46 protein-coding genes (2 of these 46 cut by a window edge) are annotated in these 57,671 nt (G+C 31.6%); 25 read left to right on the top strand and 21 right to left on the bottom strand.

Features of this window, described 5'->3' with window-relative positions; genetic code table 11:
• Together AC1XJX_RS01575 and AC1XJX_RS01570 are read left to right on the top strand one after the other, a co-directional pair.
• On the top strand, nucleotides 1-319 hold part of the coding region annotated (locus AC1XJX_RS01575) for an Ig-like domain-containing protein (protein WP_482002205.1) (this coding region is incomplete at its 5' end). 1,218 nt of the annotated region lie to the left of the window's left edge; 319 of 1,537 annotated nt are visible.
• A complete protein-coding gene (locus AC1XJX_RS01570) occupies nucleotides 319-1,248 on the top strand; it encodes a PorP/SprF family type IX secretion system membrane protein (RefSeq protein ID WP_482002204.1) in 930 nt (309 codons plus the stop codon). The genes AC1XJX_RS01575 and AC1XJX_RS01570, both read left to right, overlap by 1 nt.
• 25 nt (nucleotides 1,249-1,273) lie before the next feature.
• On the opposite strand, the gene AC1XJX_RS01565 is transcribed toward AC1XJX_RS01570, so the two are convergent.
• The gene (locus tag AC1XJX_RS01565) at nucleotides 1,274-2,062 is read right to left on the bottom strand and encodes a carboxylesterase family protein (RefSeq protein WP_482002203.1); all 789 of its coding nucleotides are present in this window, start codon (nucleotides 2,060-2,062) and stop codon (nucleotides 1,274-1,276) included.
• 13 nt (nucleotides 2,063-2,075) lie between these two features.
• Complete coding sequence (locus AC1XJX_RS01560) at nucleotides 2,076-2,438, bottom strand: arsenate reductase family protein (RefSeq protein ID WP_482002202.1); 363 nt, start codon at nucleotides 2,436-2,438, stop codon at nucleotides 2,076-2,078.
• Between the two features lie 58 nt (nucleotides 2,439-2,496).
• On the opposite strand from AC1XJX_RS01560, the gene AC1XJX_RS01555 reads away from it, so the two are divergent.
• The gene (locus AC1XJX_RS01555; protein WP_482002201.1) at nucleotides 2,497-2,961 is read left to right on the top strand and encodes a DinB family protein; all 465 of its coding nucleotides are present in this window, start codon (nucleotides 2,497-2,499) and stop codon (nucleotides 2,959-2,961) included.
• Here the strand turns inward: AC1XJX_RS01555 and AC1XJX_RS01550 are convergent.
• Nucleotides 2,941-3,660, bottom strand: coding sequence for a DUF3298 and DUF4163 domain-containing protein (locus AC1XJX_RS01550; RefSeq protein WP_482002200.1), 720 nt, complete (start codon nucleotides 3,658-3,660; stop codon nucleotides 2,941-2,943). The genes AC1XJX_RS01555 and AC1XJX_RS01550 overlap by 21 nt on opposite strands.
• An 87-nt stretch (nucleotides 3,661-3,747) precedes the next feature.
• On the opposite strand from AC1XJX_RS01550, the gene AC1XJX_RS01545 reads away from it, so the two are divergent.
• Nucleotides 3,748-4,887, top strand: a complete 1,140-nt coding sequence (locus tag AC1XJX_RS01545; RefSeq protein ID WP_482002199.1) for a cystathionine gamma-synthase — start codon at nucleotides 3,748-3,750, stop codon at nucleotides 4,885-4,887.
• Here AC1XJX_RS01545 and AC1XJX_RS01540 read toward each other — a convergent pair.
• A complete protein-coding gene (locus tag AC1XJX_RS01540) occupies nucleotides 4,884-5,723 on the bottom strand; it encodes a THC0290_0291 family protein (protein ID WP_482002198.1) in 840 nt (279 codons plus the stop codon). The two genes, AC1XJX_RS01545 and AC1XJX_RS01540, sit on opposite strands and share 4 nt — an antisense overlap.
• Before the next feature lie 200 nt (nucleotides 5,724-5,923).
• On the opposite strand from AC1XJX_RS01540, the gene gdhA reads away from it, so the two are divergent.
• The 4 genes from gdhA to AC1XJX_RS01520 all read left to right on the top strand — a co-directional run bounded on the left by gdhA (nucleotide 5,924) and on the right by AC1XJX_RS01520 (nucleotide 12,873).
• Entirely contained in the window at nucleotides 5,924-7,267 is a 1,344-nt protein-coding gene (gdhA, locus tag AC1XJX_RS01535; protein ID WP_482002197.1) for an NADP-specific glutamate dehydrogenase, read from the top strand.
• A 120-nt stretch (nucleotides 7,268-7,387) separates the two neighbouring features.
• A complete protein-coding gene (porZ, locus tag AC1XJX_RS01530; RefSeq protein WP_482002196.1) occupies nucleotides 7,388-9,739 on the top strand; it encodes a type IX secretion system anionic LPS delivery protein PorZ in 2,352 nt (783 codons plus the stop codon).
• On the top strand, nucleotides 9,739-10,458 hold the full coding sequence (recO, locus tag AC1XJX_RS01525; RefSeq protein WP_482002195.1) for a DNA repair protein RecO: 720 nt from the start codon (nucleotides 9,739-9,741) through the stop codon (nucleotides 10,456-10,458). Before porZ ends, recO begins: the two co-directional genes overlap by 1 nt.
• A 3-nt stretch (nucleotides 10,459-10,461) precedes the next feature.
• The gene (locus AC1XJX_RS01520; protein WP_482002194.1) at nucleotides 10,462-12,873 is read left to right on the top strand and encodes a TonB-dependent receptor; all 2,412 of its coding nucleotides are present in this window, start codon (nucleotides 10,462-10,464) and stop codon (nucleotides 12,871-12,873) included.
• Nucleotides 12,874-12,941: 68 nt separating this feature from the next.
• Here the strand turns inward: AC1XJX_RS01520 and AC1XJX_RS01515 are convergent, their stop codons facing one another.
• A complete protein-coding gene (locus tag AC1XJX_RS01515; protein WP_482002193.1) occupies nucleotides 12,942-17,078 on the bottom strand; it encodes a PKD domain-containing protein in 4,137 nt (1,378 codons plus the stop codon).
• Between the two features lie 390 nt (nucleotides 17,079-17,468).
• Complete coding sequence (locus tag AC1XJX_RS01510) at nucleotides 17,469-19,787, bottom strand: lamin tail domain-containing protein (protein WP_482002192.1); 2,319 nt, start codon at nucleotides 19,785-19,787, stop codon at nucleotides 17,469-17,471.
• Between the two features lie 110 nt (nucleotides 19,788-19,897).
• Between AC1XJX_RS01510 and AC1XJX_RS01505 the strand changes: the two genes are divergently transcribed.
• Nucleotides 19,898-20,371: a regulatory protein RecX gene (locus AC1XJX_RS01505; protein ID WP_482002191.1), complete on the top strand. Its 474-nt coding sequence runs from the start codon at nucleotides 19,898-19,900 to the stop codon at nucleotides 20,369-20,371.
• Here the strand turns inward: AC1XJX_RS01505 and AC1XJX_RS01500 are convergent.
• The 3 genes from AC1XJX_RS01500 to AC1XJX_RS01490 form a co-directional block, all read right to left on the bottom strand.
• Nucleotides 20,361-21,230 carry a cupin-like domain-containing protein gene (locus tag AC1XJX_RS01500; RefSeq protein ID WP_482002190.1) on the bottom strand — a complete coding sequence of 290 codons (870 nt, stop codon included), beginning with the start codon at nucleotides 21,228-21,230 and terminating at the stop codon, nucleotides 20,361-20,363. The two genes, AC1XJX_RS01505 and AC1XJX_RS01500, sit on opposite strands and share 11 nt — an antisense overlap.
• 155 nt (nucleotides 21,231-21,385) lie before the next feature.
• On the bottom strand, nucleotides 21,386-23,206 hold the full coding sequence (locus AC1XJX_RS01495; protein WP_482002189.1) for a TonB-dependent receptor plug domain-containing protein: 1,821 nt from the start codon (nucleotides 23,204-23,206) through the stop codon (nucleotides 21,386-21,388).
• Nucleotides 23,207-23,279: 73 nt separating this feature from the next.
• Nucleotides 23,280-23,699 (bottom strand): putative signal transducing protein, encoded by a 420-nt coding sequence (locus AC1XJX_RS01490; protein ID WP_482002188.1) that lies wholly within the window; start codon nucleotides 23,697-23,699, stop codon nucleotides 23,280-23,282.
• Nucleotides 23,700-23,811: 112 nt separating this feature from the next.
• Here AC1XJX_RS01490 and AC1XJX_RS01485 point away from each other — a divergent pair, with 112 nt between their 5' ends.
• From AC1XJX_RS01485 to AC1XJX_RS01460, 6 genes are all read left to right on the top strand, one after another.
• Nucleotides 23,812-24,312, top strand: coding sequence for a DUF2975 domain-containing protein (locus AC1XJX_RS01485; protein WP_482002187.1), 501 nt, complete (start codon nucleotides 23,812-23,814; stop codon nucleotides 24,310-24,312).
• Nucleotides 24,313-24,314: 2 nt separating this feature from the next.
• Entirely contained in the window at nucleotides 24,315-24,839 is a 525-nt protein-coding gene (locus AC1XJX_RS01480) for a DUF2975 domain-containing protein (protein WP_482002186.1), read from the top strand.
• A 3-nt stretch (nucleotides 24,840-24,842) separates the two neighbouring features.
• On the top strand, nucleotides 24,843-25,049 hold the full coding sequence (locus tag AC1XJX_RS01475) for a helix-turn-helix domain-containing protein (RefSeq protein ID WP_482002185.1): 207 nt from the start codon (nucleotides 24,843-24,845) through the stop codon (nucleotides 25,047-25,049).
• Nucleotides 25,050-25,086: 37 nt separating this feature from the next.
• Nucleotides 25,087-25,536 carry a DUF3157 family protein gene (locus AC1XJX_RS01470; protein ID WP_482002184.1) on the top strand — a complete coding sequence of 150 codons (450 nt, stop codon included), beginning with the start codon at nucleotides 25,087-25,089 and terminating at the stop codon, nucleotides 25,534-25,536.
• A gap of 78 nt (nucleotides 25,537-25,614) precedes the next feature.
• Nucleotides 25,615-26,874 (top strand): Y-family DNA polymerase, encoded by a 1,260-nt coding sequence (locus AC1XJX_RS01465; protein WP_482002183.1) that lies wholly within the window; start codon nucleotides 25,615-25,617, stop codon nucleotides 26,872-26,874.
• A 111-nt stretch (nucleotides 26,875-26,985) separates the two neighbouring features.
• Complete coding sequence (locus tag AC1XJX_RS01460; protein WP_482002182.1) at nucleotides 26,986-27,429, top strand: LexA family protein; 444 nt, start codon at nucleotides 26,986-26,988, stop codon at nucleotides 27,427-27,429.
• Nucleotides 27,430-27,494: 65 nt separating this feature from the next.
• Here AC1XJX_RS01460 and AC1XJX_RS01455 read toward each other — a convergent pair whose 3' ends face one another.
• From AC1XJX_RS01455 to AC1XJX_RS01425, 7 genes are all read right to left on the bottom strand, one after another.
• A complete protein-coding gene (locus tag AC1XJX_RS01455) occupies nucleotides 27,495-27,773 on the bottom strand; it encodes a F0F1 ATP synthase subunit delta/epsilon (protein ID WP_482002181.1) in 279 nt (92 codons plus the stop codon).
• 74 nt (nucleotides 27,774-27,847) lie between these two features.
• Nucleotides 27,848-29,356, bottom strand: coding sequence for a F0F1 ATP synthase subunit beta (gene atpD, locus AC1XJX_RS01450; RefSeq protein WP_482002180.1), 1,509 nt, complete (start codon nucleotides 29,354-29,356; stop codon nucleotides 27,848-27,850).
• A 168-nt stretch (nucleotides 29,357-29,524) separates the two neighbouring features.
• The gene (locus AC1XJX_RS01445) at nucleotides 29,525-31,126 is read right to left on the bottom strand and encodes an SGNH/GDSL hydrolase family protein (protein ID WP_482002179.1); all 1,602 of its coding nucleotides are present in this window, start codon (nucleotides 31,124-31,126) and stop codon (nucleotides 29,525-29,527) included.
• A 5-nt stretch (nucleotides 31,127-31,131) separates the two neighbouring features.
• On the bottom strand, nucleotides 31,132-33,954 hold the full coding sequence (locus AC1XJX_RS01440) for a TonB-dependent receptor (RefSeq protein WP_482002178.1): 2,823 nt from the start codon (nucleotides 33,952-33,954) through the stop codon (nucleotides 31,132-31,134).
• Between the two features lie 309 nt (nucleotides 33,955-34,263).
• A complete protein-coding gene (gene glmS / locus AC1XJX_RS01435; protein ID WP_482002177.1) occupies nucleotides 34,264-36,117 on the bottom strand; it encodes a glutamine--fructose-6-phosphate transaminase (isomerizing) in 1,854 nt (617 codons plus the stop codon).
• A 120-nt stretch (nucleotides 36,118-36,237) separates the two neighbouring features.
• Nucleotides 36,238-37,890: a BamH family beta-barrel-assembly machinery protein gene (bamH, locus tag AC1XJX_RS01430; RefSeq protein ID WP_482002176.1), complete on the bottom strand. Its 1,653-nt coding sequence runs from the start codon at nucleotides 37,888-37,890 to the stop codon at nucleotides 36,238-36,240.
• 24 nt (nucleotides 37,891-37,914) lie between these two features.
• Nucleotides 37,915-38,724: a glycogen/starch synthase gene (locus AC1XJX_RS01425; protein WP_482002175.1), complete on the bottom strand. Its 810-nt coding sequence runs from the start codon at nucleotides 38,722-38,724 to the stop codon at nucleotides 37,915-37,917.
• 197 nt (nucleotides 38,725-38,921) lie between these two features.
• Here AC1XJX_RS01425 and panC point away from each other — a divergent pair, with 197 nt between their 5' ends.
• The 10 genes from panC (at nucleotide 38,922) to AC1XJX_RS01375 (ending at nucleotide 54,608) form a co-directional block, all read left to right on the top strand.
• Nucleotides 38,922-39,773 carry a pantoate--beta-alanine ligase gene (panC, locus tag AC1XJX_RS01420; protein ID WP_482002174.1) on the top strand — a complete coding sequence of 284 codons (852 nt, stop codon included), beginning with the start codon at nucleotides 38,922-38,924 and terminating at the stop codon, nucleotides 39,771-39,773.
• A gap of 13 nt (nucleotides 39,774-39,786) precedes the next feature.
• A complete protein-coding gene (gene panD / locus AC1XJX_RS01415; RefSeq protein WP_482002173.1) occupies nucleotides 39,787-40,137 on the top strand; it encodes an aspartate 1-decarboxylase in 351 nt (116 codons plus the stop codon).
• 3 nt (nucleotides 40,138-40,140) lie between these two features.
• Nucleotides 40,141-41,100, top strand: a complete 960-nt coding sequence (locus AC1XJX_RS01410; RefSeq protein ID WP_482002172.1) for a lysylphosphatidylglycerol synthase transmembrane domain-containing protein — start codon at nucleotides 40,141-40,143, stop codon at nucleotides 41,098-41,100.
• A gap of 95 nt (nucleotides 41,101-41,195) precedes the next feature.
• A complete protein-coding gene (locus AC1XJX_RS01405) occupies nucleotides 41,196-42,347 on the top strand; it encodes an alpha/beta hydrolase (protein ID WP_482002171.1) in 1,152 nt (383 codons plus the stop codon).
• Entirely contained in the window at nucleotides 42,347-43,705 is a 1,359-nt protein-coding gene (gene radA, locus AC1XJX_RS01400; protein WP_482002170.1) for a DNA repair protein RadA, read from the top strand. The genes AC1XJX_RS01405 and radA overlap by 1 nt, the downstream gene beginning before the upstream one ends.
• A gap of 391 nt (nucleotides 43,706-44,096) precedes the next feature.
• Nucleotides 44,097-48,002: a LamG-like jellyroll fold domain-containing protein gene (locus AC1XJX_RS01395; protein ID WP_482002169.1), complete on the top strand. Its 3,906-nt coding sequence runs from the start codon at nucleotides 44,097-44,099 to the stop codon at nucleotides 48,000-48,002.
• A gap of 123 nt (nucleotides 48,003-48,125) precedes the next feature.
• On the top strand, nucleotides 48,126-51,530 hold the full coding sequence (gene ileS, locus AC1XJX_RS01390; protein ID WP_482002168.1) for an isoleucine--tRNA ligase: 3,405 nt from the start codon (nucleotides 48,126-48,128) through the stop codon (nucleotides 51,528-51,530).
• Nucleotides 51,531-51,534: 4 nt separating this feature from the next.
• Nucleotides 51,535-51,915, top strand: coding sequence for a TraR/DksA family transcriptional regulator (locus AC1XJX_RS01385; protein WP_482002167.1), 381 nt, complete (start codon nucleotides 51,535-51,537; stop codon nucleotides 51,913-51,915).
• Between the two features lie 101 nt (nucleotides 51,916-52,016).
• Entirely contained in the window at nucleotides 52,017-52,637 is a 621-nt protein-coding gene (locus AC1XJX_RS01380) for a lipoprotein signal peptidase (protein WP_482002166.1), read from the top strand.
• Nucleotides 52,638-52,721: 84 nt separating this feature from the next.
• On the top strand, nucleotides 52,722-54,608 hold the full coding sequence (locus AC1XJX_RS01375; RefSeq protein ID WP_482002165.1) for a hypothetical protein: 1,887 nt from the start codon (nucleotides 52,722-52,724) through the stop codon (nucleotides 54,606-54,608).
• Here AC1XJX_RS01375 and AC1XJX_RS01370 read toward each other — a convergent pair.
• The 5 genes in view from AC1XJX_RS01370 to AC1XJX_RS01350 are tightly spaced (at most 52 nt apart) and all read right to left on the bottom strand, a layout consistent with a single transcriptional unit that may run on beyond the window.
• Complete coding sequence (locus tag AC1XJX_RS01370; RefSeq protein ID WP_482002164.1) at nucleotides 54,605-55,168, bottom strand: 5-formyltetrahydrofolate cyclo-ligase; 564 nt, start codon at nucleotides 55,166-55,168, stop codon at nucleotides 54,605-54,607. The two genes, AC1XJX_RS01375 and AC1XJX_RS01370, sit on opposite strands and share 4 nt — an antisense overlap.
• Entirely contained in the window at nucleotides 55,169-56,149 is a 981-nt protein-coding gene (locus tag AC1XJX_RS01365; RefSeq protein ID WP_482002163.1) for a succinylglutamate desuccinylase/aspartoacylase family protein, read from the bottom strand.
• Nucleotides 56,150-57,025 carry a 30S ribosomal protein S6--L-glutamate ligase gene (gene rimK, locus AC1XJX_RS01360; protein WP_482002162.1) on the bottom strand — a complete coding sequence of 292 codons (876 nt, stop codon included), beginning with the start codon at nucleotides 57,023-57,025 and terminating at the stop codon, nucleotides 56,150-56,152.
• Complete coding sequence (locus AC1XJX_RS01355) at nucleotides 57,003-57,449, bottom strand: ATP-dependent zinc protease family protein (RefSeq protein WP_482002161.1); 447 nt, start codon at nucleotides 57,447-57,449, stop codon at nucleotides 57,003-57,005. Before AC1XJX_RS01355 ends, rimK begins: the two co-directional genes overlap by 23 nt.
• 52 nt (nucleotides 57,450-57,501) lie before the next feature.
• Nucleotides 57,502-57,671, bottom strand: the final stretch of a protein-coding gene (locus tag AC1XJX_RS01350; protein ID WP_482002160.1) for a VOC family protein. The gene runs 298 nt beyond the window's last position; only the last 170 of its 468 coding nucleotides appear in the window; its start codon lies beyond the right edge, outside the window; the stop codon is at nucleotides 57,502-57,504.

Genomic DNA, 57,671 nt, shown 5'->3' with positions numbered 1-57,671 from the left:
AATTATAGATTCCGATCTGGAGTACTATAATTTAATAACAATAGACAGTAATAACATTAATGATGCTTTAAGAATTATTGGAATAGAAAATTTCCCTCTGAATACTATTGATATATATAATAGATATGGAACATTAGTTTGGAAAAATAGTAATTATAATAATAAAACAGTAGTGTTTAATGGTACAGCCAACGTTTCTGGCGTTGTATCGAGAGATAGTTTTTTGCCCTCTGGGACCTATTTCTTTGTTTTAAAATATCCAAACTATTGTAAGCAAACACAGCTAAAAGGTTTTATTAATATTGATAATAAGAATTAATGATGTTAAATAAATATATACTAATAAAAATTATTGTTTTGTTCTTGATGCCTACCTTCATTTCGGGTCAATCAGACATTAAATTATCAACTTTTTCTTTAAACCCACTTACATACAATCCAGCTTATGCTGGAAGTTTTGAAGGAATGTCATTTTCTTCTTTATATTCATCTCAATGGCTAGGTTTTGATGGAGCTGCTAAAACAATTTTTGTTAATGGGCACGGTACTTTTCTTGGTTCAAATAATGGTTTAGGGTTAGAACTTATTCGAGATGAAATAGGTGTTTCGTCTGAAACAAAAATATTAGGAAATTATGCTTATCATATAAAACTTAATGATAATTGGAGATTATCTATGGGGCTTAAAGCAGGTGTTTCATACAATTCTATAGACTATAGTAAGCTAAACATAGAAAACCAAAACGAGTTTAATTCATTCAACGACAGAGTAAATAGTATGAATGTGAATATAGGAACTGGGTTTTATTTGCATAGCAACGATTTTTTCTTAGGACTAGGTATACCAAATTTGCTTAAAACAAAGACTATGGATGGTTTTAAAAATACCTTAGCAAATACAACACAAAATTATTACTTAACATTAGGTTATTTTATACGATTAGATGAGGATGTTAATTTACAGCCAAGTATTTTAAGTAGGGTTGTAGAAGGAGCTCCAATAAACACTTTATTATCAGCGACTTTAGATTGGCACGAAAAATTTTATGTAAGCTTAAATATTGATTTAAATTCTACTGTTGGAGCATTTGCAGGTTTTAGATTTTTAGAACAATATATGATAGGGTATTCGTATGATAGTTCAATTAATGGTTTTTCTAGAGAGAATGATGGCATTCATAGTTTGTTTCTAAATATTCGATTTAAAGATTATTGGAGGAGAGAGCGGTGTGGGTGTTATACTTTTTAAAGAGTATCTACTCGCATTTTTATTTTTATAAATGCTTCTTGTTTGTGTTTTTTTTAAAAGAAAATAACCAGTGTAAAAATTCAGTCTCTGCAAAGGCATTTTCCCAGCTATTGTGCTTTACATCCTTATAAAATGTTAGTTTAGTATGATTGTTAAATGATTTCATTTTTTTATACATTTTTTTAGAGTATTTGTATGATACGACATCATCGCTTGTACCATGAAAAATCCAGAAAGGAGTATTGGCTAATGTTTTTGCCCATTTTGGATTTCCACCTCCACAAATTGAAATAGCAGCAGCAAAATAGTTTGGTATTCTTGCAACCAATTCAAAAGCACCCATCCCACCCATAGAAAGCCCTCCAACATAGCGTTTAGAAGGATCAATTTTATAAGTTTTGTCTAAATCATACAAAAAATTTTCTAATAGCTCCATGGTATTATAATCAGATAACTTTTTATGATATTTAAATCTTTTATTGATTTTTTTTGATTGTCGTTTTTCAACACTAGCCCAATATGAGTTTTTAGGGCATTGAGGGAAAATAGTAATTGCTGGATATTGCTTCCTGAATGCTTCTGATTTAAAAAGGATGCTTCCATGTACTAATTGTTTATAGTTATCATTACCTCTTTCACCTGCGCCATGCAAAAACATAATTAAGGGATAGGTTATTTCAGGATTATAATTTTCAGGTAGTAAAATACGATAAGGCAAGCTATCATTGTTTCTAATAAAAACTTTTTTTTCATAGTCTTGGCTGAAAGTTAAGCTTATTGAAAACGCTGTTAAAACTAGATTAAAAATTCTCATTAAATATTTACAATTACAGTTTTTGTGAATCAATAAACAACTTAGCAGTATCAACTGTTTTTTTAGAGTTTCCAATAAATATGTTAACATCAACAATTATTACAGGCCTGCTTAAAAAGGTGTAATGTTCTAAAATGTATTGTTTATAATCACGCTCAGTTAAATCTTGATTTTTTAAATTCATTTCTCTGTAAAGATTTGAGCGTTTACTAAAAAGCGCTTCATAACTACCGGAAAGCGTTTTCATTTCTTCTAACTGAGTAACAGTGATAGCTTCATTTTTGATGTCTTGTAAAATAAATTCAGATGGTAAATTAAGCTCTTTTAAAATTTTTAAACAGGTATTACACGTTTTTAGATAGTATACTTTTTTCATGTTTATTGAGGTTTGTAAAAAACAAATTAAAACTATATTTATCAAAAAATTAAATAATATGGACTTTACATTTCAAGTTTTAAATAATACTAGAGGAATTTTTAGTAAAATAATTGAGAATAATTCTTTAGAAGTTTTAAATAAAATCCCAGAAGGGTTTAATAACAATATTATTTGGAACATTGCCCATGTTGTGGTCACAGAACAGTTGTTAGTTTATAGATTATCAGGATTACAGCCTGCATTATCAGTTGATTTGATAAATAAATACAGAAAAGATACTAAGCCAGAAGGAGCAACTTCTCAAGAAGAGGTAAACGAGATAAAAGGGTTGCTTTTTTCAACTACAGAAAAAATAAAAGAAGATTATAAGAGTCGCGTATTTAAATCTTATAATGCTTACACCGTCTCTACTACAGGAAATACCTTAACAAATATTGAGGAAGCTTTACAATTTGTTTCCATACACGAAGCATTGCATTATGGATATGTCTTGGCACTTTTAAAAGCCATTAAAAACTAAGTAGCTCTCAATGGCATTATAAGGCATTTTAAATTCGATAATTCCTGTCGAATAGGGTGCGATTTCATAAGTGTTATACAATAAAATAAGACCTTCATCGCTGTATGCAATGTTTTCTGGTAATTGGAACTTAGTAGCCTCAAAAAGCGTATTTTTATCTTCAAGTGCATTATAAAAATAAGTTTTAGCTAATGCTTTAAACTCCTCAATATTTTTAAATAGATTTTTATTTTCTATAATATTACCAGTGGTAGCATTAAAATTTAATAAAGAAATATTTAAAGAACCATGTGCTCCTCCAGTAAAGTTATAACTTGTTATGGCGATACTGATGATTTCGGGAGATTGAAACATAATCTCTCCATCAATTTGTGCTTCCCACTCTGCAACCGTATCTGGAAAATTTATTTTGAAAGATTGGTATTCATTGTTGAAATTGTTGATGCTTTCTTCAATAGATTTTGAAGTAATAGTATCTGGATTTCCAATATTTAAAGCCTGTAAAATAATTTTTTCAATTTCAGAATTAATATTGGTTGCTGCATTTGAATTTCCTGAAGCTACTATAATGTTAACATCAACTAGCGTGTTGTTCTCTGTTGAAATATTAATATCAGAAAAAGAGACTCTTCTATCATCTTCACATGCTGTAAAAATGAAAACTAAAAGTATAATAATAACGAATTTTTTTTGAAGCATATCTGATTTACAAACTACTGTTAAAGGTAATTATTGCATTTGAATACACCGAATTAAAACTTACATTTGTACAAATTAGATCTTTATATGAAGTTTAATACGAAAGTAATTCACGGCGGACAAGAACATGATAAGGCTTATGGTGCTGTAATGCCACCAATTTATCAAACATCAACCTATGCTCAAACCACTCCAGGGGGTCATAAAGGTTACGAATATTCTAGAACACACAATCCTACAAGAAATGCTTTAGAAAATGCTTTAGCTAGTATTGAAAACGGAAACTTCGGACTTGCTTTTGGTTCTGGGCTAGCAGCTATTGATGCAATAATAAAACTTTTAAACCCTGGTGACGAAGTAATCTCCACTAACGATTTATATGGAGGTTCTTTTAGATTGTTTACCAAAATTTTTCAAGGTTTTGGGATTAAATTTCATTTTATTGGTATGCAAAATACTTCAAATATAGAAGGTTATATTAACGAAAACACCAAGCTTATTTGGGTAGAAACGCCAACAAACCCAATGATGAATGTTATTGATATTGAAGCCACTTCAAAAATCGCTAAAAAACACAACATTTTGCTGGCAGTTGATAATACTTTTGCAACACCATACTTACAAAAACCATTAGATTTAGGAGCTGATATTGTTATGCATTCTGCTACAAAATATCTTGGTGGTCATAGTGATGTAGTTATGGGAGCATTGATTGTTAAAGAAAAACATTTGGCTGATAGACTGTATTTTATCCAAAACGCTAGTGGTGCTATTTGTGGCCCACAAGACAGTTTTTTAGTTTTAAGAGGTATTAAAACCCTACATGTTAGAATGCAACGTCATTGTGAAAATGGTAAAGCGGTAGCCGAATTTTTAGTCAAACACCCAAAAATAGAAAAAGTTTATTGGCCAGGTTTTGAGACTCATCCAAACCATGAGATAGCAAAAAAACAAATGAAGGATTTTGGTGGGATGATATCATTTACAACAAAAGGGAATAATTATCAAGAAGCAATAAGGATTATTGAGAATTTAAAAGTTTTTACTTTGGCTGAATCATTAGGAGGTGTTGAATCTTTATCGGGTCATCCAGCGAGTATGACACATGCGAGTATTCCTAAAGAAGAACGCGAAAAAACAGGTGTTGTAGATTCGTTAATAAGACTTAGTGTTGGTATTGAAGATATTGATGATTTAATTGCAGATTTAGAGCAAGCCTTATGTTAATCTAAATAAAAAATATAGCCAACATTTAACCAAACTAACCAATCGTTATTTTGGTTAAATGATAATTCATGGTTTAATCCATCAACCCAATCGTTAAAATAATATTGCCATCTTAAATCTACTAAAAGATCAGATAGTTTAGTAAGTTTATATCTAAACCCAACGCTTGATACAACAGACCATGTAGAATGTTTAGAGTCGTCAATTGGATATTGACGATCAGATAAAGGAGTTCCTGGTGGTAAATCTGGTAAGAATGAAGGATCTCGATACCAAAATGAATATATATTGTTTTCATTATAAATATTACCATCCCCATAACTCGTAAATGCTTGAGGTGATGATGTAGTATAGTGTACCCCTAAACTTACGTAAGGAGCTAAACTATAGGCAAATCCTTGAAAATCTCTTATGCTAAATGGAAAAAATTCAATCTGTGTACCAACATCAAAGTTCTCAGCTACGCCACTATGAGCTCTAAGCTTATCAGCATCAGGAGTAATATTATCAGCACCAACCCATTCGCCAATATGATTTAAATTTGTTTTATTCCAAGAGACTTCATTTCTAAGTTTAAAATGATCATTAAAATAGGTATCAGCAGTATAACAGTTACAATCAGCGCGATAAGAAAAGTTTAAATAGTGTACTAAACCAACACCTATTCCAGAGTTACCAAAATTGGTTTTTCCTTCATTTCTACTTCCATAATCAGATCTAAATTGTACAGGACCAGCAATAACACCTAATTCGTGAGAGAATCCTAGCTGAGCATTTGATGTTTGATATAAAATAAAAACACAAAAAGCAACAGCTAAATGTTTCAAGTTAAGCATAATAAGGATTTATTTTTGAGGCATTATTAATAACAAATATATAAAAACTAGCTAAACAAACAAATATTAATAGATTTCATTAAAAATCACGAAAAAACCTATTGCGAATTTTAAAAATAAAAGCCATTATTTTTAAAGATAACGTATATTTGTAGCGATAAATTATTAATTTAATAAAATACAATACAATTTAGCTGTATATGAAAAGTAATATTGAAGCATTTTTAGATCTTGTTAAAGAAAGAAATGGTCATGAACCAGAGTTTTTACAAGCCGTTGAAGAAGTTGCAGAAACTGTAATTCCTTATATTGTTGAACATGATATTTATTATGGAAAAAACATTCTATTGCGAATGGTTGAACCAGAACGATTAATTTCATTCAGAGTTTCTTGGGTAGATGATAAAGGAGAAATTCAAGTTAATAGAGGTTATCGAGTACAAATGAATTCGGCTATTGGTCCGTATAAAGGTGGTTTGCGTTTTCATCCAACTGTAAATGCAAGTATCTTAAAGTTTTTAGCTTTTGAACAAGTTTTTAAAAATAGCCTTACTACCTTACCAATGGGGGGAGGGAAAGGAGGTAGTGATTTTGATCCTAAAGGTAAAAGTGACAATGAAATCATGCGTTTTTGCCATGCTTTTATGAGTGAATTATTTAGATATATTGGTCCTAACACTGACATTCCAGCAGGTGATATTGGAGTAGGAACCAGAGAGATAGGTTATCTTTTTGGAATGTACAAGAAGTTACAAAACGAATTTACTGGAGTTCTAACGGGTAAAGGCATGTCTTGGGGAGGTTCTTTAATCAGACCAGAGGCAACAGGTTATGGCAATGTTTACTTTGCACAACAAATGTTAGAAACTAAAGGAGATTCTATTAAAGGGAAACAGGTTGTAGTTTCTGGTTCAGGAAATGTGGCACAATACGCGGCAGAGAAAGTAATACAAATGGGCGGGAAAGTTTTAACACTTTCAGATTCATCAGGTTATATTTATGATGCGGATGGTATAGATACAGATAAACTTACGTTTATTATGGAGCTTAAAAATGTAAAAAGAGGCAGAATAAGTGAGTATCTAGAATCATACCCTAATGCTAAATTTATTAAAGGGAAAACACCTTGGGAAGTTAAATGTGATGTCGCATTACCTTGTGCTACCCAAAACGAATTAAATGAAGAAGATGCTAAAATGCTTCTTGATAATGGTTGTATTTGTGTAAGTGAAGGTGCTAATATGCCTTCAACTAAAGAAGCCATAGCGGCTTTTCATAAAGCGAAAATATTATTTGCACCAGGAAAAGCATCTAATGCAGGAGGTGTAGCAACATCTGGTTTAGAAATGACACAAAATTCTTTAAGATATAAATGGACAAGAGAAGAAGTGGATAATAAACTTAAAGATATCATGGCCGATATTCATAAATCATGTATTGAATATGGTACCGACGAAAATGGCTATGTTGATTATGTTAAAGGCGCAAACATTGCAGGATTTGTTAAGGTAGCAGATGCGATGTTAGCACAAGGAATTGTTTAAAAACTTATATAAAATTTAGAAAAAGCTTTCCATAATTGGAGAGCTTTTTTTATTTATAATATATTTTTTTGAATTAAAACTCGTTACTTATAAATATATTTGAACATCCAAAAAAGGCCAATGCAAAAGAAGCTTAGTTTATTAATCATTTTTCTATTACCTCTACTTAATTTTTGCCAAGATTTTTCTGCACTTTGGCAAGGGCATTTTTCCTATAATAATATTAAAGATATTTCTGAAGGTGATAATAGAATATATGTAGCCGCAGATAACGCCATATTTGTATTAGATAAAGACACTAAAAAATTAGAAGAAATAACGACTATAAATGGGCTTTCTGGCGAAACAATCTCAACAATTTATTACAGTGAAATATATGAGTTGCTAATAATAGGATATGAAAACGGACTTATCGAAATAGCATTAGATAATGATGATAATATTTTAACAATTGTTGATATTATTGATAAGCCAACCATACCTGCTAACGATAAAAGAATCAATCATTTTAACCCTTTTGAAAATGTAGTTTATATTTCTACTAATTATGGCATTTCGGTTTTTGACTTAGAAAGATTAGAGTTTGGCGACACTTATTTTATTGGTAATGGGGGTGCTCAAGTTCAAGTTACTCAAACCACTATTTTTGAAGGTTACATTTATGCCTCTTGTCTTGATGCAAATGGTATAAAAAAAGGGTTGATTTCAAATCCTAATTTGATTGATTTTCAAAACTGGCAATTAATTAATTCAGGAAACTGGACAGCTATACAAACAAATAGCGATAAACTATATGCTACTAGTACAAATAGAAGTATTTATCAAATTGAAAATGATGTTATTAGTCAAATATTCATTTACGCAAATTCCCCTTTAGATTTAAGATCTACAAGTAATTATTTAATAGTAACAACTCAGAATAATATTTTTGTTTATGATGCTACTTTTAACATAATTTCCGAGGTTTCTGTTGCCGATACCACATTTAACACACAATTTACATCTGCTGAAATTGATGCTGAGTTTTTGTATATCGGGACCAAGGATTTTGGAATGTTAAAAACAACGCTTCAAAGTCCAACAACTTTTGAGGAAGTTCATCCAGATGGGCCATTATTAAATATTCCATTTTCACTCACAACTGAAACTAATGGTTTGTGGGTTACTTTTGGTGATTATGATTTGTTTTATAATCCATACCCATTAAATAATAGGGGTATTAGCCATTTAATTGATAATGAATGGATTAATACACCTTATAGTGATGTTTTTGAAGCAAAATGTTTAAATGCTATTTCCATAAATCCAATAAATAGTAATCAAGTTTTTATTAGTTCTTTTTTTAGTGGCTTATTAGAAGTTAATGACGAAATCCCTACTTTTTTATACAATGAAACTAATAGCGGTTTAGAGTCGTTAATTTTACCTAACGACCCTAATTATATAGACATTAGAGTGGGCGCATCATCATTTGATAACAATGGCCTTTTATGGACAACTAATGGATTAGTCCCAAATCAATTAAAATCATTTAATCCAACTTCTAACCAATGGAAATTATATTCTCTAAGTGAAGTTATTCCAGAGGCATTTGACAATAATGGCTTTGCAGATATTGTGATTGGAAATGATCAAACAAAATGGCTAGCTTCTGCTTTTTCTTTTGGCTTTATAGGTTTTAATGAGAATAATGGAAATGAATTAGTAAAGGGTTTATTTAAAGAGGATGAGAACATGCCTTCTCCTGCAGTAACAGCCTTAGCTTTAGATAAAAGAAATCAATTATGGATAGGAACTTTCAGAGGGCTTAGGGTTTTATATAATACATCAAACTTTTTTACGGATGATAATGTAAGAGTAGAAGAAATAATAATTGAAGAAGACGGCATAGCAAAAGAGTTATTATTTCAGCAATTAATTACAGATATTAAAGTAGATGGATCTAATAATAAATGGATAGGAACTGCAGATTCAGGATTGTTTTATTTCTCGTCTGATGGTCAAAATACTATTTTTCATTTTACTAAAGATAACTCACCGTTACCATCAAACAGTATCAGGGATATAGCTCTGGATGATGTAAATGGTATTGTTTATATTGCTACCAATAAAGGGTTAGTATCATTTCGTTCTGGTGGCTCAAGTCCTTTAGAAGAATTAGCAGATGCTTATGCTTACCCAAATCCCGTAAGGCCTAATTTTAATATTGTTGATGAAAAAATTAAAATCAAAGATATTTCAGAAAATGTTAATATAAAAATTACAGATATTGAAGGAAATTTAGTAGCCGAAGCGCAATCTAGAGTTAATCAAAGATATAATGGTTACAATTTAGAAATTGATGGAGGTACTGCTTATTGGAATGGTAAAAATTTAGCAAACAATGTTGTAGCTTCTGGTGTTTACTTAATCATGCTTTCAGATTTAGATTCTTTTGAAACTAAAGTTTTAAAATTAATGGTTGTTAGATAATGCTTATAACTACCAATGCTATTGTTCTTTCTAAATTAAAATACAACGATAACGATCTCATTGTAAAATGTTACACTGAGGAGTTAGGCGTTTTAAGTTTTTTACTTAGAGGTATTTTAAAAAGTAAAAAAGGAAATTCTAAAGCGGCCTATTTTCAGTTATTAACCCAGTTACAAATTGTTATTATTCATAAAAACAAGCATTCCCTCCATTCTATTAAGGAAGCTAAATTGAGTTACTTATATTCCAGTTTGCACTCGAATGTTTTAAAAAGTTCGATCGTGATGTTTTTATCTGAAGTGTTATCAAATATTTTAAAAGAAGAAGAGCAAGACGAGGCCCTTTACAGTTATCTAGAAAACACCTTGCTTTGGCTAGATTCAGAATCGGAGTATTCAAATTTTCATTTATTATTCTTGTTAAAATTAACCAAGTATTTAGGGTTTTATCCTGATGAATCAAATAATGAGTATCCTTTTTTTAATTTAAGTGAAGGTAAGTTTGAATCAAAATCAACTAATAAATACACCATATCTGGAAAAAATTTAACACTTCTAAAACGCTTGTTAGGCACAAATTTTGATGCTATTTATGAAGTGAAAATTAGTTCAAAACAGCGACAGGCTTTTTTAAGCATTATGTTGTTATATTTTGAATTACATTTAGGAGGTTTTAAAACCCCTAAATCACTAAAAATTTTTAATCAAGTTTTTAACTAATCAATGAAATTATTTTTTGCACTTATCTTTTTTTTGGTCTCAACATCATTTTTGTTAGCCCAAAATATTAAAGTTTTAAGCGCGCAAACAAAAGAGCCTATTTTTGGTGTAGCTATCTATAATGTAGATAAATCTAAAAGTGTGATTACAAATTTTAGAGGTGAAGCAGATTTAGATGAATTTTTAAATGATGAATTTATTTATTTCAAGCATTTATCTCATCAATTAAAAACAATAACAAAAAATGAATTAGGTAATTTAAATAAGGTGTATTTAAAGGCTAATACTCAAGATTTAAATGAAATAGTTATTTCTGCTTCTAAATTCGAGCAAAATAAAAGAGATATTCCTCAGAAAATAATTAGTATAAATTCTAAAAATATTGAATTTACAAACCCACAAACCAGTGCTGATTTATTAGAAAATACTGGGCAAGTATATGTTCAAAAAAGTCAGTTAGGAGGAGGAAGTCCCATGATTAGAGGGTTCTCAACAAACAGATTATTAATAACGGTTGATGGTGTGCGCATGAATAATGCCATTTTTAGAGGTGGTAACTTACAAAATGTGATATCAATTGATCCTTTTTCAATTCAAAATACAGAGGTTACTTTAGGTTCTGGCTCTGTTATTTATGGTAGCGATGCAATTGGAGGTGTGATGAGTTTTTATACACATAAACCGATGTTGTCTTATACAGATTCTTTACTATTTAAATCAAATGCCATAGTAAGATATGCTAGCGCTAGTAATGAAAAAACAGGGCATTTTGATTTTAATTTGGGTTATAAAAAATGGGCATTTCTTACCAATGCTAGTTTTTCAGATTTTGGAGATTTAAGAATGGGTAGTCATGGACCAAACGAGTATTTAAGACCAGAATTTGTAATTACTACCAATAATGGTGATGAAATAGTTAAAAACAGCAATCCTTTAGTGCAAAAAGTAACAGGTTATAATCAATTAAACTTAATGCAAAAAGTACACTATAAACCAAATGAAAATTTAGGTTTCGATTTAGGGTTGTTTTATACAGCTACATCTGATTATTCTAGATATGATCGTTTAATAAGATATCGAGGAAATACATTGCGCTCTGCAGAATGGAATTATGGCCCTCAGAAATGGTTTATGTCAAATCTTCAAGTAACTAAATTAAGTAGCAACGCCAATTTATACGATAAAATTAAAGCTACTGTGGCTTATCAAAACTTTCAAGAGAGCAGGTTTGATAGAGATTTTCAATCAACCACTAGAAATATAAGAGAAGAAGCCGTTGATGCTTACTCTTTTAACTTAGATTTTGAGAAATCGTTAAGCCCAAAAACCGAATTTTTTTATGGCATAGAATATATTTTCAATAAAGTAAAATCAACTGGAGATGAACAAAATACCGAAACTAATACGATTATTCCTGCGGTTTCAAGATATCCAAATGGTTCTACTTGGCAATCTATGGCAGCCTATACAAGTATAAAATATAAACCCAATATTAAATTTATATTTCAATCAGGTTTACGTTTTAATCATGTGATTTCTAAAGCAGATTTTACAGAAAATAATGTCTTTTTAAACTTGCCTTTTAACGCTTCCAAAAATAATGCTGGAGCATTTAATGGTACTGCTGGTATGAGTTGGATACCAAATAAAGCTATACAATGGAAATTTAATCTTTCGTCTGCTTTTAGGGCACCAAATATTGATGATATAGGTAAAGTTTTTGATTCTGAACCTGGCGCTGTTGTGGTACCTAATGAAACTTTAAGGCCCGAATATGCTTATGGTGGTGAATTAGGTTTGAAATTAAATTTTGATGAGAAATTTATATTGGATATAAACACCTATTATACGTATTTAGATAATGCTTTGGTAAGACGATATTATAATTTAAATGGTGAAACATCGATTATTTATGATGGTGAATTAAGTACTGTACAAGCCATACAAAATGCATCAAAAGCTTGGATTTATGGTTTAGAAGTGGGGGCTAAAGTTAATATCTCTAAAAACATGATGCTTACATCTCAATACAATATTATTGGTGGTAGTGAAGTAGAAGGTGATGTTGAAGTGCCTGTAAGACATGCTGCTCCAAATTTTGGGAATTCTCATCTTATTTGGAATTTTCGCGATTTTAAGTTAGATTTTTTTGCTAATTACAATGGGGAATTATCATTTTACCAATTAGCACCTTCTGAGATTGAAAAAGATTATATCTATGCATTAGATGCTAATGGAAATCCTTACAGCCCATCTTGGTTCACCATAAATTTAAGAACACAGTATCAAATAAACGATTCTACCACAATAACGGCAAGTATAGAAAACATTTCAGACCAACGATATAGAACTTATTCCTCTGGTATTTCAGCAGCTGGAAGAAACTTTATTTTATCTTTAAAATATAGTTTGTAAAAGTGAAAAACCTCCATTAATAATATATTAATAGAGGTTTTGTAATAAAATTGGTTAGTGTTTGCTATTTAATTAATTAGTTGTTTTTTAGTAATTACTGCGCCATTTGATAGTCCTACTTTAACAACATATACCGCAGTACTTAAATTTGTTAGTTTATATGTTTCTCTTTGGTTATTACCTTTTAAATCATATAACTGTCTTCCAAATAAATCGTAGATAGTTATAGTTTTTATATTAGAATTTTCAGTAGTTATAAATTGAACATCATCATTTTCTAATTGAATGATTTTTAATGAATTTGAGTTTAAAGCAACATCATTAATTGATAAAACAGTACCATTATTAAATACAATCTCAAAACGGTCATTGAATTCTCCAGCTTCAGATGTAAATGAGTATTCAGCTTCAGATAAATTATGAGTTATATTAAGTAAATTATCTTTTAAATAAACAGTATTTCCTGATAAAAACTCTCCTTCAAATTTGTCAATAGAAATTGTGTATGATACTTGTTGAGCTGAAGATTTTTTAAAACCTAAAGAAATAATCTCATTGCTATTTAAACTACCAGCTTCTTTACCTTGTATTACAAATTTTTTAGAAACATTTTCTATAGTAGAATAAATAAAATCACCAGTTTCATATAGTTTCTTAGCATCATAAGTTAAACCATCGTCTTCATTTGTTGCCCCATCAACGTAACCAACTAAAACCTGGCTAAATGTGCCATTATTAGCAGTTAAATTAACCCATAATTTTTCATCTGTGTTTGTTAAACCTTTTGGTGGAACATTTTTAGATGTTTTATGGAATTGAGCATTACTGGTTACGTCTGCCATTCTTATGTCATTATTAAATGTAGCATTACCAGATGCTTTACTTATTACAATAAAACTTTGTCCTGTAGGCGCAAATCCGTTAATGAATCTTTCTGAATCTGTACTTGAATTTACAGTTCCTGTAGCATTAAATGGAATGTAATCTGCTGAAGAAAATTGACCATTAACAGGCGCTGTTTCTTGAGACCAAAAGTAAGCAACACCATGAATAACATCACTATTAGCTCCGAAGAATTGATTTAAATCAATAGCAGATGGATATGGGTTTCCTATTAAATTCCAGTTTTCATCCCCTCTCGCAACATCATAATTAACAGGAATTGAAATATCACCAGTATTAAATTCACCTTCAAAAGTTACAGAATGCACACCATTTATTAGACCTACGGCACTATTAGCAATATAACCTTTTCCAGGAGTCATGATTCCAGATGATGCTCTAACCCAACTTAAAGACGCTGCATCAAGATAAAATTTACTCCAAATATCTCCTAAAGGGATATTAATATCTAAGTTAGCAACAGGTGAACTCCAGTAGGTATAATAATACCATTGGTTTTTAAATGGAGTCTTTTTGTTTACTTTAGAAGTTCCGTTTAAATTAAATTCACCATCATTTCTTTGTACAAAAGCACCTTTAGTTTCAACAACAATATTACCCTCTCCAAAAGTATCATAGTTTACTTCAACAAAAGTATTATCATCTACTGTTAAGGTATAGCCTGAATTAACTTTTAAAGATTTACTTCTAAAGCTTGTTTGTTCTCCACCAACTTTGGTGTTATAATCACTATTAAGTATCGCTTTCATACCTAAATTAGGTATTTTATCCCAGCTAGTTCCGTTCCAAGTTGCATATTCTGATAGGGTCCCTTTAAAACCGAAATCTCGAATTCTAAATTCAGTATCGCTTCGTGTAGCATTCCATCCATAAATTCTAAAAGTAATAGCTTCAGAAATATTTTGAAATTCATCACCAGTTAAATCAATATTTGTACCACCATCATCTGAATTTAATACATCTCCAATGTTAGATGCATAGTTATCAATACTAGATCTAAATACAAAATCAAGATCTCCATTTCTATCACCTGCATTAAAGAAGAATTCTTTAAAATTAATCTCGTAACCACTATCTGGGGTTAATGTAAACTCAAAATATTGATTTCTTGATATATCTAAGGTTCCTGCCTCACTCCAACCTATAGCCTCGTAATCATCATCATCATCATTACCATCAACACCATCACCTCTAGATATTCCTGATACCGTTATGTTATCTATAACCTGATCGCCATTGGTAAATGGATTAAATCTATTTGGATTGTCTCCATCTATATTATTTTGCCAAATAAAACCTTCTATAGTTATGTCGTCATCTTCTCTGTCATCTTGAGAATAATACCATATACCTATAGCTATTGAATAAATTCTGTAATAGTAACGAGTATCTAATTGAAGAAGGTCGTGTATGTAGTTATTAATAGTCTCAACATTTACTGCGGTTAATAACACTGTTGCATTACCAATAGTATCATCTTTTTGATAAAAGATTCCATCTTCTGGTGTATCAAAATTATTATTAGTATTGTAAACTAACATTAAATTATCGTTTAAGCTATTAGCTTCTGCATTAAATGTTATGCTGTTATTTATGGTGCTTGCAGTAACTACGAAACTTGCAGGTGGCTCAACAGCAGCAGTTGTTCCATTTGCTTCTATACCTACAGAAAAGCTGTCTGCAGATACAGACCAGGCTTTAAAATAGTAAATTGTGTTTTGATTTAATTGTGGTAAAGTATTGCTATTAACAGCATTTGCATTTCCTTCAAAAATAATTGTACCACCGCCATTTAATATAATGTTATTATTAGCATCTCTTGTTGGCATCCCAAAATTATTTGTGGTGTTGTAAGCTACTAATATATTATCTCTATCAGCATTTGCAGTGGCAGCTAAATCTAAAAAGGTATAAGGATTATTAGTTGATTGGTTTACTGTAAAACTTGCAGGATTATCAATGGCAGTAACAACTGTAATGTAATCTATTTTAGTTATCGTATCAGAATCAATGCTATTAGTGGCAACTAAAGTAACTGTATAAGTACCTGCAGTATTAAACGTAACTTGTGGGTTTTGTGAAGTTGATGAGGTGCCGTTAACATAAGTTATATTTGCTGGGTTTGAAAAAGACCATGCCCAAGAAGCTGGATTATTTTCTGACTCATCAGTAAAAGATACCACATCTCCCGTAAAAGTTGTAGTGTTATCTGCTGAAAAATTAGCTATTGGAGCTATAGCAGTAAAATTTCCTTTTAGTCTAACATTGTCTATTTCATGTGTTTCATTACTAGCGGTACTTAGAAATGAGATATAAATTTCTATGGTATTGCCAGTAATTGATGTTAGAGGTTTACTGTAGTTACCATCTGCTAGTTCTCCGAAAAATTGAGCATCAGGTACATCAACAAGAATTCCATTATCATTTAAAATATATTGAAATTTAATATAATCTAGATCGCTACCTGATGTTTCCAAACCTCCAGAAAAAATAATATCAGCACTTAATTCCAGATCGGTATAGTTAGAAATATTTATTATATCTGTTTTCCAATAGGCTATATCTCTTTTCGTATCTTCAACTTCAAAATGGTTTCCATTACGAACCTCAAATCTTGCTGGAATATCTCCTGGTGTGTTTGTATTCCAGTCTGTACCATACAGGTCTGTTCCAGAAGTATCTCCTTGATTTTCATCCTCAAAATCTTCAAAGAATAAATCTTGTCTATTATCTACAATTCCTTTAACTACAATGTTGTCTAACCATAATTGTTCATCATCTCGATTAGAATTGTTTCTGAATCTTACTAAGATTTGGCTTGAGTTAAAATTAATCGTAGAAGATGGCGTTATTGTTACTTCTTCGTCAGAAACACAAATATTTTTTGTAAAATTATCACCGCTTCGGTATTGTTTAATAGTTTCCCAATTACTACCATTATCATCGCTATATTCAATAAACCATCCTTCATCATTTTCCATTTTATCATTTGTCGCGTAATTATATGTTATGGTAACATAGCTGTAATTAGAAAAATTATATGGATCAGAGGTTAATTTTGAACTAGAATTACCATTTCTTAAACGAACAGATTTATTTCCACTTGAGCCATTAAGGCATGAAGACCAACCACTATCTCTTATTTCTGAATTTCCTCCTCCATCATTCCAATCACCAAAACCTTCTTCAAAATTGTCTGAGGTTATTTGGGTTGTAGTTTGCGCTTGAGTTAAAGTTGTTACACCAATTAAAAGTAGGAGTGCAAATAAGATTTTCTTATTTAATGTAATTTTCAAATTCATGTTGTTAATAGTTTAAATTGGGCTTTAATCTAAAAACTTAGAGGGATCGTTTTTTAGAGAGGGATTTTAATCGATGTTTTTATACTTTATATCTATTAATCGTTGTTTTTTGCATTTCAACAAATTGATTACTAGATACTTAGCAAAGATACAGGCGACTAAAAGAATACAATCTTGTTTTTAGTTTAAAAACAATTTACTGTAGATGAATTTGTTTATAAGTATAGACGAATGGTTTTGGTTGTTTTTTATGTGTGTTTTACAACTGAATTTTTGGTATTTAAACCATAATTTTTCTGGTATTTTTATCCTTATGCTGTCCAAAAAAACATTTAGATATAAAAAAACCGCTATTGGTAAAACAATAGCGGTTTTTTGAAGCAAATAAACTTACTTTTTTATGGCTTTTTTAGTTATTACTGCGCCATTTGATAATTCTACCTTTGCAACATAAACTGTACTACTTAAATTAGAAAGCTTAAAACTTTCCTTTTGATTGTTGGCTTTAAAGTTATAAAGCTGTCTGCCTAACAAATCAAATATAGCAACGTTTGTAATGTTTAAGTTTTCAGAAGTACTAAATTGAACTCGATCATTGTCTAGTTCCATAATTTTTAATGCTTTTGAGTTTAAGGCAAAATTGGTGTTTGATAATAACGTTGCATTAAATACAATTTCAAACCGGTTGTTAAACTCACCAACTTCAGAAGTAAACGTATAATTGGTATCTGTTAAATTATGTACTCTATTTAATAAGTTATCTTTTAAATAAATGGGGTTGTTTGTTAAAAAATCTCCTTCAAATTTCGCTAACGATAAGGTGTATAAAGTAGCAACATCAATATTGGTAATAAAACCAAGTTTAACAACGTCATCAGTATTTAAGCTACTGGTTGCTCTTGATTGAATAGCAAGTTTTTTTTCTGAATTTTCTGAATTTGTAAATAATGTAGCAGGAAAATTAGTAGCTAAAATTCTTTTGGCATCATAAGAAGAGCCATCATCATTATTGGTAGCACCATCAACATAAGCCACTAATATTTGATTAAATACGCCATTATCTGATGTTAAATTAACCCATAGTTTATTCGAATTTGTGGTAGATTTACTTTTAGTATTCACGTTTTTAAAGAACAAAGAATTACTGGTAGCATCTGCCATTCGCATAGCATTTGTAAAGGTTACAGGTTGGTTATCTAAACCTTCAATAAAAAAGCCTTGAGCTGATGGTATATATTGGTTTGGAATATCTAGACCCCCGCCTGCAACCCCTGAACCTGCACCAACTGCATACATAGCATAATCGTTTTGACTAAAATTTTGTTGTTGGTTTCCAGCATTACCTGTATCTGGAGGAGATGCTTGCGACCAAAAATAAGCAACACCGCCTATAACGGCTGAGTTTTCAGTATGAAATGCTTCAAAATCTATAGCGCCAGGATATGGGTTGCCTATAAAATTCCAGCTTTCTCCAACGTTTGCTGCATTATAGGAAATATCAGTTGTAATATTTCCAGTATTAAATTGTCCTTCAAAAGACGCTGTTCCTGTACCTCCAGGCATATGAAACCTACTTTCGGTAGCCGCATATCCAACACCTGGAGTCATAACTTCTCCACCTGGAGCAATCGTCCAATCATTACCATCATCATCAATATCATTACCATCGGTATCTAAATAGTTAGTAGCGTTAAACCTAAAGCGTCTATCCCCTGGCGCATCTGGGAAAGCTCCAGCAACAGTTTCATCTACAACAGGCGAACTCCAATAGGTATAATAATACCAAGCATTTTTAGTTGCAGTTTGTTTAATTACACTAGAAGTACCATTTAAAGTAAATGTACTTAAGTCATCAGTTTGCTTAAAATTTCCTTGAGTTTGAACAATTAAATTACCATTTACAGTAACATCGTTTATAATTTCTATATATCCACCATTAGCAACAATTAATTCATTACCTGAGTTGACTATTAAGCTACAAGCAGTAAAACTATTTAAAGAAGTTGCTATAAAATCGTCATCAATTATTGCAATGGTTGATGACGATGGCGTTCCATTATCCCAAGCGCCCGAAGACCATGTTGAAATAAAAATACAACAAAATGTAGCGTGTGTTCCCAAATCAGACCAGTCGTCACTAGCTAAAACTATCCATTCACTATTATCCATTGTAGTTCCTGAAGAATCTATCCAATTTGTATTAGGACTACAGATATTGTTTTTTCTAACTAAAGTATAATCTCTTGTTGCATTTGTAGTTCCGGCTACATCCCATCCAATCCCAGGGTCAGTTCCATCAGTTCCCACAGAATCAATTAAAATAAATGTTCCAGTACCATCATCTTTAGCTAAACCAACTGCATCATTTCCATTCCAAGAAACTACTCCTGACACTAAATTTGCAGCTGCTAAAATTATAGGATTAGCAGAATTGTTGGCAATAATATAAGTATTACCATTAGATAATGTTCCAGTTAAGCTGATTATGGCTTCTGGCCATATTCCACCATTAGAAACCCTCCATATTCGATAATTTGCTAAATTAATATCAGATCCGGTACCATTGAAGATCTCAATGTATTTATTATTACTTGTGCCTTCTCCATATTCAGAAATAATTAAATCAGACATTTGCCCAAATCCTAAATTCAGGCCGCTAATAAACGCAATAAAAAAAGTAATAGATTTTGTGAGAGTGATTTTTTTCATATGTGAGAGTGATTTTTTTCATTTTAGTAAGATTGTAATATCTAAGATTTGGGTTTTATGAGTTTTAATATTTTTAATTACTATTTCAATTGTTATTTTTGATGCATCCTATGGAGTCAAAAAAAACATATACGGTACAAGAGGCCACAAAAAAATTGGAACATTATTGCGCGTATCAAGAACGGTGCCATCAAGAAGTAAAGCAAAAACTAGAGTCTATGCACATGATACCCGAAGCTATCGATATAATTATAGTACACTTGCTTAAACATAACTTTCTTAATGAAGAACGTTTTGCCAAAACATTTGTTCGAGGTAAGTTTAGAATTAAGAGTTGGGGACTCCGCCGAATTTCTTACGAACTTAAGAAAAAAGACATTAGCAAAGTTAATATAAATCAAGCACTTACAGAAATAGCAAATGAGGATTATATCGAGGTTTTTAACATATTAGCTGAAAAAAAAGCAAATTCTATTCGAGAACCCAATGTTTTTAAGAAACGGAAGAAATTAGTCGACTATCTGTTGTATAAAGGCTGGGAAACGCATTTAGTGTATGATAAAGCCAAAGAGCTTATCCCCTAATGCCATTTTGGTGTGTTTTAATTATGGCTTGTTTATTCTTCCAATCTATCCATTTTTGGCCTTTTAAACGGCGCATTACATTATCTATATTGCGCATAATAAATACATTGTAAACAGCTTTACTTAAGTTTTTAGGGTTTCTAGCAATAGCACGTAAACTCATAGAAAAACCCGGAGTTATATAACGCATGTAATGCCAATAACCTTCGGGCATATACAATACTTCGCCATGGTTAAGCTTACAAGTCCAGCCAGTTGCTTTTTTTAAAGCTGGCCATTTTTCAAAATCGGGGTTATTAAAATCAATATCTTCACGGGTAATTAAAGCGTGCGGTACTTTGTATAAGTACTTATTTTGATTTTGGTCGAATAAAATAATTTGCTTTTCGCCTTCAAAATGAAAATGGAAAATGTTAGCCAAATCAATATCGTAATGCATAAAGGTGTACGAATCGCGTCCGCCAAAAAAGAGCATAGGAATGCCTTTCATTAGGCGTAACCCAAAATCTGGAAACGTAAAATCTTTTTGTAACTGCGGAATTTCTTTAATGGCATTCCATAAAAAAATGCGGTATTTGGTAGGCTCGCGTTTTAGCAAATCTATATAATCTGCCAATTTCATTTTTGCATGCGCTTGGTTAAAACCATCCTTATAATCAACGGGTCTATTATCATAAAGTGGGATTGTAATATTGCCACCAACAGATTTCATGTAGTCTAAATTCCACTTTTTATAAGCTGGCCAATCCTCAATAAAACGTTCTATAACCACTGGTTTTTGGGGTTTAAAATAGTGTTTTAAAAAGTCCTCCTTAGTAATAGTTTTTACTCGCGGAATGTCTTGTAAGTTTAACGACAAAGTTTCAGATTTAGAAATATAAAGTTAAGGAAACGTTACCATATTTAAAATAGTATTTTGGGCGTTTCCTATAGGGTCGGGCTATTCGCTCCAAGTCCGCGCTCGTTCCTCGCTATGGCTTTACGCTGCTATCCCTAACACAAAAGCAAAGTTTATTAATTAAACTTATAACGCACACCAAACAACACATTGCTTGGCGGCATAGGTATGATTCCACTCTCTATATAATCGGCATCAAAAATATTACTTGCTATGGCTGTAAACTCAAATTGTTTTGAAGTTAAAACAATGGAAGCATCCCAAACATTATAGCTTAAACCTTCTGTACGTTCAGCATGTTTGTATATCACATTAAAATTTAAATGTTTTATGAGTTGTGTGCTTAAACGCGAGGTAAAATGATGCTTTAATGAGTTGATGCTATATCTAGAAAAGTTTAGGTTTAAATCGGCTACTTCATCTTCAATAAACACATATCCAACGGATAGGTTTTGATTTAAATTATTCATTTTAAAATTATAACTCGTATTCACTTCAAACCCTTTAGTATATAAATCTCTTAGGTTTGTAGCCATAAAAGGATCGGTTTCAATATCCTTTACATAATCAATTAATTTACTAGCATCTCTGTAAAAAAATGCAAACGACCCAGTAAATTTTGGTGTGTTATATTTTGCGCCTAACTCACCAGAAAGTGCTTCTTCAGGTTTTAAATCTGGGTTACCTTCTGTAGCAGGATCTCTGTAAAATAAATCTGTATAGGTTGGTATTCTGTAAGTATAACCTGCGTTACCATAAAGTTTAAAATTGTTAGTTAATTTGTAACCAACATCTATACCTGGAAATACATGAAATTTAAAATCAGAAAAATAAGTAACAGCAACACCAGGAGTTACATCAAGTTTATCGTTTAATAATTTAAAACGGTGTTCTAAAAACATATTGGTCATAAAACGGTTTCTATTACCTAAATTATTGCTACGGATATAAATTTTAGAAACATCTACTCCAAAACCAGTTACCCCAATGGCAGATGAGTAAGAAGCATTAACTTCGGCACCCATTTTATCTGTAATATGTAAGTTTCTATAAAAACCAGGATCGTTGCGGCGTAATAAAAACATATCCTGATTTCGTTTCCAATATACGCGAGGTCTTATTTTTAATCTTTCATTTTTAAATTCTGAAGTAAAGGCAATTAAACTATTTTGCGTTTCTTCATATTCATTAAAAGTGGGGTTGGTGGTATAAAAGTTTTCTGCTCCAAAATTTCTATCTAAAAAAGTAGCAATCATCTCAATAGGCTGCACATTTTTATTAAAAACACTTTTAATGAAGTAGTTAGAATTCTCATAATCTGTATTATTTCTGTAACCAGCAGATGTTAATTTTCCAATATGGATAATATGAGATGAGTTTTCTAAATCGGTACCAACTGTTAAAGAACCATTTAACTGCCCAAAAGAGCCAGTTTCTACATTTGCAGAAACCGAGTTTTTTAACTCTTTTTTAGTTACAATATTAATAGCACCTGTAAAGGCATTTTGTCCAAAAACACGAGCAGCAGGACCTTTAATAATTTCAATACGCTCAATAACTTCTATAGGTAAAGAGGCATTCATGGTATGATGCCCAGTTTGTGCATCGTCCATTTTTATACCATCTATAAGTAAAAGTGTTTGATCAAAACTACCACCTCTAATATATAAATCTGCTTGACTACCGGCAGTACCACGGCGTCTTATATCTACGCCAGCGACTTGTTGTAATAAATCTGCTAAATTATTGGTAGCACTATTTTTAATATCTTCTGAAGTAATGATATCAATGGTTCTAGAGTTTTCTTTAAAAGGTAAATCGATTCTTGTTGAAGCTATTACAATGGTATCTAAAGCTTGTTTTGGTTGTTGCTCTTGAGAAAAAACAAAAGCATTTACAAGGTATATTATGATTAAAACTAGTTTTAATTTTGGCATTTTGGTGTATTTTTAAGCGAACAAAGGTATAAAAAGTTAAACAAAACTTGAGTTTAAAACCGCTTTATTGCTTTTAGTTGGTGGTTAAATTAAATTCGGTATCGCAACTATTACATTTATACTTGTCTTTAGAATAAAAAGGTAGTGTGCCAGATATAAACCCTAATAGAAATGCAAAAAACGATTTAAAATCTTTAATTGTAGAAAATAAATGAATCTCATCACCCTTACAGTTTGGGCAATGTATGGCGTTGCCATTATCATCCAATGAGAATTTTTGTATCGACTCTAAAATATGTTGTGCTTTTAAGGCGTCCTTGGATAGCACTTTTATTTTCACGCCTCCAATAGCATGACTAACGAGTGGGTCTGTATCAATAGTTAAGTTATCCGAAAGAAAAACTTCAATACCTTCTGCTTCCAGTCGGCCTTTTATAATTTGAGCTTCGGTAGAATATTGAAATCTAGCAATGGTTTTAAAAGTATCACTCATAAATACAAAGGTAACAAGAACTTTTATAATTTTTTAAATATGAATTTTGTTATTAATTATTGTTTATCAATAATTTTTTATACATTTGTTATCGTTAAACAATAATTTTAAAATGAGAAAGTTAATTATCCTAAAAAGTTTACTTGATTTTATTTGGATTTTCACCTGCATTCCTTTGATAGCATTATTACTTTTTTTTAGTTTTTTTATGTTCATAAATCCCGAATCATTAGATATGGTTTTTGATACGGATAAAAATAAAGCTCCCGTTACCATACAAATATTTGGATTGTTATTAATAGTTATTTGTTTTGTTGGGATTTATTGTTTGTATTTGTTTAGAAAAATTTTAAGATATTTTCAGCAAGCAAAACCATTTCACGTAGATGTGATAACCAATTTCCATAAAATTGGTTATTTGCTTTCCGTAATAGGAATTGGTGGATCTGTTTTGTTTTTCATAGCAAGATTAGTTATTAAAAATGAATTAAAATTCAATCTCGGTATAAGTCCTTATTTAATGCTAGTATGTTTAGGTTTATTTTTTTTGGTAATTGGTGAAGCATTTAAAGTAGCGAAACACGCAAAGGAGGAAAACGATTTAACTGTATAATTATGAAGGATAATACTCAAATACTCTCTATTATTACGTATGTGGTTTTATTAGCATCCGTATCTATTTTGCTTAATGATATGCGCGAGTTTGATTTTAATCAATTTAAAGCGTTTCAAAATTGGGCCAAAATAGCCAATAAGAGTGATAGTTGGTTCACGTCGCAAAACGTTATTCAATGGAGTTATTATGCTATAAGTGCTGGACTCTTTTTTTGGAGAGGCTACCTTATTTATGGTTTTACTTATTTTTTGTGTATTCTGAAAGAAGTAGAAAACGGGAATTTTTTCAGTGAAAATAATATCAAATATTTTAAAAAAATAGGAGATATTTTTATTTGTTATACCATTAACGTATCAGTATTACGCTTTTTATTAGCTACCGTTGGAACCTCTACTTTTAATGTTTTTAATTTATTGAAAACAGAAATTTCTATACTTATCCCTTGTGGGTTAGGGTTTTATTTATTGGCTGAAATATTTAAGCGAGGAAAAGAGGCTGAAGAAGAAAACGAATTAACCATATAAATCATGCCAATAATAGTAAACTTAGATGTAATGTTAGCCAAACGTAACATGAAGAGCAACGAATTGGCTGAAATTATTGATATAACCCCTGCAAACTTATCTATTTTAAAATCAGGTAAAGCTAAGGCAGTACGGTTTTCTACTTTAGAAGCTATTTGCAAAGCATTAGATTGCCAGCCAGCTGATATTTTAGAGTATGTTGAAGATTAGTTTTTGTATTTTTGGAATACTATAAAACAAATTCTTCATGAAAAACGCTTACTTTATTATTTTATTTATTGTTTCAAGTTTTGCTTTCTCACAAAACAACCACATTGTAAAAACAGATGATGGCCGACGCGTTTTGCTAAAAGCCGATTTTACTTGGGAGTATATAGATGCCGAAACACCAAAAGGGAATAACATAGTAAAAGAGGTTGCAAAATCTAGTAAAAACAAAAGTTGTGAGCTTCCTGCGGATTTTAAAGAACCCGAGTTAGATAACAAAATACAAAATCAACTTAAAAAAGGTCGTGCCACCATGAGTCATGTTAAATTAAAGGTAGCTAAAGATTATAAATGCAGTGTTGATGATGTGTTGTTACTATCCGTATCCGAGCAAAAATCTAAAGGCATATACGATTTTTGTGCTAACGGAAAACGTGTAACTTATAAGCGTGTTGGTAATTCCATTATAGAAAACGGAAAGCTTTTTTAAATTTTAAATTTATTTTTTAACATAGAATTTTATTAACAATGCTAAATTTTTAAAGGCGTACTTTATATCTTTACTAGCATGTATGCCCTAGTAGATTGTAATAATTTTTATGCGTCTTGTGAACGTGTTTTTAACCCTAACTTACGTCATAAACCCATCGCTATTTTAAGCAATAATGATGGCTGTGTTATCTCACGAAGTGATGAAGCTAAAGTTCTTGGTTTGCCTATGGGAGCTCCTATTTTTAAATGGGAAGCTTTTTGTAAAGCAAATAACATCCAAGTGTTTTCGTCTAATTATCCTTTGTACGGAGATATGAGTAGTAGGGTAATGAAAATTTTAGAACATTTTACACCCAATCTTGAGGTTTATAGTATTGATGAAGCTTTTTTGGAGTTTAAAGGATTTGATAATTATAATTTTAATGATTACGGCATTCAAATACGAAAACGCGTTTTAAAATGGACAGGTATTCCTACGTGCGTGGGTATAGCGCCAACAAAAGCTTTAAGTAAAGTAGCCAATAAAATTGCTAGAAAATTTCCTAAAGAGACCAACGGTGTTTATGTAATAGATTCTGATGAAAAAAGAATTAAAGCTTTAAAATGGACTAAAATTGAAGATGTTTGGGGTATTGGCGGTCGTTTAGCAAAAAGGCTTCATGTTAAAGGCTGCAAAACAGCATTAGATTTTATACAGCTACCAGACGATTGGGTTCGTAAAAATTTTTCAATAACCGAATGGAAACTTAAAAAGGATTTAGAAGGTGATTCTAAAATACGATTAGATGAACCCAAAAACAAAAAAGTTATCGCTACCACTCGAAGTTTCGAATATACCTATTCAGATATTGATAATATTAAAGAACGTATCTCTACGTTTGCAACCCATTGTTCAGAGAAGCTACGTAAACAAGGTTCTAGTTGTCACGTCATCATTGTTATGTTGAGAAGTGATAGACATAAAAAAGATTTAGAGCAGCATAGAGCGAGCGTACAAGTAAGTTTACCTTATCCAACAGATTCATCATTAATTATAAGTAATGAAGCTGTAAAAGCAGTTAAAACTATTTTTAAAAGTGGTATAAAATATAAGCGCGCGGGTGTTATAGTTGCCGGATTAGTTCCTAATGATAATTATCAGTTGGATATTTTTGAGCATGAAAACCCAAAACATAAATCGCTCATGTTTGCTATTGATGGCTTAAATAAAAAATACAAAAATCATAAAATAAGATTAGGGAATCAAGATTTAAAACGTACTTGGAAAATGCGTCAGGAGCGATTATCTCCAAGATATACAACCAATATTAATAATATAATAAAAGTAAAATGTTAATTTAGGCGTTACCCAAAAGGGTCGGGCTTTACGCTATATCTTTTTTTCGTACCTCAAAAAAGGATGCCGCTTCAATCCCTAACGTAAAAAAAATAAAACCACGATAAAAAAATGATACTTCACAAATCTGAAAATCTAATCTTTTTTACTCCAAAAATCACAAAAAACTCAGGAGCTAATTTTTTTAATACCGGAATTTCCGCTGGTTTTCCTTCACCTGCAGAAGATTTTACAGAAGAACGTTTGTCTCTAGACAACGAGCTTGTTAAAAATAAAGAAGCTACTTTTTTTGCACGTGTTAGTGGGCAATCTATGGTAGGAGCAGGGCTTAACGATAATGATTTACTAGTAATAGATAAAAGTTTAGAGCCTGCTAATAATAAAATTGCGGTATGTTTTTTAGATGGTGAGTTTACCGTTAAGCGGTTAAAAATAGATAAAGAAGGGCTTTGGCTGCAACCTGAAAATCCCGATTACCCGAGTATAAAAATCACACAAGAAAACGATTTTATTATATGGGGTATCGTTACTAATGTCATTAAAAAAGTTTATTAAAAATAATTCATAAAAAAAAAGCGAAGATTCAACTTCGCTTTTTTTTATTTAAATTTTATTTATTATTAGTCTGCTAAAACTATCAATTTATTATTTTTCAATTCTAAAGTACCAGAATTTATTTTTAATAAAGTAACACCTTTATCGTTTTTAGTAAATTTATTTTTAACAGCATCTTCTAACTCTATACTTCCTGAAATTTTAACAAACCCTTCTTTTAAAATAGATACGATTGGTGCGTGATTATTTAACATTTCAAACTCCCCATTAACGCCAGGTACAGCAACGCTAGTTACTTCTCCGTTAAATAAAGTTGCTTCTGGTGATACAATTTCTAAATACATTTTTTAAGTCTTTAGTTTGCAGTCTTCAGTCTTCAGTCACTGCATAATGCAGACTGATTACTGTGGACTAAGTTTTATGCTTCAGCAAGCATTTTTTCTCCTGCCTCAATAGCTTCTTCAATAGTACCTTTAAGGTTGAATGCAGACTCTGGTAAGTGATCTAACTCACCATCCATAATCATGTTAAAACCTTTTATAGTTTCTTTAATATCAACTAATACTCCAGGGATACCAGTAAATTGTTCTGCTACGTGGAATGGTTGTGATAAGAAACGCTGTACACGTCTTGCTCTAGATACAGCTAGTTTATCTTCTTCAGATAATTCTTCCATACCAAGAATGGCAATAATATCTTGTAATTGTTTGTAACGTTGCAATAACTCTTTTACGCGTTGTGCACAATCATAATGTTCTTTTCCTAAAATATCAGCAGTTAAAATTCTTGAAGTAGAATCTAATGGATCTACCGCAGGATAAATACCTAACTCCGCAATTTTACGAGATAATACAGTTGTAGCATCTAAATGCGCAAATGTTGTAGCAGGAGCAGGATCTGTTAAATCATCCGCAGGTACGTAAACCGCTTGTACAGATGTAATAGAACCTCTTTTAGTTGAAGTAATACGCTCTTGCATAGCACCCATCTCTGTTGCTAATGTTGGTTGGTAACCAACCGCAGAAGGCATACGACCCAATAATGCAGATACTTCTGATCCAGCTTGTGTAAAACGGAAAATGTTATCTACGAAGAAAAGTACATCTTTTCCTTGTCCTTCTCCAGCACCATCACGGAAATATTCAGCAATTGTTAAACCAGATAAAGCAACACGCGCACGTGCTCCTGGTGGTTCATTCATTTGTCCGAACACGAAAGTGGCTTTAGATTCTTTCATCTTTGCTTTATCAACTTTAGATAAATCCCATCCACCATCTTCCATAGAATGCATGAAATCTTCACCATAACGAATAATTCCTGATTCTAACATCTCTCTTAAAAGGTCATTTCCTTCACGAGTTCTTTCTCCTACGCCAGCAAATACTGATAAACCACCGTGACCTTTAGCTATATTGTTAATTAACTCTTGTATTAGTACTGTTTTACCTACACCAGCACCACCAAATAAACCAATTTTACCACCTTTTGCATAAGGCTCAATTAAATCGATTACTTTAATACCTGTAAATAAAACTTCAGTAGAAGTTGATAAGTCTTCAAATTTAGGAGCTTGACGGTGAATTGGTAACCCAGCGTCTCCAGCTTTTGGTAAATTTCCAAGACCATCAATGGCATCTCCAATTACATTAAATAAACGTCCGTAAACAGCATCACCAATTGGCATTTGTATTGGAGCTCCTGTTGCAGAAACTTCGGTTCCTCTACTTAAACCATCAGAAGAGTCCATTGCAATAGTACGTACAGTATCTTCACCAATGTGTGATTGTACTTCTAGTACCAACAAAGAACCATCAGGTCTTTTAATTTCTAATGAATCATAAATTTTTGGAAGTTCTGAACCAGCAGCGAATTCAACATCGATAACCGGTCCTACTATTTGTGCAACTTTACCTGTAACTTTAGACATTACTTATATGTTTAATATTATGCGTTTTAATTGAATGAGAACAGTTTATGTTTTCGCGTGCAAAGATAATTTTTTTAATTTAAAAATAAAGTTGTTTTTTTAGGTTTTTTCCAATAAAAAAGCACCTTGATATTCAAGGTGCTTTTTTATTTATCTTTACAGTAGTTACTATTGTAAAGATGGCGAATAATTTGTTGGGTAATCTCCCACATTAGCAACATTCCCTGAGGCAACAAAGTTAGAACCAAATTGATTATCAATAGCTTCTAAAAATTTGTTAGCCATAAAAGCATAACCTCTAGCAGTTAAATGTATACCATCTAAACTAACGGCACCACCTGTAACTAAATTGGCATTAAACGTATAGTTATCAAAACTAATTCCTGTTGAAGCTAATTCAGTTAAAATAACGTTTAAATCCACTAAAGCTATATTCTCGTTTGAGTTAGCAATGGCAGCTATTGTTTGATTATAAGCATCGGTAGCATTTTTTATACTTGCTAGCTCATCAGTATCCAAAGCATCTTTATCATCAATACCATTAACAGCTGCTAAAACCAATCCTGCCTGTTGAGGTGTTGGCGTGCCTCCAGCTTGAAGAATTCCCAATACTTGTAAAACTTCATTAGAAAGAGAAACCGTACCATAACCTTGTGCTAATGCTGCTCTGTCTATTGGAAGGAGAAGCAATTCATTTTCAGTCATTTGTCTAAATCCTAATGGATTAGATTGTGTTACCGGAACGTCTATTAAAAATCTATTGGGACCAGCGTTAAATGTAATTGCATATTGAGCGGCTAAAGCCTGTGCTTGTGCTAAAGGAACACCTTGTAAAAGAGCGCCTTGTAAAAAGATACCACTTACTGCTTGAAAAAACCCTGTTAATTGCCCTGCTGTTGTAGCATCTAAAACTAAAGCGTTATTAGGGATGGTTGTAAAATAAGGTAAATCAGTTATGTAAGGCACATTAGTTACTACGCCTTTGGCACCTGTGCTAGTTAAAGCAGTAACAACGTCGCTAAAGACACTAGCAAAAACATTTGGGTCTGTAATATCATTATTACCATAAGTTGCAGGATTGAAATTTCCAGTTTGGTCAACACCTGAACCTCCTGAAGTTGCAAATCCTAAAACATCATTACCTCCTAATTCAGAAAGTGTAAAAAATGTTGGATTTTGACTCAATGCATCTCCAAGCATAGTAGCCGAAGCAGATGAAGCCATTCTTCCAAAATAAGGGTTAAAACTACCATAACCTGGAAAGGTAACATGAAAACTTTTTGCACCAGGGACTCCAACATTATTGAAGCTACTACCTAAATTAACAGATGCATCTGTTGTAATAGGTGGTGTTGGAGCACCAACTCCAGTTAAGAAATCATTTAAGCGTTGTGGTCCTGAACCATTAAAAATTAATCTATACGCAGCTACTGGAGTTGTTCCAATTAACAAGCCTCCAGTATTGTCATTCATTAATGGCTGTGCGAAGTTCCCCCCTCCAATTTTAGCAAATTCTTTGGATAAAATATTTGGGAAAGAATTCTCTTGTGCAGCTATAAAAACAGCCCCATCAGTATATCCTGCTGTAAACGAAGCGCCAATGGCAACATAGTTAGAAAAGTTAGCTGTTCCAGAAGTTAATTCTGGTAATTCTTCGGCAGGAAATATATTATTATCTGCTAAAACGTCTTCAATTTCGTTACAAGCTGTAAAACTTAAAAGTATAACTAACAGCCATAAATATTTTGTACTATTTAAATTCTTTTTCATAATTATTATAAGTTGTTAATTGTCCATGATAAATAGTACATCGATCCAATATTTCCTGTACCAAATGCTGTAAAATATTCATCGCCTAACAAGTTAGTAGCTCCTGCTTTAAAAGTAGATTTAAAACTTGGAACCTGTAAATTGATTTGAGCATCTACCACATGAAATTCTGGAACAATACCATTCCCAAAGGTAGCTTCCCAGAAATAATCATCACTATATCTGTAAGCAATATTAAAGCCAAAATTTTTAAATAATTCAGTATTTCCAAAAGATGCTTTGAACTTATGTTCAGGGGTATTAAAGTTCGTTGTAAAATCTGGATATTGTTTTCTGTCAAAATCTAACTTAGCATAGGTATAACTACCGCTTAAATCAAAGTCACCAAAAACTTTAGTAGAAACACCAATGGATGCACCATAAGAATTTACATTTGCTTCAGAGTTTGTATAGGTACTGTATGCTTGACTATCTCCGTTTGCTAATGCTAAAATGGATAGCGAACCATCTCCAACAGTTCCGTATAGAGGAGAAACTACAACTTCTTGAGAAATAAAATCTTTGTAACTATTATAATATGCACTAAAATCAATAATAAGATTATTAAATTTACCTCTATATCCAACTTCTGCAGAAGTTACTTGTTCTGGCTTTACAAGGCCTGGATTTGCAATTTCTAAAACCGAAGGATCTCCAGAAGCAGCTAGAGCTAGTGCTGAACTCGCTGTATAAGAATTATTGTATGCGTCGGCTCCTGTTCGAGTTATTGTTGTAGGGATTCCTAATGATTGTGAAGCCTGACTTAAATCAAACGCTGATCTAGAATCACCTAGCGTATAAGTTCTAGTCCATCTATCCAAATTTTCTGGTGCAGCTCCAACTAAAACGGCTCTACCGGCGTCTAATCCAATAAATAAATCCTGAGTAGTTGGGTTTCTAAAACCAGTTTGTACAGAAGTTCTGATGTTATGATTTTTATTAACAGTTAAACCAGCAGATATTCTTGGAGATATAAATCCGTCGAAGAACTCTGATTTATCGTAACGCATAGATCCTGTAAGTTTTAATTCTAAAGATTCGTTTAATTCTAAACTTTTTTGAATTTGAGTATAAACACCAAATTCTGAGTAATCTATTGGACCATCTAAATCAGTGTAAATAGTACCTGAAGAATTTAAACTATATCTTCTGTAAGATCCACCAACTTGAATATCAGCAAAATCAATTAAATGACTAAAATTGTAATTGGCATCTGAATGGTAGTATTTAGATGCATCTTGAAATTTAGAGCCTGTTGTTAAATCAGGATTATTTATACTAGCATCAAACGCAGATTGAAATCCGGGAGAGCCTGGTAAAAAACGCCCTGTATCTGCCGTTGCTCTACCCGCGGCATGCGCCTGTGTATCTGTTGCTCCTGCAAGTGTTGCAGAAATATATGCGCCAGTATATTCACCAAACCAAGTGTTGTCATCTTTCCAAGCTCGGTTAATATTTACTCCTGTAAATACCATGTCATAAGAATCTCCAGCTTTATCAGCTACAACATATCCTCTTATAAAGAAATTATCATTACGAATTTCTAATTTATGTTGTTCTTGAAAAAAGTTAGCAATATTATATCGATTTGTCCCTTGATATATTGTAGAACCTGTACCTATTTTTCCAACGTAAGACACCTCAAAATCATCTTCCCATGGTCTATAATATAACCCCCAATCTGATTTAATACTTTCGGCATTGTAATTAGTTAAATCACTTTCATTATATCCTGTTCTGGATACTACAACGTCAGGGACTAAACTTGCTGCTGCTGGACTTCCTCCTGCTGCTGCTAGTCCAGCTAAAAATGTAGGACTTTCTTTAACAGCTTTAAGGTTTGTTGAAACTTCATCACCATAAACGTTAACCCCATCATAATCAATGTTTGCACGAGTACCTCCAATATTTGTTTTATCAACCTCACTATTAGCAGCCCAATCTGTTCCTTTTAAATAACCAAAATTGATTTTAGCAGCAAACTTATCACTAAATTTATAGGCCGCACGAAAGCTTAAATCTTTATATTCATTTGTTCCAGCTGCTTCTTGAGAAGTAACGCCTCCTTTAAGAGAAACACTTATACCTGCATGATCAAAAGGATTTTTACTTCGCATAAACAAAATACCATTAAAGGCATTAGCTCCGTATAAAGCAGAAGAGGCACCGGGTAGGAGCTCAACACTTAAAACATCCGTTTCAGTCATACCTACTAAGTTTCCGATTGGAAAGTTAAGTGCAGGTGTAGAGTTATCCATACCATCAACCAATTGCATAAATCGATTATTAGCAAAAGTTGCAAAACCTCTTGTATTGATGGACTTAAAAGTTAAACTATTGGTATTTACATCAACACCTTTTAAGTTCTCTAAACCATCATAAAAATCAGCTGAAGCTGTGTTTTTAATTTCTTTAAGGCCAAAACGCTCAACAGTTACCGGTGATTCAAAGATTCGTTCAGGAGTTCTAGACGCAGAAATTACAACTTCATCTAGAGAGGTTCCTTCTTTTAAAATAAAATTAATTTTTTGATTGTTTTCAGTTACTTCAATCGTAACAGTTTCAAAACCTACACTACTTGCTTGAACAGAAAATGGTGGATTCTGATTGTAAGTAAGTGTAAATTTACCATCAAAGTCAGTTACTGTACCCGTTGAGGTACCAACAACAATGATATTTGCTCCTGGAATAGGTTGATTGGTATCATCAACAACAGAACCAGAAATTGTTGTTTGTGAAAAAGTTAATCCACAAAAAAGCAATAGGAAAAATGGGAGAATTGTTTTCATCTATCTAATTTAGTTTAATTAAGTTCAGCAATATATGTATATAATATCTTACTTAGGAGTAAAAATAAAAAAAATTATGCACGCATAGTTCTTTTTTCACAAAAAACCCTTAAAAAAAATATAAGTTTAACAAAAATAAGCTTAAAAAACAAGAATATGAAAATAACTTGTTTAAAGAGTTTAATTTGATTTTAAATTTGAAAAGCTGAAATTTATGGTTTATTCCAATTTTATCACTTAAGTTTAGTTAAACAACTTTTAAGTATAGATGGATTTCGATTTAGTTTAGACTAAAGGTTTTTTAATTTCTTATTCAACCGTTACAGATTTGGCTAAATTTCGAGGTTGATCAACATTTTTATTAAGCATCACAGCTATATGATAAGAAAGTAGCTGAAGAGGTATAGTGGTTAATAAAGGAGATAATGATTCTAAAGTTTCAGGTACTTCTATCACATGATCTGCTAGATTTTTAACCTGAGTATCGCCTTCAGTAACAATACCTATTATTTTCCCTTTTCTAGATTTTATTTCTTGAATATTACTAACAACCTTTTCATAATGTCCTTTTTTTGTTGCTATGACTACAATAGGCATATTTTCATCAATTAATGCAATTGGGCCATGCTTCATTTCTGCAGCAGGATAACCTTCTGCATGAATATATGAAATTTCTTTTAGCTTTAAAGCACCTTCTAAGGCAACTGGGAAATTATACCCTCTTCCTAGATATAAACAATTGCGAGAATTTTTATAAATATTTGCAATCATTTTTATGTGTTCATCAGATTTTAAAGCTTTTTCAACTTTTTTAGGAATTAATTCTAACTCAAGTAAATGTTGACGAAAATCAGAACTACTTATGGTGCCCTTTGCACGAGCAAGTCTTAAGGCTATAAGTGTTAAAACAGTAATTTGAGTAGTAAATGCTTTAGTTGATGCAACACCTATTTCTGGGCCAGCATGTGTGTAAGCTCCTGCATGAGTTTCTCTTGCTATTGATGAACCTACAACGTTGCATACTCCAAAAACAAAAGCGCCTTTAGATTTTGCCAATTTGATAGCGGCAAGTGTATCTGCTGTTTCACCGGATTGTGAAATGGCAATAACAACATCACCTTCGTTTATAATAGGATTTCTATATCTAAATTCTGAAGCATATTCTACTTCTACAGGAATTCTTACTAAATCTTCAAATATGTACTCAGCAACTAAACCTGCATGCCATGAAGTTCCACAAGCTATAATGATTATACGATTAGCATTAAGGAATTTTTTCATGTTATCCTCAACCCCAGACATTTTGATGATAGCTTCTTCTCTTAATAATCTACCTCTATAAGTGTCTCTTATAGCTTTGGGTTGTTCATAAATTTCTTTTAACATGAAATGATCAAAACCGCCTTTTTCTATTTGCTCAAGATTAAGTTGAAGCTCTTGTACATATGTATCAACTAAAGAGTCGTCTTTAATTTTTCTTATTTTAACACCTTTTTTGAATCTGATGATAGCCATTTCTTCATCTTCTAAATAAACAGCTTTTTTTGTATATTCTAAAAAAGGTGAAGCGTCACTAGCAATAAAAAATTCATCATCATTTACTCCGATGCCTATTGCTAAAGGGCTTCCTAAACGAGCTACAACAATTTCTCCAGGATTAGTCTTATCAAAAACCGCGATAGCGTAAGCTCCAATAACTTGGTTTAGAGCAATTTGTACTGCTTTACCTAGTTTAACATCTTCTTGTTTTTTTACGTCTTCTATTAAATTAATTAAAACTTCTGTATCTGTATCAGACTTAAAAGTATAACCTCTAGATATCAATTCCTGTTTTAGGGATTCATAATTTTCAATAATACCATTATGTATGATAACTAAATCGCCTGAATTTGATAGATGTGGATGTGAATTTATATCATTAGGCACACCATGGGTAGCCCATCTAGTATGCCCAATACCAACATTTCCTTGTTTGGTTATTTCTCTATTTACTTTGCTTTCTAAATCTAAAACTTTTCCCTTAGTTTTACATACCTTAAGATTAGTTCCATCAAAAATCGCAATACCAGCACTATCATAACCTCTATATTCAAGTCTTTTTAAACCTTCAATTATAATTGGATAAGCCTCTCGAGGTCCTATATATCCTACAATTCCACACATAATTAATATAGATTTTGTTTAGTGTTCAATTTCAAAGTAAATATTTCAAAAACAAATAAGTTTAAACTTATTTGTTGTCATTTGGGTCAAAAAACAATAGTATTAACGGTTAAAATATTTTTAATTTTGATTTGGCTCTGTAAAAAATATTTTGAGTTTTAATTTTTTATTCTCTGGAACATTTGAATTACTGCCATGTATAATTGTACCTCTTGGACTTATTATTGCCGCTGGAGGAAATTCTGTAACATCATCATTACTATTTAAAATCTCATTAGTTACATTATAGTTTACATTATTTGATAAAACTAAACCTATTTTAGTATTTGTAGAATCTCGAAGTAATATACTATTTAAATGTTCTGTGAGGCGTATTTTATATTTGCCTGAAATTGTATCTCTTTGGCCTAAACTGATTATTTTTGAGCTAAAAGCGCTGTTATTTTCTGTTGGGTCTAATTGGTAATCAACAGTTGGAGAATTATTTTTAATATCATATGCATAAATACGGTCGAATCTATGAAAATCACTACCAAATGACCCTGTATTTATAGTTTCATCTTCATAAATTTCTAAATGTGCTTCATTTATAAGCCTTTTTAAAATGTATAAACCTGTACTGGTATCTTTTTCATATCCACCATTACCATCAGATACTCTATAACGACTTATAAAATTTTCTAATCCCTGTTCATTTTCAAATAAATCAATAACACCCATTGATCCCGATGTCCCTTTTAAATAAAGTTTTTCGTCTCCAAATGTTTTATCTCCGTTTTGCAGGTTTATTAAATTGTAATCGTTAATAAATGTATTAAGCTTTTTACCATTAAAAGTAAAATTATAATTAGATTGGGTTCTCGCTTCAGCTATTCCTTTTGTGTAATAAATACTAATGTTGGCACTTGATGAATTTAGATTTAGTAAAATCATGTTTCCATCACTACTAACCGATTCTGCTTTAATGTATAAACCTCTAAAATAATTATAAAAATTATTAGAATTACTAAGGTCTGATGTTCCTTCTCTTTCTAATATAGTGTTTTTCCAATACAAGATGTCTTCCGGGTCATTTAAAACAACACGATAAGCAGGAGCAGACCTAGTTTTTGTTGTGTCTCCGTCAGAAATAGTCCATAATTCAATAGCTTCTGCACTTGGAAGAAATGCGGTGTCCTCATGAATTGTAGTTACTATATGATCGTCAAAATTTACGATACTATTTCCTGTAAATACAGAATTAGAAGTAGAGTTTGCATTTGAATAAAAATTTTGAGTACTATTTAACTCGGAAGTTGGATCAAAATCTCTTAAAAAATAATTATTTTGATATATAGTTAGTTTTATTTCAGATGTTTGATTACCATAAATTGAATCCAATGAATATGTTGTATTTCCTTCATTGTCAACTCCAATTACAGTACTAAAGTATGGAATGTTGACAACCACAGAATCTATTACGGGATCGATACCAAAATCAGGATTATAAAATACGGGAGTAATTTGTGTTACAATACTAGCAGTAGTTTTTCCATATGCAGGGTCATTAAAAATACCAAACAAATTTGATGCTAAATTATTTATTTGAAGTGAATCTAGTTTTTTATTGTAAGCTAAAACAGATATAATAGTATCATTAGTAGTGAAATTTGTATTTCCTTTTCCAAGAACATCACTTTCAATCACATTAAAATCTCTGTCACAAGCAATAAAAGTTATAACAAATAATAAAAAAAAGGCAGGGAATTTAAGGGCTATAATTTTGTTTTTCATAGGTAATTTAATGAATGTTTGGTTTTAGCTTAAAACGGTATTATTAAAAAATGTTGTGTAAGCTTGACCAAATTCATCTTTACTTTTATATTCTAAAATAGGTTTGTTAGATGCTTTTAAGTATGTTTCCAATTCCTCAGGTATATTTTCAGACCCAACAATTAACGCATCAGAATAATCAATTGCAACTTTCATTAAGTTGTTGTATGAAGGTTCTTCCAATACTTTTATAACATCTTCGTTAATATTGTCAAATTTAATCTTATTAACCATATCTTTATTTAAGGTATTGTTAAAACTTTTGTTATATATTGAAGTAACTATTTTGCTTTCGTTAAATAAAGGCTCATCTTTATAATATTCTTTTAAGTAGATTGGTAACAATGATGCTAGCCAACCATGAACATGAATGATGTCTGGAGACCAATTTAATTTTTTTACAGTTTCAATCACACCTTTTGCAAAGAAAATTGCTCTTTCGTCGTTATCCGAAAACAAATTACCTTCTTCGTCTGTAAGGGTAGCTTTTCTTTTAAAATATTCATCATTGTCAATAAAATAAACCTGTATACGTTCTTTAGGAATAGATGCAACCTTAATGATAAGTGGCATATCCAAATCGTTAATAACTAAGTTTATACCAGATAATCTTATAACTTCATGTAATTGATGTCTTCTTTCGTTTATATTACCGTAACGAGGCATAAAAATCCGTATTTGGCCACCTTGTTGATTTACGAGCCTAGGTGCTTCAAAGGACATAGAAGAAATTTCAGTTTCAGGTAAATAAGGCACTACTTCAGATGATACATATAATATCCTCTTATCTTTCATATGTTTGTTTTTGTTGACTTATAATGATGTTTGAAACATCAGCGATTATTAATTTTTAAAAATTTTAAATTTCATAAAGCTCATATTTAAAGAGCTAAACATTTAAAATTCAAAATAAAAAACATGCAAAAATACAAAAATTTATGCTAATTGATTGTAAAATCTTAAGTTTGCACCCATTAATTTTTTATTAAATAGTGGAAGTTTACACAGAAAAACAACAAATTGTAACAAAAATAAATGCTTTAAAAGCAAAAAAGCTATCATTGGGCTTGGTTCCAACTATGGGAGCATTGCATGAAGGGCATTTGCAATTAGTAAAAAAAGCTTTAGAAAATAATAACAAAGTTGTTGTTACTATTTTTGTTAATCCCACACAGTTTGATAATCAAGAAGATTTAGCAAAATATCCAAGAACTTTAGATAGTGATATAACACTTCTAAAAACAGTTAGTAAAACAAACATTTTAGTTTATGCGCCTTCTGTACAGGATATGTATGAAGGCCATACAGTTTCTCAAAAATTTGACTTTGATGGACTGGAATTTGAAATGGAAGGTAAATTTCGAAACGGCCATTTTGATGGCGTTGGTACTATTGTGAAGCGTTTTTTAGAAATTATAAAACCAGATAACGCTTATTTTGGTGAAAAAGATTTTCAGCAACTAGCCATTATAAAAAAATTAGTTGAAAAATATCATATACCAGTTACAATACTTGGTTGTAAAATTCATAGAGAGAGCAATGGTTTAGCTATGAGTTCTCGAAATACACGCCTAAAACCAAATTATAAAGCAGCAGCACCTTTTATATATGAAATCTTAAAAACTGCCAAAGAACATTTTGGCACAAAAAGTGCTAATAAAGTTCAGGAATGGGTTGAAAATCAGTTTAAAAAGCATGATTTATTAAAACTAGAATATTTTTTAATTGCTGATGCTGAAACCTTAAAGCCAATTAAACAAAAATCAAACATAAAAGTATATAGAGCGTTTATTGCCGTATATGCAGATGATATCAGACTCATTGATAATATCGCTTTAAATTAATTATCTTTGCCACATGCAAATTCAAGTAGTAAAATCTAAAATTCATAGAGTTAAATGCACGGGTGCAGAACTTAACTATATAGGAAGTATTACCATTGATGAAGATTTAATGGATGCTGCTAATATTATACAGGGAGAAAAGGTTCAAATTGTTAATAATGATAATGGTGAACGTTTAGAAACCTACTGCATCCCAGGACCTAGAAAAACTGGTGAAATCACACTAAATGGAGCCGCTGCCAGAAAAGTATCAGTTGGCGATACTTTAATTTTAATAACTTATGCTTTTATGGATATTAAAGAGGCAAAAGTTTTTAAACCATCATTGGTATTTCCAGACGAGACAACAAACTTGTTAAAGTAGATTTTGAATCAAAAAACGAGAAGTTTATTAAAAATTATACTCCCATTACTATTAGGAGTTCTTTTGGTTTGGTATTCTTTATCCCAAATATCTTTAACAGAGTTACTTCTATATTTTAAAAAAGCAGATTATTTTTGGGTTGTTTTAGGGATGTTTTTTGGGCTTTTAAGTCACTTATCTCGTGCATACCGCTGGCGTTTTCAGCTTGAGCCAATGGGATATCATATTAAATTTGGTAATAGTATCATGGCAGTTTTTGCTACGTATTTAATTAATTATACCATTCCAAGAGCAGGAGAAGTAGCAAGAGCTTCTATTTTAACAAATTATGAAGCTGTTCCTTTTGAAAAAGGTATAGGGACCATAGTTGCTGAGCGTATTGCAGACGTTATTGTTATGTTAGGAATTATAATGATTACGCTTTTTCTGGAGTTTGAATTTATTTATGCATTTTTAATAGACAAATTCGACCCACTTAAAATTATTTTAGGATTCATTACATTATTACTATTAGTACTCATTTTTTTAAGATATATAAAAAGAAGTAACTCTAAAGTTGCCTTGAAAATTAAAACTTTTATAAACGGTTTAATTGAAGGTGCTTTAAGTATTTTTAAAATGAAAAAGAAATGGGCTTTTATTTTTCACACCCTGTTTATCTGGCTCATGTATGTGCTTATGTTTTATGTAACTACTTTTTCACTTGAACAAACATCTAATATTCCTTTTGCAGCTGTATTAATAGCTTTTATAGCAGGTAGCTTTAGTATTGCAGCTACAAATGGCGGCATTGGTTCGTATCCTGAAGCTTTAGTTTTGGCATTTTTATTATTTAATCTTCCCGAAGATCCAAGTCGAGCATTAGGTTGGATTATGTGGACTTCCCAAACACTTCTAATTATAATTTTTGGAGGTTTATCTTTAATATATTTGCCTATTTTCAATCGAAAAAAATCTCTTTAGATTTTATATATTTCTACCAAGCTTACCAAAACTTTGCTTTCAATCTCTCTGTTAATTTATTACCTTGCCATATTAAATCTCAAATCATATTAAAAATGAAAAATACAGTTGTTTTCTTTTTGTTCATGTGTTTCGGTTTTCATAGTTTTGAAGCACAAGTTAAATACGAATCTATTCAATCTTCAAAATTAGGAGAAGATCGTCAATTAAAAATTCAACTTCCTAGAGGGTACAATTCTGATAATGATAAAAGTTACCCATTGTTTGTTGTGCTTGACGGGGATTATATGTTTGAAGCTGTAGCCGGAAACGTAGATTATTTTTCTTATTGGGAAGATATGCCAGAGGCCATTGTAGTAGGGATTAATCAAATAGATAAAAGATACGACGATTGCTTATACTCTGAACAAAACTCGCTACCTATCGAAACTGGCGCATCTTTTTTTGAGTTTATAGGTATGGAAGTCATTTCTTATCTGGAAAATAATTACAGAATAGGTAATTTTAGAGTTGCAATAGGGCACGGTGAAACCGCAAATTTTATTAATTATTATTTATTAAAACCTAACCCTTTTTTTCAAGGATATATTTCCCTGAGTCCAGAATTAGCTCCAAATATGATAGACTACATTCCAGAAATTCTAACAAAAACAGAATCAAAAATATTTTATTATTTGGCTAACACCATTAATGATGACACATCAATATTAGATATGACTACTGCTTTACACAAAGATATTTCAGCCATTGAAAATAAAAATGTACAATATGCCTTTAATAGTTTTGAAGGACCATCGCATTACTCCCTACCTACACATGCCATACCAAAAGCTATAGAAGGGATGTTTAAAGTATTTCAACCAATTTCAAAGAAAGAGTATAAAGAGGTTATTTTAAAATTAGAAACATCGCCAGTAGTTTATCTTCAAGAAAAATATCAAACTATAAATAATTTGTTTGGAATCGAAAAGCAAATACTGATTAATGATTTTAAAGCAATTTCAGCAGCTATAGAAAAAAACGAAACTTTCAAATACTACGAAGAATTAGGTAAAATAGCCAGGAAAGAATACCCAGAAACATTACTTGGTCTATATTACATCGCACGTTTTTATGAAGAAACAGGCGAGCCAAAAAAAGCTATGAGAACATATCAATCTGCTTACACACTAGATGAAATAGCTGGCATAACAAAAGATTTAGTTTTGGAAAGAGCTGATTTAATTAAAGCAGATTTTGGGTTTTAATGGCTAAGTTAAAAACTACTTTTTTTTGTCAGAACTGCGGTACGCAATATGCTAAATGGCAAGGGCAATGTAACGCCTGTAAGGAATGGAATACTATTATTGAAGAGTTGATTCAAAAACCTGAAAAAAGTGATTGGAAAACCCCAACTTCTTCAATAAAAAAAGCTTCAATTCCCTTAAGAATCAACGAAATTGATACGACTAAAGAAGCACGTTTAAATACTTTTGATGGAGAATTTAATCGCGTTTTAGGTGGTGGAATTGTTCCTGGGTCTTTAACGCTTTTAGGGGGCGAGCCAGGTATAGGAAAAAGTACCTTATTGCTTCAAATATCTCTAAAATTACCTTACAAAACCTTATATGTTTCTGGAGAAGAGAGTCAGAAACAAATAAAAATGCGAGCAGAACGCATCAACCCAAATAATAATAATTGCTATATTTTAACAGAGACTAAAACTCAAAATATTTTTAAACAAATTGAAGCTTTAGAACCTGATATTGTAATTATAGATTCTATTCAAACGCTTCATAGTGATTATATTGAATCGTCTTCAGGAAGTATTTCTCAAATAAAAGAATGTACCGCTGAGTTAATTAAATTTGCTAAAGAAACGGCTACACCTGTTTTGTTAATTGGGCATATTACAAAAGATGGTAATATAGCAGGGCCTAAAATATTAGAACATATGGTTGATACCGTTTTACAATTTGAAGGTGATCGTAATCATGTTTTTAGAATTTTAAGAGCTCATAAAAATAGATTTGGTTCTACAAACGAGTTGGGTATTTATGAAATGCAAGGTTCTGGTTTACGAGAAGTTTCCAACCCCTCTGAGATTCTAATTTCTAAAAAAGACGAAGAGTTATCAGGTAATGCTATTGCTGCAACTTTAGAGGGTATGCGACCTTTAATGATTGAGGTGCAAGCTTTAGTAAGTACAGCAGTTTATGGCACCCCTCAACGAAGTGCTACAGGATTTAATGCAAAAAGGTTAAATATGTTGTTAGCCGTTTTAGAAAAACGAGCAGGATTTAGATTAGGAGCTAAAGATGTATTTTTAAATATAACTGGTGGTATTACGGTTGACGACCCTGCAATTGATTTGGCTGTAGTTGCTGCTATTTTATCTTCAAACGAAGATATAGCTTTACAAAAAGATTTCTGCTTTGCAGCTGAGGTTGGATTATCTGGAGAAATAAGACCCGTACAACGTGTTGAACAACGTATTTTAGAGGCAGAAAAATTAGGTTTTTCAACCATTTTTGTTTCCAAATACAATAAAATTTCACTAAAAACTACAACAATAAACATCCATTTAATTTCTAAAATTGAAGATTTAGTAGCACTTTTAACCTAAATTTTGATTTATTTATTGTTGATAATTAATCTTAAAATCACTGTTCGTCGAAATAAAATAGCACTTTAACGTTAATTTATTTTATTTCGTCGATTTTTTTAATTAATATTGCTACATAATTTAAAAATATATGTCACACATCCCGTTTTTATGTATTTAACGTTTTTGTTATATATTTAATTGGGGTTTTTAAATGTTTCGTCGAATAATGATAAGCTTTAATTAATTAAAAAGTAATAATGTGTAATATTGTAAGTAATTAATTTAGAACTGTTTATTGATTTTTGATAATTAATACATCTTCCCTCTAAGATTTTTAAATCCATTTTACTGAAATTTATTTAGAATACTCATAATAATAAAATAGTCCCAAACTATTAAACATTAACCTATGAAGAAATTTCTACTTTTAAAGTTTTTATTTGTAGTTATATTTTTGACTACTAATAATATCTATTCTCAAGACAGTGATGGCGATGGAGTTATAGATTCGATTGATTTAGATGATGATAATGATGGTATTCCAGATACCTATGAGTGTTCAGCTACTATTCAATTTGATAATGCTAGCTCATTAACTGCTGCAAATATTTCAGATGTTCAAGAAGGAGAAAAAGTAATTTATTCAAACGCTCTTTTGTATCAAAATCAATATTATGATTTGATATTAACCGTTTTAACCATAAATGGATCTTTTAGAGTTGATTGTAATAATGAGCTAAGAGTAAATCGATTTAATTCCAGCGTGGATGAGTACATTACCTACTCCTTTGATTTGGTAGAGGCAGGAAGCGCTAGTATTGCAAATCCATTAGGAGAGCCAGCAATTTTATATGGGATGATTTTAGAGTTAAGAGATATTGATACAAGAGATGGTGATGATTTTACCGAGATAGCAGGTTTTAACCCTTCAACTGTAACATCTTCTGTAACTGGTTATTTAAGTTCAACCACTAATTTAGAGCAAGCAGGTTTTGTTAATGGAGGAGGGCCAGCTGGTTATACAACTTATAGATTAGACCCTACAATTGCAGGAGGATCTACTGATTGGGAAGATGAGCCAGATGATGGAGGAACACAAGGAGATGATCCAGATTTTTATCTATATATGGAGTTTGATATATTTTCTCATGTAGATTTAATTTATGGTGCTACTGGAACAGTTAATACCAGTACCAGATTAACTAATTTTGGTGTAAGTTCTAAATGTAATATTGATAATGATGCTTATTTAGATACGGTAGATATTGATTCCGATAATGATGGGCTTCCAGACAATGTAGAAGCACAACCAACCATAGGTTATATTCCACCAAGTAATATAAGTAGTAATATAACTGATGTTAACAATAATGGATTGGATGATGTTTATGAGTCTGTCATGGGTGGTACAGATTTAATTAATTTAGAAGATACTGATGGTGACAAACTTAAAGATTATTTAGATAGTGATACAGATAATGACGGCGTACCAGATATAGAAGAAAATGGACAAGCTAGTGTTTTAAGTGGAATAGACGCAGATGGAGATGGATTAGATGATGTTTTTGATTTTGTCACAGCACATTTAGATGTTAATGATGAGGTTTCAACAGGAGATGTTCCAGATCTAACAGCTTCTTTTGGAGATGTAGATTTTGATGCAACTATAGGTGGCGATTTAGACTACCGAGATTTATTTGATATCAATCCACCAAGTATAGCAAGTATTGATTTTGATGGTGTTGATGATTATTTATCCAGAGATTCTTTTATGGCTGGGATGAGCGATGTTACAATTATGGCATGGGTAAAATCTGATTCAGGAAACACTACTAATATGGTAATAGCTTCAGAAGATATGGCTCTAAAATTATGGTTAGAAAACGGACATCACCCAGCGTTTAGTGTTTCAACAAATGGAAGTTCTCAGCAAAAAGTTGGTGGTAACGGTAAATCGGAAATTGATTATGATGAGTGGCACCATATAACAGGAAGTTTTTCTGCTAGTACAGGTAAAATCAAGATATATGTAGATGGTATAGTACAAGATAGTAAGAGTGTTTCGGGGGTATCTTTAACAGCTAGTTCAGATGCTAGTGAAGTTTTTGAAGTTGGACGATATTCAAATCAATTATTAGACAATCAATATTTTAAAGGTGATATTGATGAAGTAAGAGTTTTTGATATCTTATTAACTGATGATCAAATACAGCAAATGGTTTATCAAGAAATTGAAGAAAATTCAGGTAATGTAAAAGGAAGTATCGTTCAAAAAGACATTAAGGATATTGCTACAGGAAATACAATTCCTTGGGCTAATTTAATTGCCTATTATCCAATGACGGATATTAAAATGGGAAGAACAATAGATTATTCAAATTATGATAATTTCATGTATATAAATTGGATTACAACCGTCCAAGATCAAACGGCACCGATGCCATATGAAGCGATTAATTCTGGGTTATGGACAAGTGAGTCAACTTGGTTACATGGCGATGTTTGGGATATAGAAAACGCTGCTGCTTATAATGATTATGGAATAGTAAAGATTTCGAATGATGTTACAGTGAGTCATGATTTTAAAACGTTAGGATTAATTATAGATTTAGGGAAAAAGTTAACCGTAGAGGGCGATCATTTAGTTGAGAACAGTTGGTATTTAGAATTAAATGGAACTTTAGATTTATTATCAGATTCACAATTAATACAAACCGTAAATAGTGATTTAGTAACCTCGGCAGAAGGTAAACTATTAAGACGCCAAGAAGGAACTTCAAATGCTTATAGATATAATTATTGGTCATCTCCTATAGGCATTCAAGGAGTAACAAGTTTATCAGACAATAATGCAGCTACAAATAACGCCAACAATTCAGACTTTTCGCTAAACATGTTAAAAGATGAAACAGGTATGGGTTGTTTATTTACAAATGGTTATACAGGAAATGGTAGTATCAGTACCTATTGGATATATACCTTTAAAAATGGGGTAACGTATTGGGATTGGGTACGAGTAAGTACTAATACAGCTCTCCAACCAGGAGTCGGTTATACCCAAAAAGGAACGGGAGTAGCAGGAACAGAACAACAATACATTTTTGAAGGAAAGCCAAATAATGGAACTATATTAGTAAATGTAACCGATAAAGGAGGACCAGGATCTATACAAAATGCATCTAAAACAATATACCTTTTAGGAAACCCATATGCTTCAGCGTTAGACATTCATAAATTTATAGATGATAATGCAGGTGTTATAGATGGAAGCTTACAATTATGGCAACAATGGAGCGGAAACTCACATAATTTAAATGAGTATAATGGTGGTTATGCTCAAGTAAATAAATTAGGGTCGTGTAGAGCTTATCAATTTGTAGGTTTTTATGGAGGAAATAATGGGTCGCAAGATGGTACCATAACCCCATCAAGATACTTGCCAATAGGTCAAGGATTTATGGTAGAAATTATAGCCGATGGTCAAGTAGAGTTTAACAACAGTCAGCGCGTATTTATAAAAGAAGTTGATTATGATGGTTACAATAATGGATCTGTATTCTCTAAATGGACATCAAGTAAATCCTCACAAGGAAGTACAACAAAGGCTGGAGAAACACCACCAGAGATGCAAAAAATCCGATTAGAATTTAATTCGATATCAGGACCACAAACCAGACGCGAATTATTGTTAGGATTTAGTGAAGAAACAACCGATGGTTTTGATTATGGGTACGATGCAAAATGTACGGAATCAAACAACAACGATTTAAATCTAAACTTAGAAGGTAATAACTTTAATATACAGGCGTATAGTGCTATTACAGACGATAAAGTTGTGCCTTTAAATTTTAAATCATCAGGAAGCAATTCTTTTGAAATAAAAATCACAGAAATAGATAACATTGATGAAAATCAAGCGATTTATTTAAGAGATAACTTAACAGAAATTTATTTTGATTTAACAAATGATGAAGCCTATGCTTTCTCATCAGAACAAGGTAAGTTTAACGAACGCTTTGAGATTGTATTTAAAAACCAATCCCAAGTGTTAAGCACCGAAGAAACCTTGGCAGATGAGAACTTCATGTATTATAAAATGGCAACAAATACGTTTTATGCTAAAAAGTTACATGCTGAAGTTAAAAACTTTGCCTTGATAAATATGCGCGGACAAAAAGTGATGGAGTTACAGAATGTATCAATCAATACTTTAGAAAATGGGATTCGATTCGATAACCTTTCAACCGGAACATATGTTGTTTGTTTAAGAACAGAAGCTAATGAGGTGTTAACAAAAAAAATCGTAATCAATTAATATTTAATAATACAAAAATTACAAGTAAAAAGCCAAAACTAATGTTTTGGCTTTTTTTGATTTAAAAATTAATCATTTCGGGATAAATTCTTAGTTTTGCACCTCGAAAAGAAATATGTTATAATGAGCGCTAAATTTCCTGAATATAAAGGACTTGACTTACCAAATGTAGCAGAAGAAATTCTAAACTATTGGCAAGAAAACAACATTTTTGATAAAAGTGTGACATCACGTGAAGGCAGTAAACCATTTGTGTTTTTTGAAGGGCCTCCCTCTGCAAACGGATTACCTGGTGTTCACCACGTTTTAGCGCGTGCCATTAAAGATATTTTCCCACGTTACAAAACCATGAAAGGTTACCAAGTAAAGCGAAAAGCAGGTTGGGATACCCATGGATTGCCTATTGAGTTGGGTGTTGAAAAAGAACTTGGGATAACCAAAGAAGATATCGGTAAAACTATTTCGGTTGAAGATTATAATGCCGCTTGCAGAAAAGCAGTTATGCGTTACACAGATGTTTGGAACGATTTAACCCAAAAAATGGGGTATTGGGTAGATATGGACGACCCATATATTACCTACGAACCAAAATACATGGAAAGCGTTTGGTGGTTGCTTAAACAAATTTATAACAAGAATTTGTTGTACAAAGGCTACACCATTCAACCATATTCTCCAAAAGCTGGTACAGGCTTAAGCTCACACGAGTTAAACCAACCAGGTACTTACCAAGATGTTACAGACACTACGGTAGTTGCTCAATTTAAAGCAATACCAGAATCACTTCCTGATTTTTTACAAAATGAAGGCGATATCTATTTTTTAGCATGGACAACCACTCCTTGGACATTACCAAGTAATACTGCATTAACCGTTGGTCCTAAAATTGAGTATGTCTTAGTTGAAACTTACAACCAATATACGTTCCAACCCATGAATGTGATTTTAGCTAAAAAGTTAGTTAACTATCAATTCTCTGGGAAGTTTTATAATGTTGAAGAAAAATCAGAATTACTATCTTACAAATCTGATGATAAGAAGATTCCTTTTTTCGTAGTAAAAGAATTTATTGGTAAAGATTTAGTGGGCATAAAGTACGAACAATTATTACAATATGCCTTACCAAATGATAACCCTGAAAATGCTTTTAGAGTTATTTCTGGAGATTTCGTAACTACCGAGGATGGTACAGGAATCGTGCACACGGCGCCAACTTTTGGAGCCGATGACGCCTTAGTAGCAAAACAAGCAACCCCAGAAGTGCCTCCTATGCTTGTTAAAGACGAGAATGGCAATTTAGTGCCATTAGTAGATTTACAGGGTAAATTTAGGCCAGAGCTTGGTGAGTTTGCAGATAAATATGTAAAGAACGAATATTACAATGATGGTGAAGCACCAGAACGTTCGGTAGATGTTGAACTTGCTATTAAATTGAAAGAAGAAAATAAAGCCTTTAAGGTTGAAAAATATAAACACAGTTACCCTAATTGTTGGAGAACCGATAAACCAATTCTTTACTATCCTTTAGATTCTTGGTTTATTAAAGTAACCGATATTAAAGACCGAATGTTTGAATTAAACGAAACCATTAACTGGAAGCCCAAAGCAACAGGAACGGGTCGTTTTGGAAACTGGCTATCAAATGCTAATGATTGGAATTTATCGCGTTCGCGTTATTGGGGAATTCCATTGCCCATTTGGAGAACTGAAGATGGTAAGGAAGAAATTTGTATTGGCTCTGTAGAAGAGTTAAAAAATGAAATGGTAAAAGCCGTTTCAGCTGGTGTTTTAGCTAAAGATATTTTTGAAAATTTTGAAGTTGGAAACAATTCCGAAGAAAACTACGCTAAAATCGATTTACATAAAAACATCGTTGATGCTATTGTATTAGTATCTCCTTCAGGGCAAAAAATGTTCCGCGAAAGCGATTTAATAGATGTTTGGTTCGATTCGGGTTCTATGCCTTATGCACAGTGGCATTATCCGTTTGAAAACAAAGAGTTAATAGATGACAAAAAATCGTATCCAGCTGATTTTATTGCAGAAGGTGTCGATCAAACCCGTGGTTGGTTTTACACGCTTCATGCTATTGGAACTATGGTTTTTGATTCTGTAGCTTATAAAAACGTCGTATCAAACGGATTGGTTTTAGATAAAAACGGACAGAAAATGTCTAAACGTTTAGGGAATGCCGTAGATCCTTTTGAAACTTTAGGGAATTATGGTGCTGATGCGACGCGTTGGTACATGATTTCTAACGCCAACCCTTGGGATAATTTAAAGTTTGATATTGAGGGCGTTGAGGAGGTAAAACGTAAATTTTTCGGCACTTTATACAATACCTATTCGTTTTTTAGTTTATATACTAATTTAGATAAATTTAGTTATGCTGAAGCAGATTTGCCTTTAGCAGAACGACCAGAGTTAGACCGCTGGATTCTTTCAGAATTACATACATTAATCCAAAAAGTAGATGCGTTTTATGCAGATTATGAGCCAACAAAAGCAGCACGTGCTATTTCAGATTTCACACAAGATTATTTAAGTAACTGGTTTGTACGTTTAAGTAGAAGACGTTTCTGGAAAGGGGATTATCAAAAAGATAAAATTTCGGCTTACCAAACACTTTATACTTGCATGGAGACTATTGCTAAATTAGGAGCTCCAATTGCGCCATTTTTTATGGATCGGTTGTATTTAGATTTAAATTCGGTAACTAAAAAAGAAGCTTTTGAAAGTGTTCATTTATCAGATTTCCCTCTTTATAACGAAGCTTATGTTAATAAAAGTTTAGAGCGTAAAATGGAAATTGCCCAAACAATAGCTTCATTGGTACTATCATTAAGAGCAAAAGAGAAAATTAAAGTACGTCAGCCACTTCAAAAAATAATGATACCAGTTGATAGCCAACAACAAAAAGAAGAAATTTTAGCAGTTTCTGATTTAATTAAGCATGAAGTCAATGTAAAAGAAATTGAACTTTTAGATGATGCTTCAGATATTTTGGTAAAACAAATAAAACCTAATTTCAAAACCCTTGGACCACGCTTTGGGAAGGATATGAAAGCTATTGCAAATGAAGTAATTAACTTTACTACACAAGATATTAACAAAATTGAGCTAAATGGTAGTTTAGAGGTTGTTATTAATGGAAAAAATATTACTTTAGAACGCGGAGATGTTGAAATTACGTCCCAAGATATTGAAGGATGGTTGGTTGCAAATGATGGTGCTTTAACAGTAGCTTTAGATGTAACAATTAATGATGATTTACTAAAAGAAGGCATTGCGAGAGAGTTAATTAATCGCATTCAAAATTTACGTAAAGATTCAGGTTTTGAAGTTACAGACAGAATTGATGTAACCCTTCAAAAAGATGAACACATTATAGGTGCGGTTGAAGCAAACATCGCCTATATAAAATCAGAAACATTAACAAACGAGCTTGAAATTATAGACACATTAAACAATGGTATAGAAATTGCTTTTGATGATGTAAATACCAAATTGTTTATTAAAAAACATTGAAATTATGGCTATTGAAAATACAGCAAGATACTCAGACAAAGATTTATTAGAATTTAAAGACCTAATAAAAGAGAAAATAGTAAAAGCACAACACGATTTAGAGCTTATTAAAAGCGCCTATATGAATGATCATAATAATGGTACGGATGATACGTCTCCAACATTTAAAGCATTTGATGAAGGTAGCGAGGTGATGAGTAAAGAGTCTAATTCGGCTTTAGCCATTCGTCAAGAAAAATTTATACGCGATTTAAAAAACGCTTTAATCAGAATTGAAAATAAAACTTATGGTGTTTGTAGAGTTACAGGTAAACTCATAAACAAAGAACGTTTAAAATTAGTGCCACACGCTACCTTAAGCATTGAGGCTAAAAACATGCAGTAAATTTATATACATATAACTTGAAACGTCTCATAATTTGAGACGTTTTTTATTTGTCATTCCTGCAAATGTAGTAGGAATCTAGTTTATAAGAAGTTTTTAAAATGTCATTAAAAAAATCCATAATCCTTATAGTTTTCGTTTTACTCATCGATCAGATTAGTAAAATATATATTAAAACACACTACGCACTTTACGAAAATATTGAAGTTTTTAAATGGTTTAAAATATATTTTATTGAAAATGATGGTATGGCTTGGGGAACTAAATTGAGTGATATTGTGTCTTTTATATCTGATAGAACAGCAAAAGTAACATTAACCGTTTTCAGAGTTTTTGCTATTTTTGGTATAGGTTATTGGTTATACGATGCTACAAAAAAACACAGTTCTAAAATATTAATTACAGCTATAGCATTGATATTTGCAGGTGCATTAGGTAATATTATCGATTCTGTTTTTTACGGTGTTTTATTTAGCGATAGCGCTAACCAAGTAGCCACTTTTTCACCTCAAAATGGTGGATACGATGCACTTTTACACGGTCGGGTAGTTGATATGCTTTACTTTCCTTTATTTCAAATGGATTTACCAGAATGGCTACCTTTTTTTGGTGGTAAACGTTTTAATTTCTTCGAACCTGTTTTTAATATTGCCGATATGGCTATAAGTACCGGGTTTTTGATGCTAATTGTTTTTAATAAGAAGGCGTTTACAAAGCACTAAAGGCATTAACTGTAAGTATTTTCTACTTTAATAGTATTTTCTATATTTGTTTTTTTAACAATTAAAAACATAAAACGTCCTTTTATGAAAAATAAAAAGATATTCTTAATTGTAATATATATAGTAATTTCAAATACTATATGGTCTCAAAACACCTTTGATATCATGTTCCCTGGGAATGATAGAGATCAAATATGTCAGGAATGTTTCCAAATATTTAGTCAAAAATCAAAAGAGGTGCAATTTTCAATTAAAAGAGAACGAGATAACCTTTATTTTGAAGTTAACGATAAAAAATGGTTCGATTTATTATTTAAAAATCCCGGAGATGGTATTGCCGTAGATATTGTTATTAAAGACCGCTATTCTTGTGAATACGAAACTATTGCAAGTACTCAAATTAAAGGGCTTTTGCAAAAACCTGTGTACGCTCAGAAATTAAAAAGTATTATAAAACCCCAAGGAGAAAATCTTTTTAGAGCGCATGTTGCTAGGATTCCCGAAGCTTTTTTAAATGATGACATGGAATATAATATTTTATTTTTAAGTAATAAAAACTTATGCAATTATTATTCAATTTATAATCTTGAATCTTACCCTTGGGATTTGTTGGATATGGGGATGTTTTTAGATTCTCTTGTTTATGATACGAAGCAAATAAAATCTGTAGGTGATGAAGGGTATGTTTTAAAAAATAAAACGTTGAAATTTCAAATTCCTTTTGAAAAAAATAAAGCAGTATACTCACTAGAAGATATAAAACCAATTTATGACTCTTTGAGATTAACAGATTTTAATATTAAATCAATAAACATTAAAGCTTACTCATCCGTAGAAGGAAGTTTAGAGCGTAATTTAAATCTTCAAGAACAACGTGCCAAAAGCATTGTTTTAGCATTACAAACATTTCAAAAGCCAACCATTAAAACTGAAATTTCTTCATCTGAAAACTGGGTGGAATTTTTAAATGATATTACAGGAACTCCACACGAAAGTTTATCTAAATTGCCTAAAAGTAGTATTAAAGAAAAGCTAGTAGGTGCACTCTCAAAAGAGTTAGAGCCTATTTTAGGAAACCATAGAAAAGCGGTTTTAGTTTTAGAGCTGGAAAAGAAAGATAAGTATAAAACGATGTCTGCCAACGAATTGCTAACTAAATTTAACACAGCTATAAGTTCAGAAACATTAGATGAAGCCATAGAAATTCAAAACTCTATTTTTGAAAAACTTAAAAACAAGGAAGTTGAACCAGATTTTTTAAGAAAAATGGAAATCCCTAAACAAGCAAAATTTGCTAAAATATTTAATAAGAATTCTGCTTACAGGTTTATGATGGATATTAGGCAAGCTTTAATTGTTTACAACGAACTACTTGAGCTTGAAAAATTAGTGCCTAAAGATGGAGAAGTTAAATACAATATAGCCGCTATTAAAATAAAACTTTGGCGATTTAAGGCTTTAGATATTGATGAAACTAAACTTAAAAATGAGATTAATACTTTAAAAAATTATAAAATACACAATACGCTTATTACCAGAATGTTAGTTAATTTTAACATCATTAAATCTGAAAATTTAATGCGTATTCGAGACTATTCAAACAAAGATAAAGCGGTTTTATTCATTCATAATAATTACAAAAAGTTTCCTTTATCAGATTATGATTATTTGAGTTTAGCACAGTTTTTTAGTTACTATGCCAACACAGGTTTCTCAGTGGAACTTCTTGAAGATAAAGCTAAAAGCATTGATATTGATGAAAATTTATTGTTCTATTATTTGAATTTAACTATGATTGATAAAAAATTAACCGGTAATTCTGATTATAGAACCATCATGTTAAACGCCATTAATATGAATAAGGCCCGTTATTGTAAATTGTTTAATGCTGTTGAAAAAGGAGGTGTTACGTTTCAACTTTTAGAAGATGCGTATTTAAGAGAAACTTATTGTGAGGATTGTTTGGATTAAAACTGATACACCTTATCGGGAGTTACGCAATAATCCAATTTTATATCATTCTCAAAAATATCGGTAATTTCGTTTTCGGCTTCAAAAAACGATAATCCAATTTTTATGGTTTCAGGTTTACAATTTACTAAAAAACGATCGTAAAAACCTTTACCATAACCAACACGGTTTCCTGTTTTATCAAATGCTAGAAGCGGCATAAAAACAACATCAATTTTATCATTAGAAATTTCGATACCATCAACAGGTTCTGGAATATTATAACTGTTCTTTTTAATAATTATATTATCAGTTAATAAAAAATGTATCATATTTCCAGTTTCAAAATCACTTTTACTTATCAATATATGCTTGTCTTTACCTGATAAAATATTCAAAATAAAATCCGTATTCACCTCTTTTTTTTCTTCAATAGAAAGAAAAATATGGTAAAATAAATAATCCCATACGGGTAATTTTAAAAGCTGATTGGCAATGGTTAAACTTAACGCATCAACATCATTTTTAGATAGAATATTACGAAGCGTTTTATATTTTTTTCGTAATTCAAGTTTAGTCATTTAATGTTGTCTTTTCAATTTGGTAGAAATATGAAATAAAGCATCACCTTGATAAACAATAGGCGATTCGTTAACATTGATGATATAACCAGAGTTGGCGGCTTTTACAAAAAAGTTAAGTTTCCCATAGGGGTCTGTTATATTGCCTAAAACATCTCCTTTTTTCACCAAAGAACCAATAGGGATTGAGGCTCTAAACATACCAGAAAAACTGGCTCTTTGCCATTTACTTTCGTTTATAAAAACACATTCGTTTTTAGGTTTAGAGGATTTGAAATTGGCATGAAGCATACCTAAATGTTTGAGAACACGTTTAGATCCATTTACCCCAGAGTTTGTAACCACATCATCAATATGAAACGATTTTCCACCCTCAAAAAGCAATAATGATTTTCCTAACTTATAACAAGTTGTTCTAAAGGATTTAGAGAGATTTTTAGAGTATAGTACAAATGGTGCTCCAAAAGCTTTTGCTAATATATCAAGCTCTTTATTATCTTTGGAATAGCGCAATTGTGGTGCATTAAACCGTCCAGAACCACCAGTATGAAAATCGATGATATAATCTACATGCGGGATCACTTCATCTACTAATTTATAAGCAACTCTTCCTGCTAGCGAACCTGTTGGACTACCAGGAAACACCCTGTTTAAATCTCTACCATCAGGAAATTCTCTTTTTAAGTTTATAAAACCAAAAATATTAATAACAGGCATACAAATAATAGTACCTATTTTAGGTTTATTAATGCCTTTAGCTATAATTTGCCTAACAATTTCAACCCCATTAACTTCATCCCCGTGGATGCCGGCAGTAAATAAAACGGTTGGTCCGGATTTTTTTGCACGCTCAATAATTACAGGAACATTTACAGATGAGGAGGTGTGTAAATTGGCTACATCAAAATTAACTTCTTTGCTTTCTCCTGGTTTTATTTGTTCACCTAAAATATATAATATATCGCTTTTTGTTTCAGGCATTTATTTTCTGTTTCGTTCTATATAAGTTATGATGCTTTTGGCAATATTACGTCCGGTAGCGCCTTCAATGCCTTCTAATCCTGGGGTCGAGTTTACTTCCAAAAGCAGAGGACCCCTAGCAGATTGTAGCATATCTACACCACAAACAGGAAGTTTTAAGGCTCTCGCTGCATTCATGGCTACAGATAGCTCATCGTGATTTAATTTTATAATATTTGCCGATCCTCCTCGGTGTAAATTAGACCTGAATTCACCTTCTTTCCCTTGGCGTTTCATAGCACCTACAACTTGCCCATCTACAACTAAAGCACGTAAATCGGCACCTTTAGCTTCGGCTATATATTCTTGTACCAAAGCTCTTGCTTGTAAACCATTAAAAGCTTCTAAAACAGATTCAGCAGCATTTTTAGTTTCGGCTAAAACCACACCTAAACCTTGAGTTCCCTCTAAAAGTTTAATAATAACTGGAGTGCCTCCAACGTGTGATAAGACTTTTTCGATATCGCGAGAATAGTTTGTAAAAACTGTTTTTGGCATGCCAATTCCAGCTTTTGATAGTCTTTGAAAACTTCTTAATTTATCTCGAGATCGAATTATAGCATCGGAAGTTACGGTTGTAAAAACACCCATCATTTCAAATTGTCTTACAACGGCGCATCCAAAAAAAGTAACCGAAGTGCCAATTCTTGGAATGATAGCATCTACATAATCTAAATAACGATCATTAAAATAAATAGTTGGTTTTTCCTTTTCAATGATGATATCACATTTTAAGGGATCAATCACTTCAACTTTATGCCCCCTTTTTACGCCTTCTTCTACAAGGCGTTCTGTTGAGTATAATTGTGCGTTTCTAGAGAGTATTACTATATTCATTATGTGTTTTGTATAAAAAAGAAACGTTTTCTAAATCTACATCAACTATAAATTTTTGTTTTAAAAATTGCCTACCTATCAATACAGGAAATTTCATATCGTCTCTAGTGCTTAAAGTTAAGTTAATCTTGTATGTTTTTCCAAAAAATACAACTTCTGATTTTACTTTGAATCGATTTTCTTTAAATCCGTTGCTGCTTTTTACATTTGTTTTTGTGTATTGATTGAAAATTATTTCTGTTTTTCCAAAGTTTTGGTGATAATCACTATTAAAAATACAGCGCAAATTTGTACCCTCTAGAATAATTTCAGAGCAGTGAATTGCTGAGGTATATGCGCCTGTATCAACTTTAACATTGATATTGAATAAACCTAATTTTGGGAAGTCAATTTTATCAACCCTTCCAATAATTTTTTTGCTCATTTATTCGATTAAAAATAGGTGCAAGTTAGGAAATTTGTTAATTGAAAAATTATTAATTAATCGATTTATCTTTAACACTATTCACTTCAAACCAATAGCCATTTGGGTCTTGTATATAAACTTGTTTTACGCCATCAGCTCTAATAGTTATTTTTTGATTTTCATCAGTCCAACTTGAATAATTGACATTCATTAATGTCAGTTTTTTTATAAAAATATCAA

Source organism: Flaviramulus sp. (assembly GCF_982512915.1).
The sequence above is the reverse complement of the archived record's forward strand: the minus strand, read 5'-3'. Positions and strand labels throughout refer to the sequence as shown.

Coding starts and splice junctions, on each gene's coding strand:
- porZ (WP_482002196.1), top strand. CDS start 7,388: ATGCAAAAGAAGCTTAGTTTATTAATCATTTTTCTATTACCTCTACTT.
- rimK (WP_482002162.1), bottom strand. CDS start 57,025: ATGAATATAGTAATACTCTCTAGAAACGCACAATTATACTCAACAGAA.
- AC1XJX_RS01445 (WP_482002179.1), bottom strand. CDS start 31,126: ATGAAAAAGAATTTAAATAGTACAAAATATTTATGGCTGTTAGTTATA.
- AC1XJX_RS01425 (WP_482002175.1), bottom strand. CDS start 38,724: ATGAAAGATAAGAGGATATTATATGTATCATCTGAAGTAGTGCCTTAT.
- AC1XJX_RS01470 (WP_482002184.1), top strand. CDS start 25,087: ATGAAAAACGCTTACTTTATTATTTTATTTATTGTTTCAAGTTTTGCT.
- AC1XJX_RS01510 (WP_482002192.1), bottom strand. CDS start 19,787: ATGAAAAAAATCACTCTCACAAAATCTATTACTTTTTTTATTGCGTTT.
- AC1XJX_RS01490 (WP_482002188.1), bottom strand. CDS start 23,699: ATGAGTGATACTTTTAAAACCATTGCTAGATTTCAATATTCTACCGAA.
- AC1XJX_RS01565 (WP_482002203.1), bottom strand. CDS start 2,062: ATGAGAATTTTTAATCTAGTTTTAACAGCGTTTTCAATAAGCTTAACT.
- AC1XJX_RS01375 (WP_482002165.1), top strand. CDS start 52,722: ATGAAAAATAAAAAGATATTCTTAATTGTAATATATATAGTAATTTCA.
- glmS (WP_482002177.1), bottom strand. CDS start 36,117: ATGTGTGGAATTGTAGGATATATAGGACCTCGAGAGGCTTATCCAATT.
- AC1XJX_RS01380 (WP_482002166.1), top strand. CDS start 52,017: ATGTCATTAAAAAAATCCATAATCCTTATAGTTTTCGTTTTACTCATC.
- AC1XJX_RS01405 (WP_482002171.1), top strand. CDS start 41,196: ATGAAAAATACAGTTGTTTTCTTTTTGTTCATGTGTTTCGGTTTTCAT.
- AC1XJX_RS01570 (WP_482002204.1), top strand. CDS start 319: ATGATGTTAAATAAATATATACTAATAAAAATTATTGTTTTGTTCTTG.
- AC1XJX_RS01560 (WP_482002202.1), bottom strand. CDS start 2,438: ATGAAAAAAGTATACTATCTAAAAACGTGTAATACCTGTTTAAAAATT.
- AC1XJX_RS01550 (WP_482002200.1), bottom strand. CDS start 3,660: ATGCTTCAAAAAAAATTCGTTATTATTATACTTTTAGTTTTCATTTTT.
- AC1XJX_RS01485 (WP_482002187.1), top strand. CDS start 23,812: ATGAGAAAGTTAATTATCCTAAAAAGTTTACTTGATTTTATTTGGATT.
- AC1XJX_RS01505 (WP_482002191.1), top strand. CDS start 19,898: ATGGAGTCAAAAAAAACATATACGGTACAAGAGGCCACAAAAAAATTG.
- AC1XJX_RS01460 (WP_482002182.1), top strand. CDS start 26,986: ATGATACTTCACAAATCTGAAAATCTAATCTTTTTTACTCCAAAAATC.
- radA (WP_482002170.1), top strand. CDS start 42,347: ATGGCTAAGTTAAAAACTACTTTTTTTTGTCAGAACTGCGGTACGCAA.
- AC1XJX_RS01545 (WP_482002199.1), top strand. CDS start 3,748: ATGAAGTTTAATACGAAAGTAATTCACGGCGGACAAGAACATGATAAG.
- AC1XJX_RS01475 (WP_482002185.1), top strand. CDS start 24,843: ATGCCAATAATAGTAAACTTAGATGTAATGTTAGCCAAACGTAACATG.
- AC1XJX_RS01520 (WP_482002194.1), top strand. CDS start 10,462: ATGAAATTATTTTTTGCACTTATCTTTTTTTTGGTCTCAACATCATTT.
- atpD (WP_482002180.1), bottom strand. CDS start 29,356: ATGTCTAAAGTTACAGGTAAAGTTGCACAAATAGTAGGACCGGTTATC.
- recO (WP_482002195.1), top strand. CDS start 9,739: ATGCTTATAACTACCAATGCTATTGTTCTTTCTAAATTAAAATACAAC.
- AC1XJX_RS01365 (WP_482002163.1), bottom strand. CDS start 56,149: ATGCCTGAAACAAAAAGCGATATATTATATATTTTAGGTGAACAAATA.
- AC1XJX_RS01370 (WP_482002164.1), bottom strand. CDS start 55,168: ATGACTAAACTTGAATTACGAAAAAAATATAAAACGCTTCGTAATATT.
- AC1XJX_RS01465 (WP_482002183.1), top strand. CDS start 25,615: ATGTATGCCCTAGTAGATTGTAATAATTTTTATGCGTCTTGTGAACGT.
- gdhA (WP_482002197.1), top strand. CDS start 5,924: ATGAAAAGTAATATTGAAGCATTTTTAGATCTTGTTAAAGAAAGAAAT.
- AC1XJX_RS01540 (WP_482002198.1), bottom strand. CDS start 5,723: ATGCTTAACTTGAAACATTTAGCTGTTGCTTTTTGTGTTTTTATTTTA.
- AC1XJX_RS01455 (WP_482002181.1), bottom strand. CDS start 27,773: ATGTATTTAGAAATTGTATCACCAGAAGCAACTTTATTTAACGGAGAA.
- AC1XJX_RS01385 (WP_482002167.1), top strand. CDS start 51,535: ATGGCTATTGAAAATACAGCAAGATACTCAGACAAAGATTTATTAGAA.
- AC1XJX_RS01495 (WP_482002189.1), bottom strand. CDS start 23,206: ATGCCAAAATTAAAACTAGTTTTAATCATAATATACCTTGTAAATGCT.
- bamH (WP_482002176.1), bottom strand. CDS start 37,890: ATGAAAAACAAAATTATAGCCCTTAAATTCCCTGCCTTTTTTTTATTA.
- panD (WP_482002173.1), top strand. CDS start 39,787: ATGCAAATTCAAGTAGTAAAATCTAAAATTCATAGAGTTAAATGCACG.
- AC1XJX_RS01440 (WP_482002178.1), bottom strand. CDS start 33,954: ATGAAAACAATTCTCCCATTTTTCCTATTGCTTTTTTGTGGATTAACT.
- ileS (WP_482002168.1), top strand. CDS start 48,126: ATGAGCGCTAAATTTCCTGAATATAAAGGACTTGACTTACCAAATGTA.
- AC1XJX_RS01355 (WP_482002161.1), bottom strand. CDS start 57,449: ATGAGCAAAAAAATTATTGGAAGGGTTGATAAAATTGACTTCCCAAAA.
- AC1XJX_RS01515 (WP_482002193.1), bottom strand. CDS start 17,078: ATGAATTTGAAAATTACATTAAATAAGAAAATCTTATTTGCACTCCTA.
- AC1XJX_RS01395 (WP_482002169.1), top strand. CDS start 44,097: ATGAAGAAATTTCTACTTTTAAAGTTTTTATTTGTAGTTATATTTTTG.
- AC1XJX_RS01555 (WP_482002201.1), top strand. CDS start 2,497: ATGGACTTTACATTTCAAGTTTTAAATAATACTAGAGGAATTTTTAGT.
- AC1XJX_RS01480 (WP_482002186.1), top strand. CDS start 24,315: ATGAAGGATAATACTCAAATACTCTCTATTATTACGTATGTGGTTTTA.